Source organism: Nocardia sp. 149-1B (assembly GCF_057747975.1).
In genome coordinates this window covers 1,125,824-1,183,494 of record NZ_CM173233.1, presented here as the reverse complement: position 1 = coordinate 1,183,494, position 57,671 = coordinate 1,125,824, and the positions used below count along the sequence as shown (strand labels likewise).

The window sequence follows — 57,671 nt, the reverse complement described above, 5'->3', positions numbered from 1 at the left end:
GTGGCCGCGGAGGCCCTGATGAGCCTGTACGCCGACCGCTACGGCATCGACGCGGTGGCCTGCCGGATCGGCTCGTTCCTGGAGCGGCCGGAGACCGTGCGCAACCTCGCGACCTGGCTGTCCCACGACGACTGCGTGCGGATGGTGGAGGCCGCGCTGACGGCGACCGCCCCGGGCTTCGCGGTGCTCTACGGCATCTCGCGCAACACCAGGGCGTGGTGGGACCTCGAGCCCGGCCGGGCCCTGGGTTACGAGCCCCTGGACGACGCGGAGGACTTCGCCGGCTCGATCGCCGCCGGCGAGCACGACGAGACGGAGGGCGCTCACGTGGGTGGGCCCTACGCGACCGCGCAGTTCGAGAGGCCGGCCCTCGACCGCTCGTCGTGACTGCCGGATTGCCTGGAGCGCACTCCAAGGACGACACTCGAGGCGTGCCCTACTCCATCGCCGAGGCCGCAACGACGACCGGCCTGACGCCCGACACCCTGCGCTACTACGAGCGCGACGGGCTGATGCTGCAACCCGTCGGCCGCTCGGCGACCGGGCACCGCCGCTACTCCGAGCACGACCTGACCTGGATCCAGCTGCTCACCTGCCTGCGCGGCACCGGCATGCCGATCCGCGACGTACGCCGGTATGCCGAGCTGGTCCGGCAGGGCGACGGCAACGAGCAGGCCAGGCTCGACCTGCTGCGTGCGCACCGGGCGCGGGTGCTCGCCCAGCTCGCCGAGGTGCAGGAGCACCTGGGCGCGATCGACCGCAAGATCGGGATCTACATCGAGAAGGTCGGGACCGATCGCGACCCGGCCCTTGACCTGGAGCGCACTCCAACCGCTTGAGTGGAGGCATGACTCTCCAGAAGCGCACTCTCGGCACCGACTCCGCCGTCACCGTCTCCGAGCTCGGACTCGGCTGCATGGGCATGTCGGAGTTCTACGGCCGCGGCGACGAGGGCGAGGCGATCGCGACCATCCACCGCGCCCTCGACCTCGGTGTCACATTCCTCGACACCGCGGACATGTACGGCCCGTTCACCAACGAGCAGCTGGTCGGCAAGGCCATCGCGGGCCGCCGCGACGAGGTCCAGCTCGCCACGAAGTTCGGCAACGAGCGGCTCCCGGACGGCACCCGCGTCGGCATCAACGGCAAGCCCGACTACGTCCGGGCCGCCTGCGACGCCTCGCTGCAGCGGCTCGGCGTGGACCACATTGATCTCTACTACCAGCACCGCGTCGACAAGACCGTCCCGATCGAGGAGACGGTCGGCGCGATGGCCGAGCTGGTCGCGGCCGGCAAGGTCCGTCACCTCGGCCTCTCCGAGGCCTCGGCCGCCACCATCCGCCGAGCCCACGCCACCCACGCGATCACCGCGCTGCAGTCGGAGTACTCGCTGTTCACGCGCGACCTGGAGGACGAGATCCTCCCGGTGCTGCGCGAGCTCGGAATCGGCCTGGTGCCCTACTCCCCGCTCGGCCGCGGCATCCTGACCGGCGCCATCACCTCCGAGTCCTCGCTGGACGCCGACGACTCGCGGCGCTCGGCGTACTTCCCGCGCCTCAACGGCGAGGGCCTGCGCGCAAACCTGCAGCTCGTCGACCGGGTGCGGGCGATCGCCGACGAGAAGGGCTGCACGCCCGGCCAGCTCGCGCTCGCCTGGGTGCTCGCTCAGGGTGACGACGAGCTGGGGGTCGCACCGATCCCCGGCACCAAGCGCGTGAAGTACCTCGAGGAGAACGTCGGCGCCGCGTCCGTCGAGCTCACCCACGCCGACCTGGCCGCCCTCGACGCGGCGGTCCCGCGCGACGCGGTCGTCGGCGAGCGGTACGGCGACATGAGCTCCATCGACGCCTAGCGCAGCCGCGCCAGCGGATGCGGTGATGGTGGTCGAGCGAGCCGCGCGACCGAGCTCGCGAGGTCGCGACCGGCGTGTCGAGACCGCAGCCGCGCCAGCGGATGCGGTGATGGTGGTCGAGCGAGCCGCGCGACCGAGCTCGCGAGGTCGCGACCGGCGTGTCGAGACCTCAGTAGCGCAGCGGAACGTCTGATCGCGGTGGGGTCTGACCGGCCACCTGCGCCGACAGCCCCGCGATGCAGCCGGCCATCATCCGGTGGTGGTTCCAGCGCAGCACCGGTCCGGCGACGTACGACGCCGCGCCGAGCAGTCCGCCGACCGTGACCCGTTGGTCGAGGGCCAGCTCCGTGCCGCCGCGGGCGGCCCCGAGGTCGAATCGAACGGTGCCCGACAGGTCGCCGGAGACCGCCACCTCGAGCCGCGACGGCGACCGGTCGGCGGCGTGCAGGACCAGGTCGAGCGTGTAGGGCAGGACCGAGCGGCAGAGCACCCGTGCGTCGTCGGGCCCGAGCGTGGCGACCGCGACGACCTGGGGCCACCACTGGGGATAGCGCTCGAGATCGACGAGCACGTCGTGGACGGCGGCGGGCGGCGCGGGAACGAGCCAGCGACCACCGAAGACGAACGAAGGACTCACCCTCGTATCGTGCCCTCATGACGTCCGCCGAACTGAACACCGAAGTGAGCGCACTGCTCGAGACCGCCCGCGCCTGGGCGGCCGACGACCCCGACGACCAGACCCGTGCGGAGCTCGAGGCGGTGATCGCGGACGTCGAGGCGGGCGCCGACCCCAGCGACCTGCGCGACCGCTTCGCCGGGACCTTGGAGTTCGGCACCGCCGGGCTGCGCGGCGCGCTGGGCGCAGGCTCCAACCGGATGAACCGGGTGGTGGTGACCCGCGCCGCGGCCGGGCTGGCGGCGTACCTCATCGAGCAGCGCCTGCGTGACCCCAACGCCGGCCGCGCATCGGTCGTGATCGGGTACGACGCCCGCCACAACTCCGACGTGTTCGCCCGCGACACCGCCGAGGTGATGACGGGAGCCGGGCTGACGGCGTACCTGCTCCCCCGCCCGCTGCCGACGCCGCTCCTCGCCTACGCGATCCGTGAGCTCGGCTGCGTCGCGGGCGTGATGGTCACCGCCAGCCACAACCCGCCGCAGGACAACGGCTACAAGGTCTACCTCGGCGACGGCAGCCAGATCGTGCCGCCCGCCGACGCCGAGATCGCGGCCCGGATCGCGGCGGTCGGCCCGCTCGCGGGGGTGCCGCGCGGCGGCAGCGGGACGATGCTCGACGAGGAGATCATCGACCGCTACGTCGACACCATCGCCGGCCTCGCGCCGGACGGACCTCGCGACCTCTCGATCGTCTACACCCCGCTGCACGGCGTCGGTGGCACCACGGTCCAGCGCGTGCTGGAGGCCGCGGGCTTCTCCGAGCCGGCGGTCGTCGAGCAGCAGGAGCAGCCCGACGCGGACTTCCCGACGGTGGCCTTCCCCAACCCGGAGGAGCCGGGCGCGATGGACCTCGCGATGGCGCTGGCCCAGGCTCGCGGTGCCGACCTCGTGGTCGCCAACGACCCCGACGCCGACCGGTGCGCGGCCGCCGTCCCCGGCCCGCACGGCTGGCGGATGCTGCGCGGCGACGAGGTCGGGGCGCTGCTGGCGCACGGGCTGTTGAGCCGCGGCAAGCAGGGCACCTACGCGACGAGCATCGTGTCCTCCAGCCTGCTCGGCAAGATGGCCGCGGCGGCGGGTCAGCCGTACGCCGAGACGCTCACCGGGTTCAAGTGGATCGGTCGTGTCGACGGCCTGGCCTTCGGCTACGAGGAGGCGCTGGGCTACTGCGTCGACCCCGAGCACGTGAAGGACAAGGACGGCGTCTCCGCGCTGCTGCTGCTCTGCGAGCTGGCCGCGGCCGCCAAGGCCGAGGGCCGCGGGCTGGTCGACCTGCTCGACGACATCGCGGTCGAGCACGGGCTGCACGCCACCGACCAGCTCTCCGTACGCGTCTCCGACCTCGGGGAGATCGCGGCGGCGATGGCCCGCCTGCGCGCGACGCCGCCGACCGAGCTCGGCGGGCTCCGGGTCGAGCGGGCCGACGACCTCTCCACGGGCGGCCCGGACCTGCCGCCGACCGAGGGGCTGCGCTACCACCTCGCCGACGGTGCGCGGGTCGTCGTACGTCCCAGCGGCACCGAGCCCAAGCTCAAGTGCTACCTGGAGGTCGTGGTGCCGGTCGACGCCGACGGCGGGGTCGACGCGGCCCGGATCGTGGCGGCCGGGCGGCTCGACGCCGTCCGCGACGGCATCAAGGCCGCCGCGGGGATCTGAGCCCTGCGGTCAGCGGAGCGCGAGCGCGACGACGAGCCCCGCGGCCAGGAGCGTCACCGCGGCGATCTCCGGCCAGGCCCAGGTACGGCGTACGGGATCGTCCGCGCCGCCATGGAGCTCGCGGTGCTCCTGGGAGAGGTGCGCGATCCGCTCCTCGACGTAGACCTGGTAGGTGTCGGTGGCGGTGGGCCGCGGCTTGTCGCGGGCCCTCGTGGTGCGCAACGTCTGGCGGGCCGAGTAGCCCACGACCGGCGAGGCGTAGCGCTTGCCGGCCACGTGGACGGCAAGCACCTGACCCACGGCGACCCGGCCGATCGCACCCAGGGGGATGTGGTCGGTGTGGAACATGCCGCGCAGCACCAGGTCACGCGGGGTGACCCACACCGCCGGGCGCAGCAGGGCGACCCAGACCAGGGCCGCGCCGAGGAGCGCGCCGATCGCCACAGCCGGCGCCGCATCGGCGTCCCAGGACCGCAGCGCGAGCACCAGGACGGCGGCCGCTCCGGCCAGCCCGACGTAGCCGCTGAACCGCCCGCTGGTCGCGTGGAAGCGCTGCAGATCACTCTGCGCGCCGGGCTCCGTCATCGTGGTGCTCTCCTGGTTGTGGTCCATCGCGCGGACAACCCTATGCTGGGTCGGTGAGCAGCACTCCCACGATCCTCGAGGACGTCACCGGATCGGAGGCCTCCCTACGGCGGTTCCTCCACGGGCTGCCGGGGGTCGACCAAGTCGGGGCGGAGGCTCGGGCAGCCGGCCTCGCGACCCGGTCCATCAAGACCACGGCCAAGGCCTACGCGCTGGACCTGGCGATCCGCATGGTCGACCTGACGACCCTGGAGGGCCAGGACACCCCGGGCAAGGTGCGGGCGCTCGCGGCGAAGGCGATCCGGCCTGACCCGTCCGACCCGACCTGCCCGTCCACCGCCGCGGTCTGCGTCTACCCCGACATGGTCTCCTTCGCGAAGGAGACGCTCGGCACGAGCGGCGTCCACGTCGCCGCGGTGGCGACCGCGTTCCCCAGCGGCCGCGCGGCCCTGGACATCAAGCTGGCCGACGTACGCGACGCCGTCGAGGCCGGCGCGGACGAGATCGACATGGTGATCGACCGCGGCGCGTTCCTCGCCGGTCGCTACCAGCACGTCTACGACGAGATCGTCGCCGTCCGGGAGGCCTGCCGGCGTCCCGACGGCGAGGACGCGCACCTCAAGGTGATCTTCGAGACCGGCGAGCTGCAGACCTACGACAACGTCCGGCGCGCGAGCTGGCTGGCGATGATGGCCGGCGCGCACTTCATCAAGACCTCGACCGGCAAGGTCCAGCCGGCCGCGACTCTGCCGGTCACCCTGGTGATGCTGCAGGCGGTCCGCGACTACCGCGCGATCACCGGCCAGATGGTCGGCGTGAAGCCCGCCGGCGGCATCCGCACCGCCAAGGACGCGATCAAGTACCTCGTGATGGTCAACGAGGTGGCCGGTGACGACTGGCTCGACCCGGCGTGGTTCCGCTTCGGCGCCTCGACCCTGCTCAACGACCTGCTCATGCAGCGCACCAAGATGACCACCGGCCGCTACTCCGGTCCCGACTACTTCACGCTGGACTGATTCCCATGCCCTTTGAGTACGCCCCGGCCCTCGAGTCCCGCGCGATCGTCGACATCAAGCAGTCGTACGGCCTGTTCGTCGACGGCCAGTTCGTCGAGGGCCACGGCACGCCGTTCAAGACGATCAGCCCCGCGACCGAGGAGGTGCTCGCCGAGATCGCGGAGGCCGACCAGGCCGACATCGACGCGGCCGTCAAGGTCGCCCGCCGTGCCTACGACCGGGTCTGGTCGCGGATGCCGGGCCGCGAGCGCGCGAAGTACCTCTACCGGATCGCGCGGATCATCCAGGAGCGCAGCCGCGAGCTCGCCGTCCTGGAGTCGCTCGACAACGGCAAGCCCATCAGGGAGTCGCGCGACGTCGACGTGCCGACGGTCGCCGCGCACTTCTTCTACTACGCCGGCTGGGCCGACAAGCTCGAGTACGCCGGCCGCGGTGCCGACCCGCAGCCCCTGGGTGTGGCCGCACAGGTGATCCCCTGGAACTTCCCGCTGCTGATGCTGGCCTGGAAGGTCGCCCCCGCGCTCGCCTGTGGCAACACCGTGGTGCTCAAGCCGGCCGAGACCACGCCGCTGACCGCGCTGCTGTTCGCCGAGATCTGCCAGCAGGCCGATCTGCCGCCGGGTGTGGTCAACATCGTCACCGGCGCCGGTGCCACCGGTCAGGCGCTCGTGGGACACCCCGGCGTCGACAAGGTGGCGTTCACCGGGTCGACCGAGGTCGGCAAGGCCATCGCCCGGTCCGTGGCCGGCACCGACAAGCGGGTGACGCTCGAGCTCGGCGGCAAGGCCGCGAACATCGTCTTCGACGACGCCCCCATCGACCAGGCGGTCGAGGGCATCGTCGACGGGATCTTCTTCAACCAGGGCCACGTCTGCTGCGCGGGCTCACGCCTGCTCGTGCAGGAGAGCATCGTCGAGGACCTCCTCGAGCGGCTCAAGGCGCGGATGTCGACGCTGCGCATGGGTGACCCACTGGACAAGAACACCGACATCGGCGCGATCAACTCCGGCGAGCAGCTCAAGCGCATCCGCGAGCTCTCCGAGGTCGGCGACGCCGAGGGCGCCGAGCGCTGGGAGGTCGCCTGCGACCTGCCCACCAAGGGGTTCTGGTTCCCGCCGACGCTGTTCACCGGCGTCTCCCAGGCCCACCGCATCGCCCGCGAGGAGATCTTCGGCCCGGTGCTGTCCGTGCTGACCTTCCGCACGCCGGCCGAGGCGCTCGAGAAGGCCAACAACACGCCGTACGGACTCTCCGCGGGCGTGTGGACCGACAAGGGCTCGCTGATCCTCAAGATGGCCAGCTCGCTGCGCGCCGGCGTGGTCTGGGCCAACACGTTCAACAAGTTCGACCCCACGAGCCCGTTCGGTGGCTACAAGGAGTCGGGCTACGGCCGCGAGGGCGGCCGTCACGGTCTGGAGGCATACCTAAGAACACCCCACGGAAGCGCGCGATGAGGGCGCTCCGCGCCGAGGGCGCACGCTTCCGCGGGGACCCCGTTCGCCACGTAAGGATGTACCTGTGAACCGGATTGACGTGCGCAAGACCTACAAGCTCTACATCGGGGGCGCGTTCCCCCGGTCGGAGTCCAGCTACACCTACGAGGTCCTGGACAGCAAGGGGAAGTTCGTGGCCAACGCCGCCCTCGCCTCCCGCAAGGACGCCCGTGACGCGGTCGCCGCGGCCCGCAAGGCGTTCGGCGGCTGGTCGAGCCGCACGGCGTACAACCGCGCGCAGATCATCTACCGGATCGCCGAGGTCATGGAGGACCGCCGCCCGCAGTTCGTGCAGGCGGTCAGCCAGTCCGAGGGCCTCTCGGCGGGCAAGGCCGGCGGGGTCGTCGACGAGGCCATCGACCGCCTGGTCTGGTACGCCGGCTGGGCCGACAAGATCGCCCAGGTCGTCGGCAACGCCAACCCGGTGGCGGGGCCGTTCTTCAACCTCTCGACCCCCGAGCCCACCGGCGTCGTCGCGGTCCTGGCGCCGCAGGACTCCTCGCTGCTCGGACTGGTGAGCGTGGTCGCACCGGTGATCGTCACCGGCAACACCACGGTGGTCGTGTCGTCCTACGAGCGGCCGCTGCCCGCGGTCACGTTCGCCGAGGTGCTGGCCACCTCCGACGTGCCGGGCGGCGTGGTCAACATCCTCACCGGATCGGCCGCGAGCGTCGGCCCGTGGCTGGCCTCGCACATGGACGTCAACGCGATCGACCTGGTCGGGATCGCCGGGGACGCCGCGCTGGCCACCGACCTCGAGGTCGCCGCTGCCGACAACCTCAAGCGCGTCCGTCGAGCACCGGCCGCCGAACCCGACTGGGCACTCGACCCCGGACTCGAGCCGATGACGGCGTTCTTGGAGACCAAGACCGTCTGGCACCCCATCGGGGTGTGAAAGCAGAGCATTGCAAGCACGTGTGATCGTCCTGGCCGGGCCCTCGGGGGCGGGGAAGTCCCGCCTCGCCGAGCGCATCGGGCTCCCCGTCCTCCGGCTCGACGACTTCTACAAGAACGGCGACGACCCGACGCTCCCCCGGATCGCCGAGGGCGCGAACGCCGGGATCGTCGACTGGGACGACCCGCGGTCGTGGTGGCTCGACGACGCGCTCGCGGCACTGGACACGCTCTGCCGCGAGGGCAGCGCCCAGGTGCCGGTCTACGACATCGCCCGCGACGGCCGGTGCGGGGTGCACACCTTGGACCTCCAGGGATCCGGGCTGTTCGTGGCCGAGGGCATCTTCGCCCAGGAGGTCGTGCCGCACATCGGCGAGACCGGCCATCTGGCCGCGGCGTACTGCGTGCGCCAGCACCCACTGGTGACGTTCTGGCGCCGGCTGACTCGCGACCTGCGCGAGCACCGCAAACCACCGCGGGTGCTGGTCCGGCGGGGGCTGGCGCTGATGCACGACCAGCGTCGCGTGGTCGCCCACGCCGTCGACCGTGGCTGCCAGCCGGTGACCCCGGACCAGGGGTACGCCGCCATCACGGCCCTGGCCGACCGGAGCGCGCTGCGGTGAGCGTCGACTGGCCCGAGCGGGTGTTCCGCGAGCGCCTGGTCCAGCCGGACCGGGTCTCCTGCGGCGCCACCGTGCTGGTCGTCGCGCGCATGATCCTCGACCACGACTACGGCGAGTACATCGGCGCCGCGCCCTCCGTGCCGGAGCGGTTCCGCGAGGAGGTGCTCGCCACGCACCGTCGGGTGACCGCCGCCGTCGATCGCGGTCACCTCCAGCTGCCCTGGCCGCGCTCGCTCGGCACGCCGCCCTGGGCCGTGGCCCACCAGCTCGGCGAGCGCGAGGTGCGCTGGATCCGCACCGCACCCGGCCCAGGGTACGACGCGATCGTGGCAGCGACCCGGCGCGTGCAGCCCGTCCCCGTCTACATCGGCAGCCGGTGGCTGCCGCGCCACGTCGTGCTGGCCCTGGGCGAGCACGAGGGCGCCCTGCGCTTCTACGAGCCGGCCCGCGGTCGGCTCATGGACGTCTCGCGCTCGGAGTTCGCCAGCGGGCGGGTGGGGCTTGCGGGCTGGGACCACGCCTGGTGGGCGATCCTGCCGGACTGAGTCCCGGGCTCAGCTGGTCCACACGACGAAGATCAGCACCAGCCAGGCGATCGGCATGGCCAGCGCGAGAGCGAGCGTCAGCCACGCGAGCAAGAACGACGTCCGCCCGGCACCCTCGACCGTGCCCTCCGTCGCGACCAGGTCGACGCGTCGCGGGCGCTCGGGGTCGTAGGCGACCGCCACCCGGTCCCCCACCCGGGGCAGCGGGTGGGGAGCGTCGGTCAGGGTCTCGGCCTCGATGTCCTGGCCGCCCGCCGGGGTGAAGCGGACCCGCAGGAAGTAGCGGGTGTCCGGCGAGGAGCCGAGCGCGACGTCCTTGGCCTCGAGACCGACGACCTCCGCCTCGGTCTCGACGGCGCGGTCCCGGAACCCCTCGGCGAGCCGCCGCTGCCGCACGCCCCGCGCGAACAGCACCGCGGCGACGACCAGCAGCACCGCGCCGGTCCCGAGCAGGATCAGCGACGGGACCGGGTGCACGCTCACCCGAGCTCCTCCTGGAGGGCCCGGTACTCCGGCTTGATCAGGTCGTTGATCAACGCCAGGCGCTGGTCGAACGGCAGGAACGCGGACTTCATCGCGTTGATCGTGAACCACTCGAGGTCATACAGGCCGTAGTCGAAGGCCTCGACGAGCGACCACAGCTCGTGGGTGACCGACGTGCGGCTCATCAACCGGTTGTCGGTGTTCACCGTGACCCGGAAGCCGAGCTTCTTCAGCAGCCCGATCGGGTGCTTCGCGATCGACTCCGCGGCGCCGGTCTGCACGTTGGACCACGGGCACATCTCCAGCGGGATCCGCTTGTCGCGCACGTACGCCGCGAGCAGCCCGAGGCTCACCTCGCCGTCGTCGGCGACGGTGATGTCGTCGATGATCCGCACGCCGTGACCGAGGCGGTCCGCGCCGCACCACTGGATCGCCTGCCAGATCGACGGCAGCCCGAAGCCCTCGCCCGCGTGGATCGTGAAGTGCGCGTTCTCGCGCTGGAGGTACTCGAAGGCATCCAGGTGACGGGTGGGAGGGTAGCCCGCCTCGGCACCGGCGATGTCGAAGCCGGCGACCCCGCGATCGCGCCAGGCGATCGCCAGGTGAGCGATCTCCATCGACCGGGCCTGGTGACGCATGGCGGTGAGCAGCTGGCGTACGACGATCCGCCCCCCAGCCGCCTCGACACCCTGATCGAACCCCTCCTGCACGGCGGCGACGACCTCGTCGAGGGTGAGTCCCTGGGTCACATGCTGCTCGGGGGCGTAGCGCACCTCGGCGTACACGACCCCGTCGGCGACCAGGTCCTCGACGCACTCACGCGCCACCCTGGTCAGGGCCGGAGCCGTCTGCATCACCGCCACGGTGTGATCGAAGGTCTCGAGGTAGCGCTCGAGCGAGCCGGAGTCGGACGCCTCGGCGAACCACTGGCCGAGCGACTCGGCCGACATGTCGCCCTCCACGGCGGGCAGCTGGTGGCCGACCTCCGCCGCCAGCTCGATGATCGACTGCGGGCGCAGGCCCCCGTCGAGGTGGTCGTGCAGCAGTGCCTTGGGCGCCCGGCGCACCTGCTCGAGGGTCGGGATCGGATTGGGATGCGCGGTCATGCTCCGATCCTTCCACCTCTCGGGCCCGGTCCGCGCGGGGTGCGGCTGACCGGTAGGTTCCCGGCATGCGCGTCTTCACGACATTGGACGAGGTCGCCGCCGCGAGCGGCGAGGAGCTGGGCACCTCCGCGTGGCTCACGATCGAGCAGGACCGGGTCGACCGGTTCGCCGACGCCACCGGCGACCACCAGTGGATCCACGTCGATCCCGATCGTGCCGCGACGGGACCGTTCGGCGGCACCATCGCCCACGGCTACCTCACGCTGTCGCTGGTGCCGTTCCTCGGCAGCCAGGTGTTCGCGCTCGAGACCCCCGGCGCCAAGCTCAACTACGGCGTCAACAAGGTCCGGTTCCCGAACCCCGTGCTCGTCGGCAGACGGGTCCGCGCCCACGTCACGCTCGCCGAGGTCACCGACCTGCCCGCCGGCAAGCAGCTCACGCTGCGCTACACCGTCGAGATCGAGGGCGAGTCCAAGCCCGCCTGCGTCGCCGAGACCGTGGTCCTGCTCCTCCCCTGACCACCCGGGGGCTCGCGTCGATCAGCTGATCCGGTCGATCACCAGCGGCGAGGGAGAGTACGCCGTGTCCGCGGGCGCGATGTCGTAGCCGCCCTCGAGCGACCCCAGGGCACGGTCGAAGCGCTCGGGCTCGTCGGTGAGCAGCGTGAAGAGCGGCTGGCCCTCGGTGACCTGGTCACCGGGGCGGGCGTGCCAGACGACACCGGCACCGGCCTGCACCGGGTCCTCCTTGCGAGCCCGACCGGCACCGAGGCGCCAGGCGGCGAGACCGACCGCCATCGCGTCGAGGCGGGTCAGCACACCGGAGGAAGGAGCGTTCACGACGTGACTCTCCCGGGCCGCGGGCAGCTCGGCGTCCGGGTCGCCGTCCTGGGCCCGGATCATCGCCTTCCAGGCGTCCATGGCCGAACCGTCGGCGAGCTTGTCGGCCGGGTCGATGTCCGCGCGCCCGGCCCCCGCGAGCATCTCGCGGGCCAGCGCCAGGGTCAGCTCGACCACGTCGGCAGGGCCGCCGCCGGCGAGGACCTCGACGGACTCGGCGACCTCGATCGCGTTGCCCGCGGTGAGGCCTAGCGGCGTCGACATGTCGGTGAGCAGCGCGACGGTGTGCACGCCGGCGTCCTTGCCGAGCGCCACCATCGTCGAGGCGAGCTCACGGGCGGCGTCGACGTTCTTCATGAACGCGCCGGTGCCGACCTTGACGTCCAGCACGAGCGAGCCGGTGCCCTCGGCGATCTTCTTGGACATGATCGATGACGCGATCAGCGGGATCGCCTCGACCGTGCCGGTGACGTCACGCAACGCGTACAGCTTCTTGTCTGCCGGGGCGAGCCCGTCGCCCGCCGCGCAGATCACCGCGCCGACGGACTCCAGCTGGGCGAGCATCTCCTCGTTGCTCAGCGCCGCACGCCAGCCGGGGATCGACTCGAGCTTGTCGAGAGTGCCACCCGTGTGTCCCAGTCCGCGCCCGGAGAGCTGGGGTACGGCGACGCCGCAGGCCGCCACCAGGGGAGCCAGTGGGAGCGTGATCTTGTCTCCGACGCCACCGGTGGAGTGCTTGTCGGCGGTAGGCCGGGACAGCGTGGAGAAGTCCATCCGCTCCCCCGAGGCGATCATCGCCGCCGTCCAGCGGGCGATCTCGCGCCGCTCCATCCCGTTGAGCAGGATCGCCATGGCGAGGGCCGACATCTGCTCGTCGGCCACGTCGCCTCGGGTGTAGGCGTCGATGACCCAGTCGATCTGACTGTCGCTCAGCGAGTGCTTGTCGCGCTTGGCCGAGATCACCTCGACGGCGTCGTGCTGTGCTGCCATTGCTGGTGAGGGGCGCGGCGCCGGATGCGGCCTGGTCCCCTATCCCCTTTCAGGTCTGCCAGAACCCTAGACGCCCGGGGTGGTGCGCGGTGGGGCAGATCCCCGACGTGCGGATCGCCGCTCGCCGAGCGGTGTCCCCACCCGGCTCAGTGCTGCAGGTCGGCCGGGCCGAAGGCCTGCGGGAGGACCTCGTCGATGCTGCGCAGTCCCTCGGGGGTGAGGACCTGCAGGTCCGGCCTGCCGTTCTCCGACAGGAGCTGACGGCAGCGCCCACACGGCATGATCACGTCCCGATCCCCGTTGACGCACACGAAGTGCGTGAGCTTGCCGCCGCCGGTGATGTGCAGCTGGGAGACCATGCCGCACTCGGCGCAGAGCGTCACGCCGTACGCCGCGTTCTCGACGTTGCAGCCGACCACCACCCGCCCGTCGTCGACGAGCGCCGCCGCTCCCACGTGGTACGTCGAGTAGGGGGCGTAGGCCCGGTCCGCGGCGTCCCCGGCGGCCTCGCGGAGCTGGTCCCAGTCGACAGCGTCAGCATCGGTACTCAAGCGGAAAGGACCTCCGGCCGGAAAAGATGGGACCAACAGCACAACATGGTAACCGTTGGGTAGATCCGCCGACATCAACCGGCGTCTTCGGTACGGTGCTGACCGTCGCCTCGCGACCGCGAGGCGCATGACTGGAGGCAGTAGTGAACAACTTGAGGAAGGCTGTGAGCGGCAGTGTGGCCGCGCTCCTCGCGACCGCGGTCCTGGCATCGTGCGGCTCCGAGCCGGAGGACAAGGCGGGCGACAAGCCCAGCACCGGCACTGACACCAGTTCGGCGTCGGCGGCACCTGACTTCCTGCCGTGCATCGTGTCCGACGCGGGCGGCTTCGACGACAAGTCGTTCAACCAGCTCTCTTACGAAGGCGCGAAGCAGGCCGCCGACGAGCTCGGCACGGACTTCAAGCCCGTCGAGTCCAACAGCGACGCCGACTACGCACCCAACATCGACAACCTGATCGCCCAGGGCTGCGACGTCATCGTGACCGTCGGCTTCAACCTCGCGGCTGCGACCAAGGACGCCGCCAAGGCGAACCCCGACGTCAAGTTCGTGCTGATCGACGACTCCGCTGACGGCGGCGCCGACGGCCAGACCTTCGACGGCAAGGCCGACGAGCCCAACATCAAGCCGCTGCTCTACGACACCGCTCAGGCCGCGTTCCTGGCCGGCTACGCGGCAGCCGACTACAGCAAGACCGGCGTCGTCGGCACGTACGGCGGTCAGCCGTACCCGACCGTGACGATCTTCATGGACGGCTTCAAGCAGGGCGTCGACTACTTCAACAAGGAGACCGGCAAGACCGTCAAGGTCGTCGGCTGGGACGGCAAGAACGGTCTGTTCACCGGTGGCTTCGAGGCCAACGAGAAGGCCACCAACACCGCCAAGCAGATCATCGACCAGGACGCCGACGTGATCCTGCCGGTCGGTGGCCCGATCTACCAGGGCGCGGTGACCGCGATCGCCGACTCGGGCAAGGACGTCGCGATGATCGGTGTCGACGCCGACCTGTACCAGACCGACCCCGACACGCAGAGCGTCGTGCTGACCTCGATCCTGAAGAACATGAAGATCTCGACCTACGAGGCGATCATGTCGGCCGCCAACGACGGCGACAGCTTCGACTTCTCGCCGTACGTCGGCACCCTGGAGAACGACGGGGTCGGCATCGCCGACTTCCACGATTTCGCCTCGAAGGTGCCTGCCGACCTGTCCGGCAAGCTCGACGAGATCAAGAAGGGCATCATCGACGGATCGATCCCGGTGAACTCCTACCTGAACCAGTGATCCTGGTCGCGTAGGTCTCCTACGATCCACGGAAGGGGAGGTCGGCATCGCTGGCCTCCCCTTCTTCGGCCCTTCCATCCCAGCGCCGCAGGGCGCTCCCGGGCCTGCCCTCCACACCCCGAGTAGCGGGTCCGGCCAACACTAGGATGCGGTTTCATGCAACTGGTCCTCCGCAACATCACCAAGCGGTTCGGGACGCTTGTCGCCAACGACTCCATCTCGCTGACCGTCGAGGGCGGCGAGATCCACGCCCTGCTCGGTGAGAACGGGGCAGGCAAGTCCACGCTGATGAACGTCCTGTTCGGCCTCTACGCGGCCGACGAGGGCGAGATCGAGCTCGACGGCAAGGTCCAGCACTTCTCCGGCCCCGGCGACGCGATCGCCGCCGGCATCGGCATGGTGCACCAGCACTTCATGCTGATCCCCGTCTTCACCGTCGCCGAGAACGTCATGCTCGGCAACGAGTCCACAGGCTTCGCGGGCTCGCTCGACCTGGATGCGGCCCGTCGCCGCGTCCAGGAGATCTCCGACCAGTTCGGGTTCGCCGTCAACCCGGACGCGCTGGTGGAGGACCTCCCGGTCGGCGTGCAGCAGCGCGTGGAGATCATCAAGGCGCTCTCCCGCGACGCCCAGGTGCTGGTCCTCGACGAGCCCACCGCGGTCCTCACTCCGCAGGAGACCGACGAGCTCATGGAGATCATGCGCGGGCTCCGGGCCGCCGGGAAGGCCATCGTCTTCATCACCCACAAGCTGCGCGAGGTCAGGGCGGTCGCCGACAAGATCACGGTGATCCGACTGGGCAAGGTCGTCGGCGAGGCCCAGCCGACCGCGACCAACGCCGAGCTCGCCGCGATGATGGTCGGACGGCCCGTCGAGCTGACCGTGCACAAGGACCCGCCGAAGCCGGCCGAGGAGATGCTCGCCGTCGAGCACCTGCAGGTCTTCGACGACCACGGCCGCGTCCACGTCGACGACGTGAGCTTCACGATCCGAGCCGGGGAGATCCTGGCTGTCGCCGGGGTCCAGGGCAACGGCCAGACGGAGCTCACCGAGGCCCTGATGGGCCTCCAGGACCACGTGCGAGGTTCCATCCGCCTCCAGGGCGAGGAGCTGGTCGGCCGGTCGGTGCGCCACATCCTCGAGTCCGGTGTCGGGTTCATCCCCGAGGACCGGCAGGTCGAGGGCCTCGTCGGCGAGTTCACCATCGCCGAGAACCTGATGCTCAACCGCAGCCACGGCGGGGAGTTCGTCCGCCGCGCCACGCTCCAGCTCGCGCGCCTCGACGAGTTCGCCAAGGAGAAGGTCGCGCAGTACGACGTGCGCGCCACCGGGGTGACGGCCCTCGCCGAAGAGCTCTCGGGCGGCAACCAGCAGAAGGTCGTGGTCGCGCGGGAGCTCTCGCGCGACATCAAGCTCCTCGTCGCGGCGCAGCCGACACGCGGCGTCGACGTGGGGTCCATCGAGTTCATCCACAAGCAGATCGTGGCCGGCCGAGATGCCGGCGTCGCCGTCCTGGTGGTCTCCACCGAGCTGGACGAGGTAGCGGCGCTCGCCGACCGGATCATGGTGCTCTACCGGGGACGCGTCGTCGGCGTCGTTCCCGGCGACACACCTCGAGAGGTGCTCGGACTGATGATGACCGGAGAACGTCCGGAAGGAGCGATCGCGTGACCAGCGCCGTCGAGGAGAGCAAGCAGCCTCCCACCGAGCCCGAGCAGATCCCGCCCGACTCCAGCCGCTGGACCGCCACCATGCACGACATCGCCTCGGGCAGCGTCCTCAACGGCGCTCTCGCGGTGTTGCTGGCGGTCCTCGTCGGGTCTGCGCTGATCGCAGTCACCGACGACACGGTCCGCGAGACCGCGGGTTACCTCACCGCGCGTCCCAGCGACTTCTTCAACGCGACCTGGGACGCCGTGTGGGGCGCCTACACCGCCCTGTTCCGAGGTTCGATCTACAACACTGACGCCCCCACGTTCCAGCTGGGCATCCGCCCACTCACCGAGACCGCGAAGTTCTCAGCACCCCTGATCGTGTCGGGTCTGGGCGTCGGGGTCGGCTTCCGGGCCGGCCTGTTCAACATCGGTGGACGCGGCCAGATGCTCCTGGGTGGTGCCGCCGCCGGTTGGGTCGGCTACCAGTTCGAGATGCCGGCGATCCTGCACGTGACGATCGCGCTGCTCGGAGCAGTCGTCGCCGGCGCGATCTGGGGAGGCCTCGCCGGCTTCCTCAAGGCCCGCACGGGTGCACACGAGGTGATCGTGACGATCATGCTCAACTACGTCGCGTTCTACCTGTTGTTCTATGCGCTCTCGCAGCAGAGCCTGCTGCAGGCGCCCAAGTCGTTCAACCCCAAGTCGCTCCCGATGAAGGACTCGGCCACCCTGCCGAAGCTCCTCGGCGACCAGTACAACCTGCACCTCGGGTTCATCATCGCGCTGGTGGCCGTCGCCTTCACGTGGTGGCTGCTCGAGCGCTCCGCGCTCGGGTTCCGGATCCGCGCAGTGGGTCTGAACCCGCAGGCCGCGCGAGCGTCCGGCATCAACGTCGGCCGTACCTATGTCGTCGTCATGCTCATCGCGGGTGCGCTGGTCGGCATCGCGGGGGCCAACCAGGTCCTCGGCACCGTCACCAGCGGCATCACGGTCGACCTCGATGCCGGCATCGGGTTCGACGCCATCACCGTCGCGCTGCTCGGCAGGTCCAGGCCTCTCGGGATCCTGGCGGCCGGCCTGCTCTTCGGGGCACTGAAGGCCGGTGGGTTCGCCATGCAGGCCTCCCAGAACATCCCGGTCGACATCGTCCTCGTGGTGCAGTCCATGATCGTCCTCTTCCTGGCCGCGCCACCGCTGATCCGCACCCTGTTCCGGCTGCCCGCCAAGGAGGCGAAGTGACCACCACCCACGGCGAGGCCAGCATCCCGCTGGAGAAGACCCCGCTGGCCGGAGTCACCACTCTCGTCGAGAAGAAGACGCCCGCCCTGTTGAGCACGCTCGCCGTGCTGCTGCTGGCGATCGTGGGCCTCTTCCCCCAGTCGGGCGACACCACGTACCGCCTCGCGGTCACGAGCGACTTCGCGCAGCTCCCCGAGGTCACCGTGCCGGCGACGGTGACGGCGTGGATCGTCGTCGTCCTGTGCCTGGCGGCGGCGGCCTGGTCGGTCGTGCTCTACCGCGGGCAGCGCAACAGTCCGTTCTGGTTGATCGTCGTCTACTCGGTGGCCTGGGTGTTCGGCTTCCTGACCTGGGCTGCCGCCGGGGGCACGATCCCCGTGGTCGGCCTGCTGTCGGGCTCGCTGGCCCTCGCCGTACCCCTCGTCTTCGGTGCCCTCGGGGGCGTCCTCGGCGAACGCGCCGGCGTGGTCAACATCGCCATCGAGGGACAGCTGCTCGCGGGCGCGTTCGCCGCGGCGATGGTCGGCTCCGTGATGAACTCCTCGTGGGCGGGCCTGATCGCGGCGAGCGTCGCGGGAGTCTTGGTGGCGATGCTCCTCGGGCTGTTCGCGATCACCTACTTCGTCGACCAGGTCATCGTCGGCGTCGTGTTGAACGTGCTCGTGTACGGCCTGACGAGCTTCATGTTCACCCAGGTGCTGGTGCCGAACGCCGACTCGCTCAACTCCCCGCCACGCTTCCACGCGGTCGTGATCCCGGTCCTCGGGGACATCCCGCTGGTCGGCCCGATCTTCTTCCGGCAGACGCCCGTCGTCTACGTGCTCTACGTCGCGGTCGCGCTCGTCACGTGGGCGCTCTACCGCACGCGGTGGGGCCTGCGCGTCCGTGCGGTCGGCGAGCACCCGATGGCCGCTGACACGGTCGGGATCCGGGTCAACCGCACCCGCTGGCGCACGATCCTGATCGCCGGCGCGGTCGCCGGCGCGGGCGGCGCGTTCTACACGCTCGTGTCGGTGGCGCACTTCAACCGGGAGATGACCGGTGGTGCGGGCTACATCGCCTTGGCGGCCGTCATCTTCGGCAAGTGGGACCCGATCCGCGCGACGCTCGCGGCGCTGCTGTTCGGGTTCGCCTCCAACCTGCAGGGCGTGCTCTCGGCGATCGGTTCGCCGGTCCCGAGCCAGTTCATGCTGATGCTGCCCTACGTCGTGACGATCTTCGCGGTGGCGGGCCTGGTCGGGAAGTCCCGGGCACCGGCCGCGGACGGCGTGGCCTACATCAAGGGCTAGCTGGGGAACCGGTGCTGGCGAGCGCGGCGACTGCTGCGCTCGCCAGCACCTTCGCACCGATGGTGACCGCGCCGTCGTCGACGCGCAGGTTGCCCTGGTGGAGGTCGTACGTCGGCCCGCCCGGCGTCCGCGTGCCGAGCCGGCCCATCGCGCCCGGGACCCGGTCGAGGTACCACCCGAAGTCCTCCCCGCCCAGGCTCTGCTGGGTGGGCACGTGGCCCTCCACGCCGAGCACCCGCTCCACGGCCCGGCCGAGCAGCACGATCGAGTCCAGGTCGTTCACCACGGGCGGTACGCCGCGTTGGTAGTCGACCTGCGCGTGCACGCCGTACGGCGCGACGATCTGCTCCACGAGCAGAGGCACCAGCTTCTCGGCCTCGGACCAGGCGACGGCGTCGAGCATCCGCACGGTCCCGCCGATCCGCCCCGTCGCGGGGATCACGTTGTGGGCCGAGCCCGCGCGCACGATGCCCCACACGACGCTCACACCGGCGCGCGGGTCGAGCCGCCGCGACAGGATCGCCGGCAGCTCGGTGACGATCTTGCCGAGCGCGAAGGTGAGGTCCTCGGTCAGGTGGGGGCGCGACGTGTGCCCGCCGGAACCGCTCAGGGTCACCTCGAGGTGGTCGGCGGCCCCGGTGATGGGTCCCTCACGCAGTCCGATCCGGCCGACGTCGAGGGTCGGGTCGCAGTGCAGGCCGAAGAGCTGCTCCACGTCGTCGAGGGCGCCGAGCTCGAGGAGCGAGAGCGCCCCGCCCGGCATCACCTCCTCCGCCGGCTGGAACAGCAGCCGCACGCGACCGCGTAGGAGACCGCGGTCGTGGACCGCCGCGAGCGCGAGGGCGGCACCGACGAGGGAGGAGGTGTGTACGTCGTGCCCGCAGGCGTGAGCGACGCCTTCGACGGTGCTCGCCCAAGGGTCATCGGTCAGGTCCGGCACCGGGAGCGCGTCGAGGTCGGCTCGCAGTGCGACCACCGGCCCGCCGTCGCCGATCTCCGCGACCACGCCACTGCGTGGCAGGTCGGTCACCCGCCACCCCGTCCGGCGTAGCCGCGCACTGACGAGCGTGGTGGTGCGCAGCTCGCGCCAGGACAGCTCGGGGTGAGCGTGCAGGTCGCGGCGCAGGCGGACGAGCTCCTCGCTGGCGTCGTCGACGACGGACTCGACGAGGAGGTCGGCGGCGGACGGGAGAGGATCGGGCTCGGACATCGAGTCGAGGTTAGTTCACCGGCGGTTCACCGCGCTCCAGTACCCGTCCGGGGCGACCTCGGCGCGATGCGGTTTGCCGTAGCCGAGCCCGGGGTATGCAGCCGGGGAGCCGTCGGCACGACGGTGTCGACCCCGCAGGAGGTGAGCCGGTGAGCGGCGATGTGAAGATGGAGCCGTCCGTGGCGCTGCCATTCGTCGACCGGTTCAACAGCGTTCGCGACGCCATCACCAACGCCGCCTCCGGTGTGGCGGGCCAGGCCGGCCGGATCGAGTCCGCGTGTGGCGAGTTCTCCGGGGCGGTCTCCACCGGTGCTGACGCGTACCAGATCTCGTGGCGAGAGTCGCTGCGCGTCGCCGGGACCTCCGCCGGCGTGATCGCCGGCAACATCAACACGTTCACGATCGAGATCACCCGGCTCGACAACGAGCTCTCCCCCGTCCCGGACATCGGTGGCCGCGGCGGGCATCCCAGCTGAGGAGCGGCGTTGACCGACAAGCACTTCACCCTCGACATCCACCCCGCCGAGCTGCGCGCGGCTGCTACCCAGGTAGCCGATCTGCACGAGCAGCTGGGATCCCTGGGCACCCAGACCGGCTCGACGCCCGGCGACATCGGCAACGGCTGGACCGGCCAGGCAGCCGACTCGCTCAAGGGCGAGATGACACATCTCGGCACCGTCCTCGGCACCTTCAAGGCCAAGCTCGACGGCGTGCCTGCTGCGCTGCGGTCGCTGGCCAAGGACTACGACGACGCCTTGGACCAGCTCCCCGGGCTCAACCAGAAGTGGGACGCCGCCGAGCAGGCCTACCAGGACGCCGTGAGCGCCGCGGACTCCGACCGCACCCAGGCCCGGCAGGACCTCGGCTCGAGCGGCCGACGCAACCGGGCGCTCGACCAGGACATCGACGATGCCCACTCCAATGCGATCAGTGCGGCCGCGTCGGCCAAGCAGGGCACGCAGCACGGCCTCGAGGTCACGTTCGGCTACCTCAAGCAGTGGCTCGGCCAGCAGACCCGGGCCCTGGGCGACACCCTGCACGACGCCGGACCGGTCGGCGTGTCCGACGACCAGGTCGCCAAGTGGAACGCCGGGCAGGCGCCGAAGATCGACGTCAGCGGCATCACCGGCCAGCTGACGCTGGCCAAGCAGAACCTCGACGAGATGGAGCGGCAGGCCGACGCACCCGAGGTCAAGGCGGCGATCGCGCGCCTCAAGGACGCCCTCGACAACGACACCTACGAGTCCGACCCCCAGGAGATCCGCGACGCCCTCAACGAGATCGCCGCGCATGCCGGCGACCCACTGTGGACCAAGGAGCTCGTCGACCAGTTCGGCGCGGACGGCATCCAGGACATCTACAAGGCCATCGACCGCGACATGGAGCTCTCGGAGTACTCCTACGACGACATGTCGTCCGCGCTCTCGGGGTTCAGCGACGCGGTAGCCCAGGGCATCAGCGCCCACGACGATGCCGGGTTCGCCAAGCTCGCCCAGGACTTCATCAAGGACGGGGTGGCCGGCCAGAAGATCTGGGGGCTGATCACCGCCTCAGACAACGCCGACTCGCGGATGAACTCTGTCGCGCTCGCGTATCGCGACCAGATCGAGGACTCCACCGACCTCGATGGTGCTCAATCCTCCTATCCGGGCCTGTTCCCGCGCGCGCTCTCGGAGGCCTACGACGGCAAGGCGCTCGAGCACCTCCTCGCCAACGCCGACGGCGAGTCGCTCGCCGACGTCCTCGAGCACTGCGACCCCAAGTTCGTCGACGACCTGGCCTGGCGCCTGACCAGTGTCTTGGGCCCTGACGGCTTCCCGAGGGAGTCGAGGGACGACTACGCCAAGATCGCGAAGGTCTGGCTCGACGCGGTCGACACCATGCGCGAGCACTTCCACGAGGCACGCGACCGGGGCGACGACTACGCCCTGGGTCCACTGGTGGCGCTCCTCAAGGCGCGCGACACCAACGACTACGACTACGCCCAGATGCTCAAGAGCGGCCACCTGAAGGACATCGTCACCGACGGTGAGCTGATGGCCCAGCTCCTCGACGACGCCAACAGCGGCGGCCTCAAGGCCAGTGACGTCAAGGACATGATCGAGGACTCCGGCGTGAAGATCCAAGACGTCATGGACGCCGTCGTCGACTACCGCCTCAACCGCGACGACGACCCCGAGTCCGCCGCGGACAACCTCGGCCACCTGCTGCGCGACGCCGACATCATCGGCGACGGGTTCAAGCCGAGCGTGGCGATCAACTCCATCCTCAACAGTCTCCTCAGCGCCGGCGTCTCGGCGACCAAGAACCCGCTGACCGGCCCGATGGTCGACCTGATCAAGGCGCTGATCGGCGAGCAGGACCGTCTCGACAAGCTCGACAAGGACTGGGACGACGCGACCGCGAAGAACGGTCCGCAGCAGGTCCTGGCCTTCGCGCTCTACGTCAAGTACTACGGCACCCCGCAAGGGTTCGACGACTACAAGGCCAACCACGCCGGCACGGTCACGGACGCCGACGACATCATCAACCACTTCATCGACCGCATGCAGGAGGACGCCAACAAGAGCCCGGAGCAGCAGGAGGAGTGGGACAACCTCGAGCGGCTGATCGACGCCATCGACAACGCGCGGGACGAGAACTAGTGGTTGCGCCTCCCACGCGAGCCTCGCTGGCCCTCTCCACGGTGGCCGTCACGCTGCTGCTCACGGGCTGCTCCCCCGACGGGCTCGGCGCGGTCGCGGACGACGACGGCTTCAGCTCATGTGTCGCCAAGGCCCACGCCAGCCTCGACGGGAGCAAGGACTGGGACGAGAAGGAGCAGCTCGCGTTCTGGGACCAGCCCGGCACGCTCGACTGCGCCCTCGACGAGCTCGACCAGGAGCAGCGCGAGGACGCACTCTCCGGAGGGTTCCGCGACGTCAGTGACCGCGAGGCGGAGATCCGCACCTCCCAGCTCTCCACCCTCTCCAGCTGGGCCTCCCGCACCGCGGAGGAGGTCTCGCAGAGCGACGCCGTTCGGCGCGCCGGCCTCCTGATCGGCAGCCTCTGGGCGGCCGACGCCGACGAACCGGGCTACGCCAACGGCATGAAGATGGCCGTGGCGTTCTCGCTCTACCGCGCCTACTTCGGTGATCCGACGGGCTTCGAGGACTACCTCGCCGAAGACACCGGGAACGTCACGGACCCCAGCGACCAGGTCCTGCACTTCGTCGATCGCATGCGAGAGGACAGCAACAAGAGCGCGACGCAGGAGCGGGAGTGGCGCGATCTCGACGGGCTCATCGAGGAGATCGACGATGCCTACGACGACACCCGGGACGCGTCGAATTGATCGCGACCCGGGTGGCGTGACCCTCGCCGTCTGACGGAGAGTGTGCCCCCGCGGAGGCTCCGGACGAAACCGCGGGGTCTACGCTCCCGCGGCCTCCTCGCCCGGTCCCTCGGGCAACAGCTCGACCACCAGCGCCTCGGTCTCCGGCTCCAAGGACACACCCGCCTGCTGCAGCACCTGGACCAGCTCCTCGACCACCTGCGCGGCACCGGGCCCGTCCGGGCGGTGATGCTCCGCGAGCAGCAAGGCCCGCCACACCACCTGCGACGACGGCGCCAGGCGCAGTGCGGCCCGGCACGCCGCGGCGGCGCCCTCGGGGTCGTCGTCGGTCGTGAGGTCGGCGACCCGCAGCGCCGCGTCCACCACCACGTCGACGGCCTGCCGCTCCAGCCGGGTGCGAGGCAGCCAGGAGTAGCGGCCAGCCGGCCGGTCCTCGATCAGCGGCCCCCGGACGAGCTGGAGTGCGCGGCGCAGCAGCTCGCACTCCTCACGCGGGCTCGCGCTCCGCGAGCGCTGCGACAGCGAGCACAGCGCCTGCCAGTCGACCGCGACGTCCGGTGCCAGATAGAGCCGACCCTCGGCGTTCTCGCGGAGCAGGGCATTCCCGTCGACGTCGGAGCCGAGCCAGTCACGGGCTCGCGCGATGGTCGCGTCACGCACCTCCGAGGTGACGCCTCGCGGCCACACCGACGCGCCCACCACGCTCGGGTGGACCGGGGCGGGCTGCAGCGCGAGGAACGTGACGACCTCGGTCGCCAGCTCGAGGCGAGACGGGTCGATGCTCCCGCCTGCGGTGACCACGAGGGGGCCCAGGACGCCGACGCGCACTTCGGCCGCTCGCCAGTGTCCGTCGTCGCTCGCGTGCACCACGTCGGGCACCCGGGGGCGGCCGCTGGGCGCGGGCTCGTCGAGACGCACGGAGGCGAACAGCTCGGCCAGGGAGTCGACCATGCTGTCGGTGAGCCGGACCGCGTCGACCTCGAGGTCGAGCAGCGGGAGCGAGAGCCGCCCGCTGTCGTCCACGCGCATCGTCCACCGTGCACCCGGGAGCGCGCCGGTCGACAAGACGCCGACACCGCGCGAGTCCGCACCGGTCAGCCCGTGCAGCCGGGCGATCAGCTGGTCGTCGGGACGCTCACCGAGCACGAGGTACTGCGGGATCGTGCCGGGATGGCGACCGAGCCGGCCACTCAGCACCTCCTGCGCGGGCCGGTGCACCGCTCGCTCGGACCAGCCGGTCAGCAACGGGTCGACGTCCTCGAGCATGGTGAGCGACTCCCCCGCGACCTGGGCGAGCGCCGGCGTGAGCCGGTGTCCCCACACCCGCTGCTGGTCGGCCCAGGGCGCGGTCGCCAGCTGCACGGCCAGCGCGGACACGACCTGGCGGGCGACGTCAGGGTCACCCCCGAGGCACAACGGCCCGGCGACCGCCTCCAGGTCCACGAGCACGTCGGCACCGTCGTCGTCGCGACCCAGGCACACCAGGCCGGGGTACGGCGCATGGCCGAGATCGCCCGGCAGCTCGGCGTCCCGCTCCAGCAACCAGCGCCGCCCGGCGTCGCGGACCGACCAGGGCGCCGGCGCGGCAGGCTGTGCGGGCGCGAGTCGCAGCTCGACCGCACCGTCGGTCACGGCGACGGCGTACACCTGAGGAAGAGGGATCCGCTCGGCACGGCAGGTCGCGCTGAGCGATCGCAGGGCGCGGTCCAGGCGAGCCACCCGGTCCGGGTCGGCTCCGGCCCGCAGCGCCACCTCGGCGTCGAGGGCGTCCCCGTGCGGCTCGCTGCCGCGTCGGCGGCGTCGCTCGGCGGCCACGAGGCCGGTGAGCGCCGCCGCGAGGAGGCCTCCTGCCAGGAGTCCGCCGCGGAGGTCGCCCGCGCTGGTCGAGGGGGCGGCGTCGACAGCATCCGTACCGCCGCCGCTCTCGTGGTGGGCGGGGTGGGGCGCGCGCTCGGGCGCCGCGTCGGGGACCGCGTGCACGCGCGGAGCATCGACGGCGTCCTCGGGCATCGTCAGCACCCAGCCGGGCTGGATCAGCCGGCCGAGCACCAGCTGCTCGCCGTCGGGCTGCACCCGGCCCTCGTTGAGCGCGAAGATCTCCTTCCACCGCCGTCCGTCTCCGAGGTGCCGCTCAGCGATGTCCCAGAGGTTGTCGTGGTAGCGCCCGTCGGGTGGTTGCACGATCACGACCTTGTGCCCGATGACGTCGGTCATGTCCGACGGCACGCCGGGCACGTGCTCCATGCGCGGGGCCGGCTGTTGGTCAGGTGCGCTGGCGGCCGCCTGGTCACCGGTCGTCTGCGTGGCGCCGCCATCGGCAACCGCGACGGCGCTGGTGGCGACCTCGGTGTGCGGTGCGTCGAGGGCCGTGGCGGCCGTGGCGCCCCCGGAGCTGCCGAGCAGCGTCGCGCCGACCAGCACACTGCCCACCAGGGCGCGCGCGAGCGCCTGGGACCGCCCCGAGAGCGGCACCGGTCGGGGCAACCCCCCGCCGCGGAGCAGGCTGGCCACCTCGACGAGCACGCACCAGGTGAACTGCAGCCAGGACAGCCAGACGACCGCGCGCAGCACGACGAAGAGTGCGTCGACCGAGAGCGGCTGGGTGAGGTCGGCGCGGTCCGGCATGCCGTGGGGGTACGGCGGCAGGCCCGACAGCACGATCAGCGCGACCGGCACGCCGACGACGAGCACCAGGAGCGCCAGTCCCGCCCCCAGCGAGGTCAGCGGGGAGGGCTTGGTCGGAGGCAGCCCGGGGGCCGCGAACCGCTCGGGGCCGCGGGTGGCGGGCGCGGCGGTCACTGGGTCACCGCCTCGGCCGTGGCGGAGGCCGACACCGTGAACGAGTTGATGTTGACCAGGCTCAGGAGCTTCGTGCGCGCGTGGTAGGTCGCCGAGACCTGCACGGCATCCTGGTCGGCGTGCACCGACCCGACGGTGTAGCCCCGGCCGACCAGGTAGGCGCGGGCGCGGTCCTCGGCCGCCGTCTGTTCGAGGACGAGGTCGCCGCTGTCACGCAGCGTGGCGACGTCGATCTCCTGCGCTCCCGCGCGCGCTGCCTGCTCGACATCGTCGGCCAGCCGCATCCGCGCGTTGAGCGCGGTGCCTCCGTCGACGACCAGCCCGGCGCACGCGAGCAGCACGATGGCCATGCCGACCACGAAGGCGGTGGCCGTTCCGCGTTCGTCGCGGACGGCGCGTGGACTCCGGTTCATTCGTACCTCCGGTAGGGGTCGAGGGGGACGGCGCTCTCGGTGTCGATCCCGACGCTCCCGGGCAGGCCGATCAGTCCGAGGCCGGACAGCGAGACCCGGCAGTGCATCCGGACGATGACCTCGCCGCCCGGCTGCCAGGAGCCGTCGACCCCGATCCGAGTGCACTGGGTGTCGCCGTCGAGCGAGCGCTGGACGACGTCGCGCGCGGCGTTCGAGGCGGCGTCGCTGGAGACCTGGAGCGACGCCTCGCGGGCGGCGTCCCGTGCCGCCGCCTCCATGTCGCCCTGGACGGCGACGTAACGGCCGAACGCCACCACGAGCAGCATGAACCCGACGAGGACCGGGGTGAGGAGCACCATCTCCACGGCCATCGATCCGCGCTCGTCGCCGGTCCGCAGGCGTCGGAGCCGGGCGAGGACGCGAGCGGCGCTCACGGCGTCTCCACGAACTGCTCGAGCGGGCCCTCGACGGTCTGGCTCACCGTGGGCACCCCGATCGGGGAGATCTCCTGGGCGTGACCGGTCACCGTCACCCGCACCCGGTCGTCACCGATCATCGTCACGTGGACGTCGTAGTCCTCGAGGACCCCTTTGCCGATGTTCTGGGCGTACTGCATGCCGGCTTGGTGGGCCTGGGAGGCGTCCCCCGTCGTGCGCGCGACCCGAGCGGCCTCCCGGGCGACCGCCGAGGCGGCGTTGTTGCCGAGGTAGACCATCGCGAACTGCACCACGAGGAAGATCGCGAACATCAGCAAGGGCGTGTACATCACGAGCTCGACGGACGACACCCCGCGCTCGTCGCGACGGCGCGAACGACCGGGCGAGCGGCGGGACTGGAGACGGTGAGACACGGGCACGTGGCAGGGCTCAGGGCGTGTCGAGGTTGACCGAGTCCGCCTTGCCGGTGATGGTCTTGAGCAGCACCGCACCGACGGCGAGTGCGATCCCGACCAGCAGCGCGGTGATCACCACCCATTCCACCGAGCTGGCCCCTCGCTCGGACTTGCGCGCGGCGGTGACTCGCGCCGAGAGCAGCAGGCACAGAAGGTGGAGCTGGATCATGTTCGTTGTCTCCTTGGGACTGAGGGTTCGGACGAAGTCTTCCCACGGTCGCCGGCTTCAATCCCGGCCGACCAGCACGATTCAGCCGAGGACGTTGGCCACGGCCGGGTAGATCAGGAACACCAGGAACCCGACGCAGAGCAGCAGCTGGGCGACCAACATCGACTGGGACCGGGCGGCGGCGCGGCCCTCGGTGTCGGCAAGCTCCTTGCGTCGCATCGTGGCCGCGCGGGCGCTGAGCGAGTCGCGCACCTTCGCGCCGTCCTCGGCCACCAGCGACAGCGCCGCCGAGAGGTCGCGCAGCTCGTCGACGTCGACCTCGGCGCCGAGCACGCCGAGCGCTGCCCAGGGGGTGACGCCCTGGAGACGCGCCGACTCGAGCGTGTCGCGGATGCGGACCATCGCCCAGCTGTCGGAGATCTGTGCAGCCGCCTGGAGAGCCTCGGGCACGCCACGACCACCGGCGAGGTTCATCGCGACCAGGTCGAGGAACGACGACACGACGTGCCGGAAGTCGCGCCGACGGTCCTCGGCCCGGCCCTTGACCCGGAAGTAGGGCAGCACGAGCCCGACCACGGCGCCGACCAGCATCAGCCAGACGGGCACGACCGGGCTGACCAGCCCCAACACGCTGAGGGGCGCCAGGGCGAGCACCGGGGTCAGGAAGCCGGCCAGGGCGCCCACCAGGCTCTCTGCCAGGAACATCTCGCGGGACTGCCCGACGAGCGCAAGTGCCGGTCCGATCGAGCCCGGCAGCCGCACTCCGCGCTTGTCCAGGCTGTCGCTGACCTCGGCACCGAGGCGACGCATCCTCGCCGACTCCTCCTGGTGGCGCCGATCGGCGGTGAGGCTCGCCTGCCGACGGCCCCGGGCCAGGCGCGCGTCGAGCTGAGCCAGCGCGACCGGCCCCGAGGTGCCGGGCTGGACCAACAGGTACCCGACGAGCAGCAGCCCGATCCCGGCGACGGCTCCGCCGAGCATCGCGATGGTGAGGGACATCAGGCTCGCACCTCCGCCGACCGGGTCCGCAGGAAGCGGGCTGGCACCTCGAAGGTGGAGAGCCGTCGCAGCCAGGCGATGCCGGCAGCGAAGAAGGCCAGCACGACCGTCAGGACGACCTGGCCGACCGGGGTGTTGTAGGGCTCGACGTACCTGGGGTTGAACAGTGCCAGTCCGACCACGAAGAACACCGAGACACCGATGACGATCTGCACACTGCGCTCGGTGCTGCGACGACCCGCGTTGACCCGCTGCCGCATGTCCAGCTCGGCTCGGGCCGACTCAGCGAGCGAGCTGAGCACGTCGCGCAGACCGGGCCCGCGGAGTCGGGCGTTGAGGATCAGGGCGGCGATGATCAGGTCCGCGCCGGAGTCATCGAGCTCGTCGGCGAAGCGCTGGAGGGCCTCCGGGAGAGGGACGCGCACCCGGAGCCGGTCGGAGAGCGACTGCAGCTCGTCGCGGATCGCCGGTGCGGCGGCGTGGGTCGTCGCCGGGATCGCCTGCTCGAGCCCGACGGCGCCCGCGATCGTGTCGCGCAGCGACTCGGTCCAGGCAGCGAGCGCATCGATTCGGGCCACGCCGCGGCGGGCCTCGCGGCCGCCACCGAAGAGGCGGTTCCACAACAGGATCAGCGCGCCCAGGGCGATCGCCGCCACCACCCACCGGGTGAGGAGCAGCACCAACAGACCGGCACCGACCGCCACCGGCACGCGGCGACCGAGCGCGCGGACGGAGGCCAGGATCGAGGAAGGCGCTTCGGCGACCGCCGAAGGCTCTCGCGGGACGAGGGCGGTCACGAACAGGGCGATCCCGCCGGCAGTGACCCCGCCCAGGAGGATCACGAGGAGCAGCTGGGGGCTGAGGTCCTGACTCACTGGACCGGCTCGAGCCACGTCGGGGCAGCGCCAGGGACGTACCCGGCGCGCTCGAGGTCGGGGAGGCAGGAGATCGCGGCACCGGGGACCGCCACGCCCTCGGGACCCATCGCGAACACCTCGCTGGAGAGGACGCGGCCGTCGACGCCGTTGACCTCGCGCACCGAGGTGACCATGCGCCGCAAACCACCGCCCTCGGCGAAGCTGTTGACCCGCTCGACGAACACCACGAAGTCGATCGCGCCACCGATCAGCATCATCGTGGCTTCGGCCGGCAGTCGCTCGACGCTCTGGATCGCGTAGGTGCAGATCCGGTTGAACACCTCGGCCGAGGAGTTGGCGTGGATGGTCGACAGCGAGCCGTCGTTGCCCTGGCTCATCGCGTTGAGCATCGTCACGATCTCATCGCCCAGGACCTCACCGACGATCACCCGGCTCGGGTTCATCCGCAGCGAACGACGCACGAGGTCGGCCATGCCGATCGAGCCCTGCCCCTCGGAGTTGGGCAGCCGCTCCTCGAAGGCGACCACGTTGGGGTGCAGGTCGGGGAACTCCCCCAGCCCGAGCTCGAGCGCGCGCTCGACGGTGATCAGCCGCTCGTCGGGCTCGATCTCGTTGGCGAGCGCCCGCAGGAGCGTGGTCTTACCGGCGTTGGTCGCGCCCGCGATCATGATGTTCTTGCGGGCCCGCACGGCCGCGGACAGGAACGCCGCCAGCTCCGGCGACAGAGTCCCGTAGCCGACCAGCATGTCCAGGCTCACCCGGGACAGCCGCGCGCGGCGGATCGACACCGACGGGCGTTGACACACGCCCATGACCGCCGAGAGCCGGGACCCGTCGGGCAGCCGGATGTCCAGCTGGGCGTTGGCGGTGTCGAACGGGCGACTGGTCAGCCCGCTGTAGGCACCGAGCGTCTGCACGAGCTCGACCAGCTCCTCATCGGACTCGGCGATCGGCGCGCCGCGGACCTCGCGGCCGTCGGCGTACCCGATGAAGACGTGGTCGCAACCGTTGATGTCGATGTTCTCGACATCCGGGTCGTCGAGCAGCGGCTGCAGCCGCCCCACCCCGAACAGGGCGGCGTGGATGCCCTCGGCGAGCGCCGCCTCGTCGTCACTGCTGGGCGGGGTCCGGCCGGCCCGCACCTCCTCGCGGGCATAGCTGTCGAGCACTCGGCTGACGACCGCGCGGGCGAACTGGCGCTCGTCCTCGGCGCTCATGGCGGGCATCCCGCGCGTGGCGTCCTCGCGCCGCTGTCGGGCCAGGACCTCCGCGACCTCCTCGCGGAGGCGACGCACCAGCTGCTGGTCCATCAGCGCACCTCCAGCCGGGTCTGGTCGCCGATCAGCACGCGGACCTGCTCGGCGAGGCTGCGCGCCGACCGGACCAGCAGAGTCTTGCGGGCGTCACCGACGCGGCTCGCGCACAGGATGCGCGCACCCTTGGGGTCGGTCGCGACGACGCCGAGGACCCGGGCCTGGAGGTGCTCGGCGTCCAGGAGACGCTGCAGGTCACCGACCACGGCGGTGTCGCGGTACGACGTCACCACGGCCACCCCGACTCGGCTCAACCGCGGGTGGTCGAGACCCAGCGCGTCGGCCAGACCCCGAAGCCGGGTGCGCAGCTGGGCCACACCCTCGATGTCGGGGCGCACCACGAAGACGACCGCGTCGGCCTGGAGCAGCACCGGCAGCGAGGACGAGCCCGGGACGACGCGCCCCAGGTCCACGAGCACGTCGTCGACGTACGACGAGAAGATCTGCGGCAGCTGCGTCCACACCGAGCCCAGCCCTGCCAGCTGCTCGGGGGTCGGCACGCCCGCCAGCACGGGGAAACCGAGGGAGCAGCCCTGCAGGTGGTCCGCGAGCGTCGTCTCGGTGGCACCTCGCCGGGCCGCGGCGGCCAGGCTCAACATGCCGTGATCGGGGTCGAGAGGCTCGCCGTCGCGGTCGCGGGTCCGCCAGACCACGTCGCCCCCGACCGGGTCGAGGTCGGCGACGGCGACGTCGCCTCCCCACGCCGCGCCCAGGGCGAGCGCCGTCATCGTGGTCCCCGGCGATCCCTTGGCCGAGGCGAGCGCCACCACGCTCACGGCGTCGCGTCCAGGTCGACGTCGACCGACTGGCCGTGCTCGAGCAGGACGAGCCCGGCCGCGCCGGCACCCGATGCGTCCACCACGCTCGCGGCTGCCTCCTCGGGGACCAGCAGGGTCACCGAGCCGGCCGAGGAGCCGAGGTCGCCCGAGCGTGCCGCCGACACGGAGATGACCAGGCCCTGGGTGAGGGTCTTGGGCTGTCCGTTGGACTGCTCGCCGCCGACCCGAACGACCTGCACGAGGTCACCCCCGCCCAGCGAGGATCCCGGCGTGAGCACCGGGTCGAGCGGGACGGACACGATCGCGCGCCCGTCCCCGACGGGCGAGTCGTGGGTCAGCATGCTCGTGTCGACCAGCGAGCTCGCCGAGATCGGCACCCGGGCGTACGTCGCCGAACCGAGCACCACGTCGGCCTGGTCAGCGGGGATGAGCGCCAGACCGTCGGCGGACACCGACACCTTGCGGAGGTCCTTGGCGGTGATGAGCGTTCCAGGCGCGATGTCGTGGGACGCGGCGAGCACGGAGGTCCGGCTGTCCATCCGCACCGCCACCAGCCCCGCCAGCAATGCTCCGCCGACGATGAGGAGGAGGGCGAGCGCCGCGAGGGCGGGTCGGCGCTGGCGCGGCGGCTCGACGTTCGCGCGACGGGAGGAGGGAACGGGGCCACGCCCGGAGGACGGGCGCCAGGAGGGCGTCCGGGGCCGGGTGGCTTGCTCGGTTTCGACAGTCACGTGCTTCGTTCTTCCCCGTCGCGCGGGTTTCATTCCCGGATCGGCCGGTTCGTCGTGGCAGGTCTGGCACCGAACGGCACGGGGCATGATGTGTCCGCACGAGACCCCCCGATCGGAGGACATGGGTGAGACTGAGCCTGAGCGTGGTGGACGGTACGACCCAGGCGCAGCACGAGGTGCTCGTCGACGCGCCACCCGACTCCGCCGTGGCCTCGCTGCTGCCCGCCCTCCTCCGCGCTGTCGGTGGTGACATGCACCCCAGCTTCGCCCGGCAGAGTGCGGTGTGGGTCGACGGGCGGCGGGTCGACCCCGACGACACCCTGCGCGATGCCGGTGTGGTCCCCGGCTCGGTGGTGGTGCTGCACGAGCCCGACGGCCGCACCCCGGAGCTGCCACGCGGGGTCGTGGAGCTGCGCGTGGTCTCGGGCCCGGGCGCGGGACGCGTGCACCGGCTGGGCATCGGCGACTTCGAGCTCGGCAACGGAGCGGCCGGGATGTCCCTGCCCGACGTCCTCCTCCCCGTCGACGCGGTCCGGCTGCGGGTCACCACGGCCGCCGAGATCGAGATCGTCTCCGTCGCCCCGGAGCTGCGCGCCGGGCTCCGTGTCGACGGCCACGACCCGGACGTGCCGGCCCCGGCCCACGACCTCGACCGGAGCGACGACGACCACGACCCGGACTCCCTGATCGACTCCCTGCCCGACGCTGCCCTGACCCGCAAGGAACGGCGGCGCAAGAGGCGGCGGGCCCAGCAGTCGACGCGGCACGTCCCGGACGCGGCGCCCACGGACCCGGAGCCCCCGACCTGGCCCGCCGGCGCCGACCTGCGCCTGGGCGGCACGGTGCTGCAGTGGCACCCGGTCTGGCAGCCCGACGCGGACGTCAGCCGGAGCGAGGAGCTGCTCGGCACCGACTTCAACCGGCCGCCCCGGCTGGCGCGACCCGCGCGGGAGGGCGCGTTCGTGATCCCGGGCGAGCCACGCGCCCCCCGCCGGGCGACCCTGCCGTGGCCGATGGTCCTGGCGCCCCTGGTCATGGCCGGCCCGATGGCACTGGTCTTCGGCAGCTACCGGTTCTTGATGTTCGCGGCGCTCTCCCCGGTGATGGCGCTGTTCAACTTCGTCGCGCAGCGGCGCGGCTCGGCCCGCGACTACCGCGAGCAGCTGCTGGCCTACCGCCAGGAGCTCGCCTCGGTGCTCCGCCGGATCGCGATCGCCGAGCGGCTCGAGCGCGACGAGCTGCGCCGTGACCGTCCGGACCCGGCGGCGGTGCTCCTGGCCGCGGCCGGGCCGGGTCAGCAGCTCTGGATGCGCCGGCGTACCGATCCGGACGCCCTCACCCTGCGGGTCGGTGTCGCCGACGTCCCCTCCGCGGTGCGCGTCAGCGACCGATCGCGCAAGGAGACCGACGAGCCTCGCGAGCCCGACGTCCTCGGCGACGTGCCGGTGGCGGTCTCGCTGAGGGACGTACCCGTCGTCGGGCTCTGCGGCGACGACGCCGAGGTCGACGCCCTCGCCCGGTGGTTCGTGGGGCAGTCGGCAACCCTGCACACGCCCAAGGACCTGCGGGTCGTGGTGCTCACCGGCAGCGACCGTGAGCGGCAGTGGGGCTGGACCCGCTGGCTGCCGCACTGCCGGGTCGACGGCGAGCCGGTCGCCGCGGTGCTCGGCACCGACCAGGGAAGCGTCGGGCGGAGACTCGCCGAGCTGGTCCACCTGGTCGAGTCCCGCCGGGGCGACGGCACGCTCGGCGGCGTCTCCGGAGCCGGGTTGCCGCCCGGCCCCGACACGCTCGTCGTGCTCGACGGCGCCCGGCGGCTCCGCTCGCTGCCCGGGGTGGTCACACTGCTGCGCGAGGGAGGCGCGGCCGGGGTCTACGTGGTCTGCCTCGACGAGGACGAGCGGTCGCTCCCCGAGGAGTGCGCCGCGGTGCTCGAGGCCACCGGCGGTCGGGTCGAGCTGCGGCGTACCGGCTCGGCGGCCGTCGCACAGATCCGGCCCGACCTCGTCGAGCCGGCGTGGGCCGAGCGCGTCGGCCGGGCCCTCGCGCCGCTGCGCGACACCACCCCCGATGTCCGGTCGTCTGCCCTTCCCTCCTCGGCGCGCCTGCTGAGCCTGCTCGAGCTGGAGGAGCCCACCCCCGAGTCGGTCGCTCGGCGGTGGGGACCCGACGCCCGCACCGACGTCGTCCTGGGCGCCGGGTTCGACGGCCCCTTCCGACTGGACCTGCGCCGCGACGGCCCCCACGCGCTGGTCGCCGGCACCACCGGGTCCGGCAAGTCCGAGCTGCTGCAGACGCTGGTCGCCTCGCTCGCGATCGCCAACAGTCCCGAGCAGCTCACGTTCGTGCTCGTCGACTACAAGGGCGGGTCGGCGTTCAAGGACTGCGCACGACTGCCGCACACGGTCGGGATGGTCACCGACCTCGACACCCACCTCGTGAGCCGGGCGCTCACCTCTCTGGGCGCCGAGCTGCGACGCCGGGAGCATCTCCTCGCCGTCCCCGGCGCCAAGGACCTCGAGGACTACGTGGCGCTCCGCAAGCGCGACGAGACCCTCCCAGCGATCCCACGGCTGGTGATCGTGATCGACGAGTTCGCCAGCCTCAAGGCCGAGCTGCCCGACTTCGTGACGGGCCTCGTCACCATCGCCCAGCGCGGCCGGTCGCTGGGCATCCACCTCGTGCTCGCCACGCAGCGGCCCTCGGGCGTCATCTCCAACGATATCCGGGCGAACACCAACCTGCGCATCGCGCTGCGGGTCACCGACGAGGCGGAGTCGCGCGACGTGATCGACGCCCCCGACTCGGCGACGATCGCCCCGGACCAGCCGGGGCGCGGGTACGCCCGACTGGGGCACTCCTCCCTGCTCCCCTTCCAGGCCGGCCGCGTGGGCGGCGCTCGCCCCCGAGAGCACGCGGCCCTCCCCGCGCAGGTGGACCCCGTCGCGTGGACGGTGCCGTGGACGCAGGTCGGCCACCCCGCCCCCGCTCGGGCCGGGCAGTCCGGTCCTGCGACCGACGAGGGCGACACCGACCTGTCGGTGCTCGTCGAGGCGGTCACCGGTGCGAACGACGTCCGCGGACTCGCGCCGCAGCACTCGCCCTGGCTGCCCGAGCTGCCCCGGACCGTGCTGGTCGAGGACCTCACCGCGCCGGGCGCTGACCCGATGGACCCGGACGTCGTGACCGGGTGGTCCACGGTGTGGGCGCTCGAGGACCACCCCGAGGACCAGACCCAGGTCCCCCGCCGCTTCGCCCTGGGCGGCGGTGGGCACCTGTACGTCGTCGGTGGTCCCCGGTCGGGACGCTCGACGGCACTGCGCACCATCGCCGCCGGGCTCGCGCGGGCGGCCCGCTCCCGCGACCTGCACCTCTACGGCCTCGACTGCGGCAACGGCGCGCTGCTGCCGCTGACGGCGCTGCCGCACACGGGTGCGGTGGTGCAACGCACCGAGGTCGAGCGCGCCGGTCGGCTCCTGGACCGGCTCGCCGACGAGGTCAAGGCACGGCAGGACGTGCTGGGCCGGTCCGGCTTCGCGGACGTCGACGAACAGCGTCGCGCTGTCGGCCCCGACGAGCGGCTGCCGTACATCGTGCTGCTCCTCGACCGCTGGGAGGGCTTCGTGTCCGACCTGGGCGAGGTCGACACGGGCCGGCTCACCGACCAGGTGCTCACGCTGCTGCGTGAGGGGGCCAGCGCCGGCGTGCAGCTGGTCGTGACCGGCGACCGCTCGCTGCTCAGCGGCCGGATCTCGACGGTGGTCGAGCACAAGCTCGTGCTCCGACTGCCCGACCGTGGCGACTACGCCACCGCCGGGCTGAAGCCGAAGGACCTCCCCGACGAGATCCCCGACGGCCGCGGGTTCTGGGCTGACTCCGGCACCGAGGCACAGGTGGCGGTGCTCGGGACGGACACGGCGGGTGCGGCGCAGAGCGACCTGCTGCGCGAGCTCGGCCGCCTGCTCACCGATGCGGAGCGCGACCTCCCGCCCGCGCCCGTGCACCTGCGGCCGGCGGCGCTCGCCCAGCTCCCGACCACCATCGGCGCGGACGAGGTCCTCCGCGAGGCGCCGGTGTTCGCGCCGGCGATGGTGCCGCTCGCGATCGGCGGTGACCGGCTCGAGCTGCTCACCGTCGAGGCCACGGCCACCCCGGCGCTGGTCGTCGGTCAGCCGCGGACGGGACGCACCAGCACGCTGTGCTTCGTCGCTGCCCATGCGATCCGGACCGGTCGCCCCCTGCTCGCCTTCACCCCGGTGGCGAACGCACTGACCCAGCTGGTGGGCGAGGCTGCCGTCGTCGGGACCGACGCCTCCCCCGAGGACGTCGTCGGCCGGCTCCGCGACCTCCCCGACGGCTCCCTGGTGCTCGTCGACGACGGTGACCTGCTGCGCGACGGCCCACTCGCCCCGGTGCTGACAGCCGTGATCCGGCAGGGCCGGGAGCGGGAGTTCGCCATGGTGGTCGCGGGTGGGGTGTCCGAGCTCTCGGGCGGCTTCTCGGGCTGGGTCGTCGAGGCCCGCAAGGGGCGCAAGGGTCTGCTGCTCTCGCCCCAGGAGTCGCTGCAGGCGGACGTGTTCGGGGCGCGGGTCTCCCGCACGTCACTGGTGTCGCGGGTGACCCCAGGTCGCGGGGTCCTGTTCAACGGCGACGGCGACCAGGTCGGCGTGCAGGTGCCCCTCACGTGACAACCGCTCCGAGCCATCGGCTCGGAGCGGTCGTCCGACGCGGTCAGCAGAGGGGCCGGTCAGCTGGCTCCGGTCACCACGCTCTGCACCTCGTCGACGCGCAGGACCGCGGTGCTGGTCGGTCCGTCGAGGGTGGCCGGGGCGTCCGGGATCACGATGTTGACCCCGTCCATCTCGAACCGCAGGGTCCACGTGGCGTGCGCGCTCGCTTGGTAGGCGGGCCGACCGTGCCAGGTGGCGGTGCCGTTCCGCGAGGAGCGGTCGTAGGTGTAGGTGCAGGACTGCTCGGCCGCGGCCGAGCTGCTCACCCACGGGCAGGTGATCGACGACCCGTCACCGGTGTCGACGGTGATGTCGCGGACGGTCGCGATCGCCCGCAGACCGAACGCGGAGGTCCCCACCTGCTCGGCGTTCGAGCCGTCGAGCCAGAACCAGGTCGGCAGGTTGACCACGCTGCGCCCGGTCGGGCTGGTCAGCAGGTCCGGGAGCGTCAGGTCGATCTGCCCGATGGCGGTCTGCGCCTGCTCGGCCAGCGACGGTGGCTGGGGGGCGTTGCCGCCCAACCACATGACGGTCGGCGCGGGCGGGCCGAACGTGCCGAAGCCACCCGGCAGGCACCACCGGACGACCGGCTTCGCGTCGTCGCTCGGCTTGGGGCCCGGAGGCATCTTCCAGGGGGTGTGCCAGGGCTCGTAGTAGCAGGCGTTCGTGCCGATGCAGAAGGTGTAGTCACCGCCGAGCACGCAGGTGGGCTGGCTGCTCCCGCCGCCGCTTCCACCGTCGTCACCGTCTCCCCCGGGCCCACCGGGGTGCGTGCAGACGTAGTGCTGGTTGGTGTCCCAGTGACACTCCGCCGCACCACCCGCCGACGCCGGGCCGGCCACCAGGCCGGGCACGATCGTGGCGACCATCAGCAGAAGCGTCACGACGGGGATCGCGGAGCGCCACCGGGGCCGCTTCGCAGAGACTGCGCTCAACATGGTGTGTCCTTCTGGTCCACTCCGGTCAGCACCCACCCGTCGTCCGCGCGCTCAGCCGCGAACGTCGCCAGCAGGCTCGGCTGACCGCGGTCACCGTTGCCGACCTGCTTCTGTGACTTCGGGACCACGAAGAACTCGCGGCCGTCGGTGCAGACCTGGAGCTTCGCCTGGTCGCCTTCGACGTCGACCGACTCGACGCGGTAGTGGTACTGACCCAGGATGTGTAGGTCCTGGTCGAGGATGTTCTTCTTCGTGTTGTCGACGAGCAGCTCGGCGTAGTCCGGCGACAGGATCCCGTCGTAGACCGAGGGGTCGGTGTTGTCGGCCTGGTCGGCCTGAGCGTCGACGCGCTCGTAGGTCTTGACGAGGCGGCGCAGGGCGGCCTCGTCGTCAGCCGGACCGGCACTGGCGCTGCCGGAGCTCGCACCGAGGCTCAGCGACGGGGTCGGCTCCTCTGCGCCGTCGGCGCCGCCCCCGGAGCACCCGGCTCCAGCACCCAGCAGACCGACCAGCAGCATCCCCGTCCCGGCCCGGCGCAGCCGGGGCGCGGTGGCTTGCGAACGAACAGGCAGCACGCGGTCTCCTGAGATCAGAGCAGAGGCTCCAGAGGCGGCAGGGTCGGCGCCGGGCATCGGCCCGGCGGCCCTCACTTGATCGTGTAGGCCGCGTCGATGTCCGCGAACGCCGCCGATGCCTTGGTGAGGTAGGTCGACATCTCCTCGAGCAGACCGACGCTCTTCATGTTCGCGGTCGTCCACTCCTCGTACGTCGTGTTGAACGAGTCACCGGCCGAGCTCTTGAAGCCGCCGGACTCGCGCAGCTGGTCGACCTGGCTCTTGGCCGTGGTGAGGATCTGCTCGAGCTGGTTCTTGATCTGGGCCAGGTTCTTCGCCTGGGCCTCGATGTCACCGTGGGAGACGGAGATGGAGCCTTGGGTCATGATCACTCCTGAGGGGAACGACTGTCGGACGACGTACTCCTCCCCCCGTGACCGCCGGTCAAACCTTGCGGTCGAGATTTCCGGGTCCCGCCGGGCTACGGGCGGCGTCGTGCGGGCCCCGGACGATGGTCCGGGGCCCGCACGACGCATCACAGGTCAGTGGCGGAACCGGACCACCTTGCCGTCGGGGGCCGCGCCGTCGGGAGGCAGCACGTCGATGGTGGCGTAGACGTCGCCGTCGCTGATCTCCACCGCTCCCGGGAGCCCGACCGGAGCGTAGGGCCGGACCGTGGTGCTCCCCCGGCGGATCGTGGCGAGCTGGCCCGCGAACAGCTCGGCCACGATCAGGTCGCCCCGGGGAGTGACCGCCAGGCCGGTCGGCGTCATCAGGCCTCCGACCACCCGCACGGTCGCGCCGGTGGCGGGGTCGATGCGATACACCGACCCGAGCGGCATCTGCTCACCCAGGCCGCCACCCTCGGTGGTGACGTACAGCTTGCCGTCGGGGCCCAGCTCGACGTCGGTCGGCACCGACTCGCCGTAGTAGGTGTGGCCGACCGCGCAGTCCGGCAGGCTCATCGCGGTCGCCAGGTCCTGGGTGACGGGCACCGGGACCGCCGGCGTGACGGCAACGGTCCGGATCGCGCCGCCCCGGCCGATCGCGAGCACGGCGTTCATGCCGGCGTCGGCGACGTACACCCTGTTCTTCGTCTGGTACGTCGCATACGGGTGGGAGTCCGGCCGGCCCGTGTAGGTCACGGGGCCGGCGTCGGCCGGCCACTGGGCGGCGCAGTCCGCGTCGAGGTCGGGGATCCCGTAGCTGATCGTGCCGTCGGGGTTCTGGGCGTCCTCGAACGCCCGGACGTGTGCGAGCGTGCGCACCTTCCCGGACGGCGTGACCTGCTTGACCCAGGAGTCCGACGGCTCGCCGGCCTCGTCCTTGGCCGTCTCGGTGAACACGAGCACGCCCTTGCGCACCGAGACACCGCCGACCTCGTTGCCGCCCTTGGCGGCGTAGATCGTCTTGGGGGCCTTGCCGGGGCGCATCTTGCTGAGCACACCGGCGAAGTTCTGGGTGACGAAGACGTCGTCGCCGTCGACCGCCAGGCTCAGCGGCGCGACGAGGTGCCGCGCCAGCGTCCGTGGCTCGGGTCGGCCGTCGGCCGCGTGGACGGCGGGCGCGACTGCCGTGCCGAGCAGGGAGAGCGCTGCGGCGGCTGCCGGGATCAGGGGGGTTCGACGCATGTTTCCTCCGAAGGTGGCTCGATGTGCACGCCAGTGTGGAGGTCCCGTGGTCCCGATGGCACGGGGTCGGTGTCCCCGATCGACGGGACGCCGCGCCGGGACGTGCGGAAATGACCCATCCGGGTCATCCAGCGGTCCAGACCGCACCCGGGCGTCGGCCGGGGAGACCGTGGGTCAGCGCGTCTCGTCGAAGGCGGCCAGGATGCGGTCGGCGGCGACCGTGGCGGGCAGCTCGCCGGAGAGGACGGCATCGCGTACGTCGGACCGGATCGCCTTGACACCCGGCGAGTGCCGCAACCGCTGGTCGAGCTCGTCGCGGACCAGCGCCCAGGTGAAGTCGAGCTGCTGGAGCGCCCGCTTGTGCGCCAGTCCGTCGGCCCCGAGGTGCTCGCGGTGGCCGAGCACGCGCTCCCACACCTCGTCGACGCCGGTGTCGTCCAGCGCCGAGCAGGTCACCACGGGTGGCGCCCACTCGCCGTGGCCGCGCACGAGCCGCAGCGCGCCGGCCAGGTCGCGGGCCGCGACCCGGGCCTCCATCTGGCGGTCGCCGTCGGCCTTGTTGACCGCGATCACGTCCGCGATCTCGAGGATGCCCTTCTTGATGCCCTGCAGCTGGTCGCCGGTGCGGGCGAGGGTGAGGAACAAGAACGTGTCGACCATGCCGGCGACCGTCACCTCGGACTGGCCCACGCCGACGGTCTCGACGAGCACGACGTCGTACCCCGCTCCCTCGAGCACCGCCATCGCCTGCACGGTGGCGCGCGCGACCCCGCCGAGCGTGCCCGCGGACGGCGAGGGCCGGATGAAGGCCCGCGGGTCCTGGGCGAGGCGAGCCATCCGGGTCTTGTCGCCGAGCACCGAGCCGCCGGTGCGCACCGAGCTCGGGTCGACCGCGAGCACGCCGACCCGGTGGCCGGCCGCGGTCAGCCTGGTGCCGAGCGCCTCGATGAAGGTCGACTTGCCCACGCCCGGTACGCCGGAGATGCCGACCCGGACCGCGCCACGTCCCGCGCCCGCGAGCTCGGTGAGGAGCTCGCGGGCCTGGACGCGGTGCTGCGGGCGGGTCGACTCGACCAGGGTGATCGCCTGGGACACCGAGGCGCGCACTCCACCTCGGATGCCCTCGACGAGGGCCTGGACGTCCGGCATCAGTGGCCGAGCTGCTCGCGCAGCCGGGCCAGCAGGTCGAGAGCGGACTGGGCGATGACGGTGCCGGGCAGGAACACCGCGGCGGCCCCCATCTCCAGCAGCGTGGGGACGTCGTCGGGCGGGATCACGCCACCGATCACGATCATGATGTCGGGACGGCCCTGCTCGGCCAGCGCCTTCTTCAAGGCGGGCAGCAGCGTCAGGTGACCTGCTGCGAGCGAGGAGACCCCCACGATGTGGACGTCGGCGTCCACAGCCTGCTGGGCGACCTCCTCGGGCGTCGAGAACAGCGGCCCCACGTCGACGTCGAAGCCGAGGTCGGCGAAGGCGCTGACCACGACCTTCTGACCGCGGTCGTGGCCGTCCTGGCCCATCTTCGCGACCAGGATGCGGGGACGACGACCCTCGGCCTCCTCGAAGGCCTCGGTCTCGGCGAGGACCTGCGTCACGGCGGCGTCGCCGGCCTCGTCTGCCTCTGCGCGGTACACGCCGCTGATCGTACGGATCACGGCCTGGTGCCGCCCGTAGACCTTCTCCAGTGCGGCCGAGATCTCACCGACGGTGGCCTTGGCCCGCGCGGCGTCGACCGCCAGGCCGAGCAGGTTGCCGTCGAGCGTGCTCGACTTGCCACGCTCGGCGGACTGGGTGAGTGCCTCCAGGGTGCGCTCGACCTCGTGGTCGTCGCGCTCTGCGCGCAGCCGCTCGAGCTTGGCGATCTGCTGGCGGTAGACGTCGTCGTTGTCGACCCGGAGCACGTCGAGCTTGTCCTCGACGTCCAGGCGGTAGGTGTTGATGCCGATCACCTTCTGGGCGCCCGAGTCGATGCGCGCCTGGGTGCGGGCCGCGGCCTCCTCGATGCGCATCTTGGGGATGCCCTGCTCGATCGCGGCGGCCATGCCACCGGCCTGCTCGGCCTCGAGGATGTGCGCCCACGCCCGCTCGGCGAGGTCGTGGGTGAGCCGCTCGACGTAGTAGGAGCCGGCCCACGGGTCGATGGTGCCGGTGGTGCCGCTCTCCTGCTGCAGCAGCAGCTGGGTGTTGCGGGCGATGCGGGCCGAGAAGTCGGTCGGCAGTGCGATCGCCTCGTCCAGCGCGTTGGTGTGCAGGGACTGCGTGTGGCCCTGGGTCGCGGCCATCGCCTCGATGCAGGTGCGGCCCACGTTGTTGTAGACGTCCTGGGCGGTCAGCGACCAGCCGGAGGTCTGGCTGTGGGTGCGCAGGCTCAGCGACTTGGGGTTCTTCGGATCGAACTGGCGGACCAGGCGGGCCCAGAGCGCGCGGGCGGCGCGCAGCTTGGCGACCTCCATGAAGAAGTTCATGCCGATCGCCCAGAAGAACGACAGACGCGGTGCGAACTGGTCGATGTCGAGGCCGGCGTCGAGGCCGGCGCGGATGTACTCGACGCCGTCGGCCAGCGTGTAGGCCAGCTCGAGGTCGTTGGTCGCCCCGGCCTCCTGCATGTGGTAGCCGGAGATCGAGATCGAGTTGAAGCGCGGCATCTTCTCGGCGGTGAACTGGAAGATGTCGCTGATGATCCGCATGCTCGGTGCAGGCGGGTAGATGTAGGTGTTGCGGACCATGAACTCCTTGAGGATGTCGTTCTGGATGGTCCCCGCGAGCTGCTCCGGCTTCACCCCCTGCTCCTCGGCCGCCGCGATGTACATCGCCATGATCGGCAGCACCGCGCCGTTCATCGTCATCGAGACCGACATCGCGTCGAGCGGGATGCCGTCGAACAACGTGCGGGCGTCGTAGATCGAGTCGATCGCCACGCCGGCCATGCCGACGTCACCGCGCACCCGCGGGTGGTCGGAGTCGTAGCCGCGGTGGGTCGCCAGGTCGAACGCGACCGAGAGACCCTTCTGGCCGGCCGCGAGGTTGCGGCGGTAGAACGCGTTGGACTCCTCGGCGGTGGAGAACCCGGCGTACTGCCGGATCGTCCACGGCTGGGTGGTGTACATGGTCGGGTAGGGCCCGCGCAGGAACGGGCTCAGGCCCGGCAGGGTGTCCAGGGCGTCGAGGCCCTCGAGGTCGGCGGGCGTGTAAAGACCCTTGACCTCGATGCCCTCGGGCGCCAGCCACGGCTTGCCGACCGAGTCGGCGGGGCCGGTCCCCGCGCCACCGGCGAGCGGCAGTCCTGCGAAGGTCTTCGGGACGGTCACGACAGCTTCTCCCTCGTCCGGGTCAGGAAGTCCAAGGCGTCGACTCCCAGTGCGCAGGAGTCGTCGACGTAGTCCGTCGGCTTGCCCGCGATGATCACGTGCTGAGCACCGGCGGCGCGCAGGGCGGCGGCCGCCTCGGCACCCCACTCGGCGTACGTCGGGTCGGCGCCCGCCAGGCACACGACGGGCTGGCCGGCGTAGGCCGCGACCACCTCGTCGGGGTCGGCGGTGGCACCGGCGAGCTCCACCGAGATGCCGCCGGCGGCGAACAGGTTCGTGGCGAACGTCGCGCGGGCCGTGTGGGTGGCGATCGTGCCGAGCGTCGCCAGGAAGACCGGCGTCGCCGCCGGCTCGTCGCGCAGCGCCTCGAAGGCCGCGCCGTACGGCTGCACCCCGTCCCAGGCGTCCCACGGCGCGCGTTGCGGCAGGACCTCGGCGCCGTTGGGGAACTCGCTCAGGCCCGTGATCGGACGCCTTCGGCGAGCGATCTCGGCCGCCCGCTTCGCCACGGCCGCCGCGATCGCGTCGTCCAGGCCCTCACCGGCGTCGAGCTTGCCGAACAGGTCCCAGGCCACCAGCGCCAGCTCGTCGGTCAGCTTCTCGACCGCGTAGGAGCCACCGGCCGGGTCCACGACATGGGCCACGTGGGCCTCGTCGATGAGCAGGTGGGAGGTGTTGCGCGCGACCCGGCGGCCGAGCTGCTCGGGCCGGCCCAGCGGGCTGTCGAACGGCAGCACGGTGACCGCGTCGGCTCCGCCCACGCCGGCGGCGAAGGCCGCGACCGTGGTGCGGAGCATGTTCACGTAGGGGTCGTAGCGCGTCATCATCGGCCGGCTGGTGACCACGTGCTGGCGCTGCGGGACGTCAGCCGACTCGCTGAGCTCGAGAACTCGGGCCCAGAGCCGGCGCGCTGCGCGGAGCTTGGCGATCGTGGGGAACTGCTCGTCGGTCGCGGCGTAGCGGAACTCGACCAGCTGCGCGGCCTGCTCGACCGAGAAGCCGGCGTCGGCCAGGGCCCGGAGGTAGGTGACGCCGGCCGCCATCGACCAGGCGAGCTCTTGGGCGTCCGAGGCGCCACGATCGTGGACCGGGGTGGCGTCGATGACGAAGCCGAGGACGTGACGGTCGAGTGCCAGGCGGGCCACCTCGGCGGTCGCCGCGTCCGCGGGCACGCCCAGGTTGGTCGCGGGGTGCAGCTCGTGGCCCTCGGCGTACGCCAGGAAGGCAGCGGGGTCCACACCGTCGAGCACCACGGGGGCGAGGTCGAGCTTCACCCCGTCGAGGAGCGTGGCGAGGTCGGATCCGCCACGGACCCACAGCGAGGTGACGCCGCCCTCGAGGTCACCGAGCGCCTCGTCGTTCGCGACCTTCGCATCGCCGCCGTCGACGTACGCGCGGACGTCCCAGTCACCCTGGCGCACCGGGCGACCGCTGGTCACGACCTCGTCGAGGAGGGCGCGGGTGCCGAGCGGCGTGACGCCGATGCCGTCGAGGGTGGTGCGGGTCAGCTTCTTCCAGACCAGGTCGTCGGGGTCCTCGTCGGTCAGCCGCCGCGCCTTGCGCAGGACCGCCGCCGCACCCTTCTCCCAGTCCGCGATCGTCCAGGCATCCTCCGGAGAGGCGAGGTCGAGCGACCCCTGCTCGGGCTCGAGCTTCGCGGGCTCGTCCAAGCCGCCTTCCACTCCACCTTCGACACTCATGACTTGCACGATAGGCCGATCGCACAGCCACCGGCCACGCGATGTGACGTTTTCGGACCAGGTCACGACCTAGGTCCCGCACCCGCGGGCCGAAGGTCGGTCCGCGCCGGTAACAAGCGCGAGCGTCACCCTCCGGCGGTGCGCCACCATGTCGGCTGCGACGTCGCGGACAGGTCGAGCGCCACCTGCCGCTCCGCGATCACTCCCAGCGCCCGGGCCATGCGCGCCTCGAGCGGGCTGGTGTCGCCCAACGCGGCGAGCTTGGCCGCCTCGTCGCGCAGCAGCGCGTGGAACCTCGCCACCTCCGGCCCCTCGGCCGCGATGCGCAGGAGACTGCGCCCGGCCTCGTCGACCGTCATCACCACCTCCGGGTCCGCCACCAGAACAGCCAAGCACCGACCACCGACACCGGCTTGATCGCCGTGGCGCGACCTCGCTCGCCGACAACCGACGCCGACCTCCGTGCGTCCCACCGGTGTCGGAGGTGGAGCTCGGGGAGGTGTGATGAACGGTTCGACGGAGGTGCAGTCGAGGCGGGCGGCGATCGCCCGCGCGGTCGTGACGATCCTGCTGGTGACGATCGTCGTCGGCGCGGCGCTCGGGGGTGCGACGTACGTCGTCTCGCGGGCGCTGGTCGACATGTTGTCGTAGTCGCGCGGGGGCCCGGGCGAGGTTCACGCGACATCCACCTGGAGGCAGCGGCCCGGACACCACCCGGAGGCACCGTGGCGGCATGCGGATCGCGCTGGTGACCGAGACGTTCTTCCCCGCGGTGGATGGCACGACGACCACGGTGAAGGCCGTGGCCGACCGCCTGGTGGGAGCCGGGCACACGGTGCAGGTGATCGCGCCCGGCCCGGGCATTGCGTCGTACGGCGCCAGCGAGGTCGTCCGGATCCGGCCGCTGGAGCGCACCGGTGGGCAGGTGCGCTCTGCGCTCGAGCGGTTCGGGCCGGACCTGGTGCACGTGACCTCGCCGGGCCCCGTCGGGCGCAAGGCCCTCAAGCACGCCGACCGGCTCGGCGTCCCCGCCCTCGTGGTGGAGCAGTCGCCGCTGCTCGACGTGACCGCGGACTACTGGCGGAGCCGGGTGGCCGAACGCGCCGACCGGGTGCTGGTGACCTCCCGCTGGATGGTGGGCCGGCTCGCCGAGTTCGAGGTCGAGGCCGGTTGGTGGGCGCCCGGGGTGGACACCGCGGCCTTCACCCCCGCGCTGCGCGACGAGTGGTTGCACGACCGGTGGTCGCGGGCGCGGTCGCGCACCCGCCCGCTCGTCGTGGTGGGCTACGTGGGGAGCCTGCGCAAGCGTCACGACGTACGCCGGCTCGCGGCCCTCTCCACGGTGCCCGGCATCCGCCCGGTGATCGTGGGCGACGGCCCCCAGCGCGGCTGGCTCGAGGCGCGCCTGCCCGAGGCGAAGTTCACCGGCGAGCTGCCGACCGGTGAGCTGACCGCGGTGCTGCCCAGCCTGGACGTGCTGGTCCACCCCGGTGAGCACGAGACCTGCAGCCACGCGCTGCGCGAGGCCGGCGCTGCGGGGGTGCCGGTCGTGGCACCCCGGTCCGGGGGCGCCCCGGACGTCGTACGGCACCTGGAGACGGGGCTGCTCTACGACCCGACGGACGACCACGCGCTGGCCCGGGTGGTGGCGGCCGTGGCCGCCGACCGGCGGCGGGACCTGCTCGGATCGAGGGCGCGCGAGCTCGCGACCCGCACCTGGCACGACGCCGTCGACGAGCTCGTCGAGGCCCACTATCGCCCGCTGACGGTCCCGAACGCGGGGACGAAGGTCCTGAATTCTCCCTAATCCGACCTATGTCACACACTCGGGTGGGGCTACCGACCAGTAGCCCAGGTAGCGTGTCGCAACGTGGCAACGACGACCTTGGTCAAGGGGGCGCGAGCATCACGCTCGACGATCACCCTGAAGATTCTGATGGCCGTGAGCGGCCTCCTGTTCATCGCCTTCGTGCTGATGCACATGTACGGCAACCTCAAGGCCTTCGGTGGCCATGACACGTACAACGCATACGCGGAGCACCTGCGCACCTTCGGTGAGCCGATCCTCCCGCGCGAGGGTCTGCTGTGGATCCTCCGCCTCGGCCTGCTCGTGGCGCTCGCCCTGCACGTCTACAGCGCGCTGGCGCTGTGGCACCGCTCGGGCAAGGCGCGCACGAACAAGTACGTCGTGAAGAAGAACCTCGGCTCGAGCTTCTCCTCCCGCACGATGCGCTGGGGCGGCGTCACGCTGCTGCTCTTCGTCGTGTGGCACCTGCTCCACTTCACCGTCGTGAAGATCAACCCCACCGGCGGAGCGACCAACGACCCCTACAACCTGGTCGTCGACTCCTTCCAGCAGTGGTGGATGACGATCATCTACCTGGTCGCGATGGCAGCCCTGGGCCTGCACCTGCACCACGGCACGTGGAGCTCTCTCCAGACGCTCGGCTGGACCAGCACCGCGCGGGCGCGCGTCCGCGCCAAGATCGCCGGCTGGGTGGTCGCGATCGTCATCGCAGGCGGCTTCTCGCTGGTGCCCCTGTTCGTCCTCTTCGGCGTCATCGACTAAGGAGTCGTTGTTCATGGCATCCTCCCTCGACCCCTCCCACAGCACCCCGACGAACCAGCCACCGGTGCAGGTCTCCGACGACGCTCAGGGCTACTACGCACCGGGTGACCCGCTGGTCGACCCGCGCACGCCGACCGGCCCGATCCGGGACCGCTGGACCAACCGCAAGTTCGACAACCGGCTGGTCAACCCCGCGAACCGCCGCAAGCTCTCGATCATCATCGTGGGCACCGGCCTGGCCGGCGGCGCGGCCGCCGCCACGCTCGGCGAGGCCGGCTACAACGTCAAGTCGTTCTGCTACCAGGACTCCCCTCGCCGCGCGCACTCGATCGCGGCGCAGGGCGGCATCAACGCCGCGAAGAACTACAAGGAGGACGGTGACTCGACCCACCGTCTCTTCTACGACACGGTCAAGGGCGGCGACTACCGCTCTCGTGAGTCGAACGTGTACCGCCTGGCCGAGGTCAGCGCGAACATCATCGACCAGTGCGTCGCGCAGGGCGTCCCGTTCGCCCGCGAGTACGGCGGACTCCTCGACAACCGCTCGTTCGGTGGCGTCCAGGTGTCTCGTACCTTCTACGCCCGCGGGCAGACCGGCCAGCAGCTGCTGATCGGTGCCTACCAGGCGATGGAGCGTCAGGTCGCGGCCGGCACGGTCACCGAGTACACCCGCCACGAGATGCTCGAGCTGATCGTGGCCGACGGCCGGGCGCGCGGCATCATCGCCCGCGACATGGTCACCGGTGAGATCGAGACCCACCTCGCCGACGTCGTGGTGCTCGCCAGTGGCGGCTACGGCAACGTCTTCTACCTGTCGACGAACGCCATGGGCTCCAACGTGACCGCCACCTGGCGGGCGCACCGCAAGGGCGCGTACTTCGCGAACCCCTGCTACACGCAGATCCACCCGACCTGCATCCCGGTCGCGGGCTCGCACCAGTCGAAGCTCACCCTGATGTCGGAGTCGCTGCGCAACGACGGCCGGATCTGGGTGCCGAAGAACAAGGCCGACTGCGAGAAGGACCCCCGCCAGATCCCCGAGGAGGACCGCGACTACTACCTGGAGCGGATCTACCCGGCGTTCGGCAACCTGGTCCCCCGCGACATCGCGTCACGCGGTGCGAAGAACGTGTGCGACGAGGGTCGCGGTGTCGGCCCCGAGGTCGACGGCGTCCGGCGTGGCGTCTACCTCGACTTCGCCGACTCGATCGCCCGCCTCGGTGAGGACGCCGTCCGTGAGAAGTACGGCAACCTCTTCGACATGTACAAGCAGATCACGGGCGAGAACCCCTACGAGGTGCCGATGCGGATCTACCCCGCCGTGCACTACACGATGGGCGGGCTGTGGGTCGACTACGACCTGCAGGCCTCGATCCCCGGCCTGTTCGTCACCGGTGAGGCCAACTTCTCCGACCACGGCGCCAACCGCCTCGGCGCCTCGGCGCTGATGCAGGGGCTGGCCGACGGCTACTTCGTGCTGCCGAACACCATCCGCGAGTACCTCGCCGACGGCCCGTTCGACAAGATCGACGAGAGCCACCCGGCGGTCGCCGAGGCCAAGAAGTCGGTCGAGGACCGCGTCCAGCACTTCCTCAGCACCAACGGCACCCGCAGCGTCGACTCCTACCACCGCGAGCTCGGCAACATCATGTGGGAGTACTGCGGCATGGAGCGCACGGAGGACGGCCTGAAGAAGGCCATCGACCTCATCCGCAGCCTGCGGGACGACTTCTGGCGCAACGTGAAGGTCCTCGGCACCGCCGAGAGCCTGAACCAGTCGCTGGAGAAGGCCGGCCGGGTGGCCGACTTCTTCGAGCTCGGCGAGCTCATGTGCGTCGACGCTCTCAACCGCCGCGAGTCCTGCGGCGGGCACTTCCGGGCTGAGTCCCAGACCGAGGACGGCGAGGCCCTGCGCCACGACGACCAGTTCGCGTACGTCGCGGCCTGGGAGTTCGGCGGTGACGGTGCACTGCCTGTCCTGCACAAGGAAGACCTCGTCTACACGGCCATCGAGATGAAGCAGCGGAGCTACAAGTGAAGGTCACTCTCAAGATCTGGCGGCAGCCGGACGCCGCGTCCTCGGGCGCGATGCACACCTACGAGGTCGACCAGGTCTCCGAGGACATGTCGTTCCTCGAGATGCTCGACGTCCTCAACGAGCAGCTGAACGGCCAGGGCGAGGACCCGGTGGCGTTCGACTCCGACTGTCGCGAGGGCATCTGCGGCATGTGCGGCCTGATGATCAACGGTCAGGCGCACGGTCCGGAGGTCACCACGACCTGCCAGCTGCACATGCGCTCGTTCAAGGACGGCGACGAGATCGTCGTCGAGCCGTGGCGTGCGGACGCGTTCCCGGTGCTCAAGGACCTGGTCGTCGACCGCGGGGCGCTGGACCGGATGATCCAGGCCGGCGGCTTCATCTCCGTCAACACCGGCGCGGCACCCGAGGCCCACTCGGTGCCGGTCCCCCGCGACGACGCGGTCCGTGCGTTCAACGCCGCGGCCTGCATCGGCTGCGGGGCGTGCGTCGCGGCCTGCCCGAACGGGTCGGCGTCGCTGTTCCTGGGCGCCAAGGTCACCCACCTCGGCGAGCTCCCGCAGGGCCAGCCCGAGCGTCACTCCCGCGTGGTGGACATGGTCGCCCAGCACGACCACGAGGGCTTCGGTGGCTGCACCAACATCGGTGAGTGCGCGGCCGCGTGCCCCAAGGAGATCCCGCTCGACGTGATCTCCCAGCTCAACCGCGACCTGCGTACCGCTCTGGTCCACGGTCACTGATCCCTTTCAACGTTGACCCGCCCGAGACTTTCGGGCGGGTCAACGTCATTTCAGGACGGCAGCAGCCAGATCTCCTCGTCGCCGCCGAGCGTCGGGCAGCGCGCGCCGGGGACCGCCTGTACGTCGAAGATCTCGGTCACGCCCGTCTCGAACTGGAGCGTGGCAACGGTGTTCCCGGTGGCCAGCTCGATCACCCCGACCCCGCACACCAGCTGGTCGTGGTGCGCAGCGATCGGCGCACCGCCGAAGATCGCGGTCTCGCGGATCTTCGACAGGCCCACGAAGGCGAGCCCACCCTGCAGGGCGAGGCCGCGGGCATAGCCCGGGACCGCCGCGATCGCCTCGCGCTGCCCGGTCGCCGGGTCGACCCGCTCGAGCCGGCCCATGCCGGAGTTGAGCACGAACAGGCCACCGTCATACCAACGCGGTGAGTGCGGCATGGCGAGGCCGGTGGTCACGGGCTCGCCCGAGGCGACGTCGAGCACGGCGCCGCTGTCGTTGCGCACGGCCCGCCAGCCGGCGGGCTCGTCGGTCTGCGCCATCACGGTGACGAACGCGGGTGCCCCCTCGCGCATCGCCACGCCGTTGAGGTGGCACCGGTCCTCAGCGGCGAGCCCGGAGATGAACGGCGGCCGCCACCGCGGGACGAAGCTGTAGCGCGAGTCGAGGCCCGCCAAGCAGGAGAAGCTCGTGTTCACGACCCACAGCTCCGGCTGGCCCGCGTCGGTGGTGCCCCACGCGACCTCGTGGCACTGGATCGACCCGGTGACGATCGAGGTGCGCGGCAGCCAGCACCGGTCGTGGCGACCGGCGGGCGCGATCAGCGGCGCGAGCTCGGCATGGTCGCGCAGCGACCAGACCTGGCCCTTGCCCCCGACCGCGATCCGGTCCGTCCCGACTGCGATGCCCATGGCCTGGTCGAACCGGCGGAACGAGAAGGTCGGCTGGCCCTCGTGCACGCCGATGGCGAAGAGCTGCCCGGCCTGGTAGGTCGAGACCAGCAGCGAGCAACCAGCCTCCTCGAGAACCTGCGCGAAGGTGGTGCTGTGCCGGAACCGGACCTCGGTCGCATCACCCGCAGCACTGGCCCCAGAACTGGCCCCAGCGCTCACCGCAGCCTCAGTGCGTACCGGCGGACCACGCTGCTGCCCTCGCCTCCGCACGGCGTGAACGTGAAGCGCGCCCGGACCACCAGCTCGCCGGTCTTCCTCAGCTCCTGCAGGCCGGCCGCAGTGGGCTTGAGCGTCACCACGACCTCACCGGCGCGGCTCACGTCGGTCCGCGACCGTCTGATCTCGGACCTCGCCCCCGGGGCGACCGTCAGGGTGCCGGCGCCGTCGACCGCGACCTTCAACCGCAGCGTGCCCGCGTCGGTGTCGGGCTTCCCCTCGTCGCTGACCGTGAACCCGCCACCCCGGTTGATGTCGGCGACCAGGTGGGTGCCCGCCGCGGTGCCGTCGGACGTCCAGAGCTCACTGCCGTGGACGCCGTCGTCGGCTCGGAAGAACACGTTCCGGCCGAGGGCGGCGAGCGAGCCCGGACCCTCGCCGGACCCGGACGGTTCGATGTCGTCGACCATCGTGGTCCCCGCCCCGGTCCCGTCAGACCTCCACAGCTCCCGGCCGTGGAAGCCGTCCCCCGCGACGAAGAACGCCGTGCCGGCTCCGTTGACCAAGGAGTACGGCGAGCTGCTGTAGACGTCCGGGGCGATGTCCTTGACCAGGACGGTGCCTGCCGCGGAGCCGTCAGACTTCCACAGCTCGTAGCCGTGGACCCCGTCGTCCGCGCGGAAGAACAGGGTCCCGCCGACGTCGGTCAGTCCCGTGGCGCCGTAGTCGGACTGCTTGCCGGGGTTGATGCTCTTCACCAGGACCGTGCCCGCCTCGGAGCCGTCGGAGGCCCAGAGCGACCGCCCGTTGGTGCCGTCGTCGGCGGTGAAGAACACGGTGCCACCCGACTCGGTCAGGTAGCTCGGGCGCGACGACCCGGCGCCGGGGTTGATGTTCTTCACCAGGACGGTCCCCGCTGCGGTCCCGTCCGACTTCCACAGCTCAGCTCCGTGGACGCCGTCTCGGGCGGTGAAGAACACCGTGCCTCCGCTGGCGGCGAACCCTCCGGGCGTCCCGCCGTACTGCCCCGGGCGGATCTCCTTGACCATCGACGTGCCCGCGCGGGTGCCGTCGGACTTCCACAGCTCCTGACCGTGGGTGCCGTCGTCGGCGGAGAAGAACAGCCTGCCCGCCGACGCGGTCAGGCCGGACGGTCCGTTGTCGTAGTAGCCGCCGGACGGGAGGTTCGTGAGCATGACGGTGCCGGCGCGGGTGCCGTCGGACTTCCACAGCTCCCGGCCGTGGGTGCCGTCGTCGGCGGTGAAGAACAACGTGTCCCCCACCGCCGTGAGTGCGGCCGGTCCGCCGTACTCGGAGTCGTCATGGCTGATGTCCTTGACGAGCACGGTGCCGGCGGTGGTCCCGTCGGACTTCCACAGCTCCCGGCCGTGGGTGCCGTCGTCGGCGGAGAAGAACAACGTGCCGCCCACGGCGGTGAGCTGGGAGGGCCGGTCGTAGTAGCCGTCGGTGGCGGCCAGGTCCTTGACCAGCACGGTGCCGGCGGTGGTCCCGTCCGAGGTCCACAACGCTCGCCCGTGCACTCCGTCGTCGGCGATGAAGAAGACCGCACCGCCCATCCCGACGATGTCCGAGGGCGAGCTCCCCGGCGTCGCGACGTCGCCGCCGCACTGCCCGCGGGCGCCAGAGGCGTTCGCGGGAGCGGCGTTCGCGAGACGAGCGGAGGCCGGCCCTGGCATCGCCCCCAGCCCGGCCAGACCGACCGCGGCCGCTGTCGCTGCGCCGGCAGCCCGGCTCATCCGAGCCCGCCGCCGGTGTCCCTTGGCTCGGGCGACCTTGAGCCGCAGTGCCTGATCGCGGGCAGTTCGACGCCGACGACTCATGTCCGACCTCCGATACCGAGACGTGCCAGGGATGCTACGCACTGGGACGCGGCCGGAGGCGATTTGGTTGCCTCTCGCGCGCCGCCGGTCAGCGTCGCCTCGACCGTCTGTTCCAGACGGCCACGATCCCCAGCGTGCTCACCGCGCCCGCGACGTACGACGGGAGCCAGGTGGGCCCCGAGACGGGCTCCGCCCGCGCGGCGACCGGCGGCGAGGGCGGGCCTTGCACGGGTGGCGCCTCCTCGACCACCCGGGCGGCTCGGGCCTCGGGTGCGGTGTGGGCGAACGCGGCGGCGTACAGGACGACGCGGGAGAAGTAGTTGATCCACACCAGGACGATCAGCGCGATGCCGAAGGCCTGGAACGCGGGCTGGTCCTTGGTGGACTGCAGGAGGTACTTCGACACCTGCTTGAGCGCCTCGAAGCCCAGGGCGCCGAACAGCGCCCCCTGCCACAGCGAGCGCCGCGGGGTGTGTGGCTCGGCCGGCAGCCGGAAGACCAGGTAGAACAGCAGCGCGTTGGCGGCGAGCCCCAGCACCACCGTCACCAGCGTGACGATCCAGCCGAGGTCCGCGCCGAGCGCGAACCACCCGATGACGTCACCGGAGAAGCCGCTGACGAAGCCGGTCACGGCGACCGCGACGAGCAGCACGACGCCGAGCGAGGCCAGCGTGAGGAGGTCGCGGAGCTTGCCCCCGACGAACCCGGGCTGGTCCCGCTCGGGGATCTCGAAGACCACGACAAGGGCGTCGCGCAGCGCCGAGACCCAGCTGAGCCCGGAGTAGAGGACACCGGCGAGACCGATCAGGCCGGCCCAGCCGGAGAACGTCCGGATGTCGTCGAGGGAGAGCTGGTCTGGGCGGGTGCCGATGATGCCGGGCAGGACGGTGTTGATCGCCGAGCGCAGGTTCTCGTCGGCGCCGTCGTAGACCTGGGAGACCAGGCCCACCAAGAAGAACGACAGGGCGAGGATCGGGAAGAACGACAGGAACGCGAAGTACGTCATCGCGCCGGCCTGCTGGCCGGCCTTCACGGCGCCGTAGTGCTCCTGCATCCGCACCAGGTGGTCGACCAGCGGGCGCCGCCGCCGCAGCGCGGCGACCCGCTCCCCGGCCCGCCGCCCGACCGACGCCATCAGCGCGCCTGGGCCGCCCGCAGCGGGAAGTCGCGCGTGGGCCGCCAACCGTCGCGGTCGTCGTGCACGTAGAGGTGGAAGCGCTCGGCCTCGAACTGGCACTCGAAGCCCGCGAGCTCGCCGAAGGCCTGGTCGAGCAGGTCGTCCTCGAGGTGGTGGGCGATCGTCACGTGGGGGTGGTAGGGGTACTGCAGGTCGACCTCGAGCGGGCCCCGGCGCAGCGCCTTCGCGAGCTGCTCGCATCGGGAGATGCCCTCGACGAGGCTGACGAACACGACCGGGGAGACGGGGCGGAACGTGCCGGTGCCCCGCAGGTGGACCCGGAACGAGCCGGTCTCGGCCGCCACCTCCTCGAGGTGCTTCTCGACCTCGGCCAGGTGCAGGCCGTCGATGTCGGTCGGCGGCACCAGCGTGATGTGGGTCGGGATCATCGCCGCCGTGTGGTCGCCGACGTCCCTCCGGTAGTCCTGGAGCTGGGACGCCCAGGGCTCGGGGATCGCGACCGCTACGCCAATCGTCGGCACGTGGGAGACCCTACTGGCCGACCGGGACGAAGCCGACCCGCTGGTAGACGTCGCTCAGCGTGCTCCGGGCGACCGCGCCGGCCTGCTCTGCGCCCTGGCGCAGCACGTCGGTGAGGTACGCCTGGTCGTCGAGGAGCTCGAGGGTGCGCTCACGGAACGGCGTCACGAACTCGACCACCACCTCGGCCAGGTCCTTCTTGAGGTCGCCGTAGCCGCGCCCGGCGTACTCCTGCTCGATGTCGGCGACCGCGCGTCCGGTGAGCGCCGAGTAGATCGTCAGCAGGTTGCTGACGCCCGGCTTGGTCTCCACGTCGAACCGGACCTCCGAGCCCGAGTCGGTCACCGCGGAGCGGATCTTCTTCGCCGACACCTTGGGGTCGTCGAGCATCTCAACGATGCCTGAGGGCGAGGACGCCGACTTGGACATCTTCGCCGTGGGGTCCTGCAGGTCGGTGATCTTCGCCGTGGCCTTGAGGATGTAGGGCTCGGGCAGCCGGAACGTCTTCTTGTAGCGGCTGTTGAACCGCTGCGCGAGGTCGCGGGTGAGCTCGAGGTGCTGGCGCTGGTCCTCTCCCACCGGCACGTAGTGCGGCCGGTAGAGCAGGATGTCGGCCGCCTGGAGGATCGGGTAGGTGAACAGCCCGACGCTCGCCGCGCCCTCCCCGCCCTTGGCCGACTTGTCCTTGAACTGCGTCATCCGGCGCGCCTCGCCGAAGCCGGTCAGGCACTGCAGCACCCAGCCCAGCTGGGCGTGCTCGGGGACCTGCGACTGCACGAAGATCGCGGACCGCTCGGGCTGGATGCCCATCGCGATCAGCTGGGCGGCGGCCCGCAGCGTGCGCTCGCGCAGCACCTTCGGGTCCTGCTCGACCGTGATCGCGTGCAGGTCGGCGATGAAGAAGAACGGCTGGTACTCGTCCTGCAGGTCCACCCACTGCCGCAGCGCGCCGAGGTAGTTGCCGAAGTGGAACGAGTCGGCCGTCGGCTGGATGCCGGAGAGCACCCGCGGGCGGGCGGTGGTAGCGCCCTGCGCAGCTGCCGAGACCTCGGGTGCGGTCGTGGTGGACATGGTCGACATTCTCGCCCATGGCGGTCGGCGGGCCGGCATCCGGGGTTAACGGTTTGCCGCCCCTCCGCGGCCACTGAGAGGGTTCCGGCATGCCCGCCCCCACCCTCACCGACGGCATCGTGACGCTCCGGGGCCACCGGCCCGCCGACGCGCAGGGATCTTTCGAGCAGTGCCAGGACCCGTCCTCTCAGCGGTGGACGACGGTGCCGGTGCCGTACTCGATGGACGACGCACGGAGCTTCGTGGAGGAGTTCTGCCCCGCGCGCTGGGGCGATGACTCGGAGTGGGTGTTCGCGGTCGAGCACGAGGGGCGGTACGCCGGCACGGTCTCGCTCCGCAACGAGGGCTCGGGCCGCGCCGAGATCGCCTACGGGTCGCACCCCGCCGTCCGCGGCACCGGGGTGGTCGAGCGCGCGCTGCGGCTCCTGCTCGACTGGGGCTTCGAGACGCGCGACCTGCACACGGTGATGTGGAGGGCCAACGTCGGCAACTGGGCCTCCCGCAAGGTGGCCTGGCGGCTCGGGTTCTCCTACGACGGGACGATCCGCCGGTGGCTTCCACAGCGCGGCGAGCTCATCGACGGATGGATCGGGACGCTGCTGCGCGACGACCCCCGCGAGCCGCGCACGACCTGGCTGCAGAACCCCGTCATCGACGGCGACGGGGTGCGGCTGAGGCCCTTCACCGATGCCGACGTGACGCGGATCGCCGAGGGGCTGGGCGACCAGGACACCCAGTACTGGCTGTCCTTCTTCCCCCGCGACCCGGGCGAGGCCGAGGCGCGTGCCTACCTGGAGCAGGTCACCGAGCGGCTCGCGACCAACCACACGGTCACGTGGGCGGTCTGCACGCCTGACGACGACACCCTGCTCGGCGCTGTCGGTCTCCACCGGGTCGCCACCGAGCCCGAGGTGGGCTACTGGACGCACCCGGCCGCCCGCAATCGCGGCATCGCGAGCCGCGCGGCCGGACTCGCGATCCGGCACGGGTTCGAGACCCTCGGGCTCCAGCGGCTCGCGGCGTACGCCGCAGCACCCAACCTCGCCTCGCTGCGAGTGCTCGAGGACAACGGGATGCGGCGTACGGGCGTGCAGCGCCGGGCCGCGCACACCGGGGACGGCACGCCGATCGACCTGGTGGGCTACGACCTGCTGGCCGAGGAGTACTCCGGAGCGACCTCGTCGCGCCGGTGGAGCGAGGCCGACCAGAGCAGCACGGCCACGCCCACCACCGAGAGCGCGCCCCCCACGAGCGCCGGCGCCCGGTAGCCGTAGCCGGCGGCGATCACGACCCCGCCGAGCCAGGCGCCCAACGCGTTGGCGAGGTTGAGCGAGGCGTGGTTCATGGCCGCGCCCAGCGTCTGGGCCTCTCCCGAGACGGCCATCAGCCGCAGCTGGAGGTTGATCACCAGCACCGAGCCGATCGCGGTGACCAGGAACACCGCGGGCAGCAGCAGCCAGCCGTACGGCGCGGCCGCCCACACGACCA

54 protein-coding genes and 1 pseudogene (2 of these 55 running past the window's edge) are annotated in these 57,671 nt (G+C 71.5%); 24 read left to right on the top strand and 31 right to left on the bottom strand.

Going from position 1 to position 57,671, the window contains the following annotated elements; all coding sequences use genetic code 11:
• The 3 genes in view from AC3ANS_RS05665 to AC3ANS_RS05655 are tightly spaced (at most 44 nt apart) and all read left to right on the top strand, a layout consistent with a single transcriptional unit that may run on beyond the window.
• Positions 1-387: the final stretch of an NAD-dependent epimerase/dehydratase family protein gene (locus tag AC3ANS_RS05665; protein ID WP_488295193.1), read on the top strand. The gene continues 414 nt to the left of window position 1, outside the view; only the last 387 of its 801 coding nucleotides appear in the window; the start codon falls outside the window, past its left edge; its stop codon occupies positions 385-387.
• Between the two features lie 44 nt (positions 388-431).
• The gene (locus AC3ANS_RS05660) at positions 432-839 is read left to right on the top strand and encodes a MerR family transcriptional regulator (protein WP_488295192.1); all 408 of its coding nucleotides are present in this window, start codon (positions 432-434) and stop codon (positions 837-839) included.
• A gap of 8 nt (positions 840-847) precedes the next feature.
• Entirely contained in the window at positions 848-1,852 is a 1,005-nt protein-coding gene (locus AC3ANS_RS05655) for an aldo/keto reductase (protein WP_488295191.1), read from the top strand.
• A gap of 169 nt (positions 1,853-2,021) precedes the next feature.
• On the opposite strand, the gene AC3ANS_RS05650 is transcribed toward AC3ANS_RS05655, so the two are convergent.
• On the bottom strand, positions 2,022-2,489 hold the full coding sequence (locus AC3ANS_RS05650) for an SRPBCC family protein (RefSeq protein WP_488295190.1): 468 nt from the start codon (positions 2,487-2,489) through the stop codon (positions 2,022-2,024).
• 17 nt (positions 2,490-2,506) lie between these two features.
• Between AC3ANS_RS05650 and AC3ANS_RS05645 the strand changes: the two genes are divergently transcribed.
• A complete protein-coding gene (locus AC3ANS_RS05645) occupies positions 2,507-4,186 on the top strand; it encodes a phospho-sugar mutase (RefSeq protein WP_488295189.1) in 1,680 nt (559 codons plus the stop codon).
• Between the two features lie 9 nt (positions 4,187-4,195).
• On the opposite strand, the gene AC3ANS_RS05640 is transcribed toward AC3ANS_RS05645, so the two are convergent.
• Positions 4,196-4,798 carry a hypothetical protein gene (locus AC3ANS_RS05640; protein WP_488295188.1) on the bottom strand — a complete coding sequence of 201 codons (603 nt, stop codon included), beginning with the start codon at positions 4,796-4,798 and terminating at the stop codon, positions 4,196-4,198.
• A gap of 26 nt (positions 4,799-4,824) precedes the next feature.
• Here AC3ANS_RS05640 and deoC point away from each other — a divergent pair, with 26 nt between their 5' ends.
• The 5 genes from deoC (at position 4,825) to AC3ANS_RS05615 (ending at position 9,342) form a co-directional block, all read left to right on the top strand.
• Positions 4,825-5,787, top strand: coding sequence for a deoxyribose-phosphate aldolase (deoC, locus tag AC3ANS_RS05635; protein ID WP_488295187.1), 963 nt, complete (start codon positions 4,825-4,827; stop codon positions 5,785-5,787).
• Between the two features lie 5 nt (positions 5,788-5,792).
• A complete protein-coding gene (locus AC3ANS_RS05630) occupies positions 5,793-7,241 on the top strand; it encodes an aldehyde dehydrogenase family protein (protein ID WP_488295186.1) in 1,449 nt (482 codons plus the stop codon).
• 64 nt (positions 7,242-7,305) lie between these two features.
• Positions 7,306-8,175, top strand: a complete 870-nt coding sequence (locus AC3ANS_RS05625; RefSeq protein WP_488295185.1) for an aldehyde dehydrogenase family protein — start codon at positions 7,306-7,308, stop codon at positions 8,173-8,175.
• A 22-nt stretch (positions 8,176-8,197) separates the two neighbouring features.
• Complete coding sequence (locus AC3ANS_RS05620; protein WP_488295184.1) at positions 8,198-8,797, top strand: hypothetical protein; 600 nt, start codon at positions 8,198-8,200, stop codon at positions 8,795-8,797.
• Entirely contained in the window at positions 8,794-9,342 is a 549-nt protein-coding gene (locus AC3ANS_RS05615; RefSeq protein WP_488295183.1) for a hypothetical protein, read from the top strand. Before AC3ANS_RS05620 ends, AC3ANS_RS05615 begins: the two co-directional genes overlap by 4 nt.
• Positions 9,343-9,351: 9 nt before the next feature.
• Here AC3ANS_RS05615 and AC3ANS_RS05610 read toward each other — a convergent pair whose 3' ends face one another.
• Positions 9,352-9,825, bottom strand: a complete 474-nt coding sequence (locus tag AC3ANS_RS05610; protein ID WP_488295182.1) for a DUF3592 domain-containing protein — start codon at positions 9,823-9,825, stop codon at positions 9,352-9,354.
• A complete protein-coding gene (locus tag AC3ANS_RS05605) occupies positions 9,822-10,931 on the bottom strand; it encodes an adenosine deaminase (RefSeq protein ID WP_488295181.1) in 1,110 nt (369 codons plus the stop codon). Before AC3ANS_RS05605 ends, AC3ANS_RS05610 begins: the two co-directional genes overlap by 4 nt.
• 65 nt (positions 10,932-10,996) lie before the next feature.
• Here AC3ANS_RS05605 and AC3ANS_RS05600 point away from each other — a divergent pair, with 65 nt between their 5' ends.
• Complete coding sequence (locus AC3ANS_RS05600) at positions 10,997-11,449, top strand: MaoC family dehydratase (RefSeq protein WP_488295180.1); 453 nt, start codon at positions 10,997-10,999, stop codon at positions 11,447-11,449.
• Between the two features lie 21 nt (positions 11,450-11,470).
• On the opposite strand, the gene AC3ANS_RS05595 is transcribed toward AC3ANS_RS05600, so the two are convergent.
• Together AC3ANS_RS05595 and AC3ANS_RS05590 are read right to left on the bottom strand one after the other, a co-directional pair.
• Entirely contained in the window at positions 11,471-12,760 is a 1,290-nt protein-coding gene (locus AC3ANS_RS05595; protein ID WP_488295179.1) for a thymidine phosphorylase, read from the bottom strand.
• Between the two features lie 146 nt (positions 12,761-12,906).
• Positions 12,907-13,311, bottom strand: a complete 405-nt coding sequence (locus AC3ANS_RS05590) for a cytidine deaminase (protein WP_488295178.1) — start codon at positions 13,309-13,311, stop codon at positions 12,907-12,909.
• Between the two features lie 164 nt (positions 13,312-13,475).
• Here AC3ANS_RS05590 and AC3ANS_RS05585 point away from each other — a divergent pair, with 164 nt between their 5' ends.
• The 4 genes from AC3ANS_RS05585 (at position 13,476) to AC3ANS_RS05570 (ending at position 18,777) form a co-directional block, all read left to right on the top strand.
• A complete protein-coding gene (locus AC3ANS_RS05585) occupies positions 13,476-14,594 on the top strand; it encodes a BMP family lipoprotein (protein ID WP_488295177.1) in 1,119 nt (372 codons plus the stop codon).
• A 156-nt stretch (positions 14,595-14,750) separates the two neighbouring features.
• Positions 14,751-16,265, top strand: coding sequence for an ABC transporter ATP-binding protein (locus AC3ANS_RS05580; protein WP_488295176.1), 1,515 nt, complete (start codon positions 14,751-14,753; stop codon positions 16,263-16,265).
• Positions 16,262-17,488 carry an ABC transporter permease gene (locus tag AC3ANS_RS05575; RefSeq protein WP_488295175.1) on the top strand — a complete coding sequence of 409 codons (1,227 nt, stop codon included), beginning with the start codon at positions 16,262-16,264 and terminating at the stop codon, positions 17,486-17,488. Before AC3ANS_RS05580 ends, AC3ANS_RS05575 begins: the two co-directional genes overlap by 4 nt.
• On the top strand, positions 17,485-18,777 hold the full coding sequence (locus AC3ANS_RS05570; protein WP_488295174.1) for an ABC transporter permease: 1,293 nt from the start codon (positions 17,485-17,487) through the stop codon (positions 18,775-18,777). Before AC3ANS_RS05575 ends, AC3ANS_RS05570 begins: the two co-directional genes overlap by 4 nt.
• Here AC3ANS_RS05570 and AC3ANS_RS05565 read toward each other — a convergent pair.
• Positions 18,767-19,987: an amidohydrolase gene (locus tag AC3ANS_RS05565; protein ID WP_488295173.1), complete on the bottom strand. Its 1,221-nt coding sequence runs from the start codon at positions 19,985-19,987 to the stop codon at positions 18,767-18,769. The two genes, AC3ANS_RS05570 and AC3ANS_RS05565, sit on opposite strands and share 11 nt — an antisense overlap.
• Positions 19,988-20,136: 149 nt before the next feature.
• Here AC3ANS_RS05565 and AC3ANS_RS05560 point away from each other — a divergent pair, with 149 nt between their 5' ends.
• Genes AC3ANS_RS05560 through AC3ANS_RS05550 form a run of 3 tightly spaced genes read left to right on the top strand, consistent with a single transcriptional unit; the run spans position 20,137 to position 23,321 of the window.
• Positions 20,137-20,463, top strand: a complete 327-nt coding sequence (locus AC3ANS_RS05560; RefSeq protein ID WP_488295172.1) for a hypothetical protein — start codon at positions 20,137-20,139, stop codon at positions 20,461-20,463.
• Between the two features lie 9 nt (positions 20,464-20,472).
• A complete protein-coding gene (locus AC3ANS_RS05555; protein ID WP_488295171.1) occupies positions 20,473-22,632 on the top strand; it encodes a WXG100 family type VII secretion target in 2,160 nt (719 codons plus the stop codon).
• Positions 22,632-23,321 (top strand): hypothetical protein, encoded by a 690-nt coding sequence (locus tag AC3ANS_RS05550; protein WP_488295170.1) that lies wholly within the window; start codon positions 22,632-22,634, stop codon positions 23,319-23,321. The genes AC3ANS_RS05555 and AC3ANS_RS05550 overlap by 1 nt, the downstream gene beginning before the upstream one ends.
• 78 nt (positions 23,322-23,399) lie before the next feature.
• Here AC3ANS_RS05550 and AC3ANS_RS05545 read toward each other — a convergent pair whose 3' ends face one another.
• The 10 genes from AC3ANS_RS05545 to AC3ANS_RS05500 form a co-directional block, all read right to left on the bottom strand.
• Entirely contained in the window at positions 23,400-26,120 is a 2,721-nt protein-coding gene (locus tag AC3ANS_RS05545) for a BTAD domain-containing putative transcriptional regulator (protein ID WP_488295169.1), read from the bottom strand.
• Positions 26,117-26,533: a TadE/TadG family type IV pilus assembly protein gene (locus AC3ANS_RS05540; RefSeq protein ID WP_488295168.1), complete on the bottom strand. Its 417-nt coding sequence runs from the start codon at positions 26,531-26,533 to the stop codon at positions 26,117-26,119. The genes AC3ANS_RS05545 and AC3ANS_RS05540 overlap by 4 nt, the downstream gene beginning before the upstream one ends.
• Entirely contained in the window at positions 26,530-26,967 is a 438-nt protein-coding gene (locus tag AC3ANS_RS05535; RefSeq protein WP_488295167.1) for a TadE family protein, read from the bottom strand. The genes AC3ANS_RS05540 and AC3ANS_RS05535 overlap by 4 nt, the downstream gene beginning before the upstream one ends.
• A complete protein-coding gene (locus AC3ANS_RS05530; RefSeq protein ID WP_488295166.1) occupies positions 26,964-27,320 on the bottom strand; it encodes a TadE/TadG family type IV pilus assembly protein in 357 nt (118 codons plus the stop codon). Before AC3ANS_RS05530 ends, AC3ANS_RS05535 begins: the two co-directional genes overlap by 4 nt.
• 79 nt (positions 27,321-27,399) lie before the next feature.
• The gene (locus tag AC3ANS_RS05525) at positions 27,400-27,594 is read right to left on the bottom strand and encodes a hypothetical protein (protein ID WP_488295165.1); all 195 of its coding nucleotides are present in this window, start codon (positions 27,592-27,594) and stop codon (positions 27,400-27,402) included.
• A gap of 81 nt (positions 27,595-27,675) precedes the next feature.
• Entirely contained in the window at positions 27,676-28,593 is a 918-nt protein-coding gene (locus AC3ANS_RS05520) for a type II secretion system F family protein (RefSeq protein WP_488295164.1), read from the bottom strand.
• Entirely contained in the window at positions 28,593-29,468 is an 876-nt protein-coding gene (locus AC3ANS_RS05515) for a type II secretion system F family protein (RefSeq protein ID WP_488295163.1), read from the bottom strand. The genes AC3ANS_RS05520 and AC3ANS_RS05515 overlap by 1 nt, the downstream gene beginning before the upstream one ends.
• A complete protein-coding gene (locus AC3ANS_RS05510; RefSeq protein WP_488295162.1) occupies positions 29,465-30,781 on the bottom strand; it encodes a TadA family conjugal transfer-associated ATPase in 1,317 nt (438 codons plus the stop codon). Before AC3ANS_RS05510 ends, AC3ANS_RS05515 begins: the two co-directional genes overlap by 4 nt.
• The gene (locus AC3ANS_RS05505) at positions 30,781-31,560 is read right to left on the bottom strand and encodes a CpaE/TadZ family protein (protein WP_488295161.1); all 780 of its coding nucleotides are present in this window, start codon (positions 31,558-31,560) and stop codon (positions 30,781-30,783) included. Before AC3ANS_RS05505 ends, AC3ANS_RS05510 begins: the two co-directional genes overlap by 1 nt.
• Complete coding sequence (locus AC3ANS_RS05500) at positions 31,557-32,294, bottom strand: SAF domain-containing protein (RefSeq protein WP_488295160.1); 738 nt, start codon at positions 32,292-32,294, stop codon at positions 31,557-31,559. The genes AC3ANS_RS05505 and AC3ANS_RS05500 overlap by 4 nt, the downstream gene beginning before the upstream one ends.
• Positions 32,295-32,440: 146 nt before the next feature.
• Between AC3ANS_RS05500 and AC3ANS_RS05495 the strand changes: the two genes are divergently transcribed.
• A complete protein-coding gene (locus AC3ANS_RS05495) occupies positions 32,441-36,982 on the top strand; it encodes an FtsK/SpoIIIE domain-containing protein (RefSeq protein ID WP_488295159.1) in 4,542 nt (1,513 codons plus the stop codon).
• 59 nt (positions 36,983-37,041) lie between these two features.
• Here the strand turns inward: AC3ANS_RS05495 and AC3ANS_RS05490 are convergent, their stop codons facing one another.
• The 8 genes from AC3ANS_RS05490 to AC3ANS_RS05455 all read right to left on the bottom strand — a co-directional run bounded on the left by AC3ANS_RS05490 (position 37,042) and on the right by AC3ANS_RS05455 (position 45,538).
• Entirely contained in the window at positions 37,042-37,962 is a 921-nt protein-coding gene (locus AC3ANS_RS05490; protein WP_488295158.1) for a hypothetical protein, read from the bottom strand.
• Positions 37,956-38,537, bottom strand: coding sequence for a hypothetical protein (locus AC3ANS_RS05485; protein ID WP_488295157.1), 582 nt, complete (start codon positions 38,535-38,537; stop codon positions 37,956-37,958). Before AC3ANS_RS05485 ends, AC3ANS_RS05490 begins: the two co-directional genes overlap by 7 nt.
• 71 nt (positions 38,538-38,608) lie before the next feature.
• Complete coding sequence (locus AC3ANS_RS05480; protein ID WP_488295156.1) at positions 38,609-38,902, bottom strand: WXG100 family type VII secretion target; 294 nt, start codon at positions 38,900-38,902, stop codon at positions 38,609-38,611.
• A gap of 156 nt (positions 38,903-39,058) precedes the next feature.
• The gene (locus AC3ANS_RS05475) at positions 39,059-40,147 is read right to left on the bottom strand and encodes a ScyD/ScyE family protein (protein ID WP_488295155.1); all 1,089 of its coding nucleotides are present in this window, start codon (positions 40,145-40,147) and stop codon (positions 39,059-39,061) included.
• A 174-nt stretch (positions 40,148-40,321) separates the two neighbouring features.
• A complete protein-coding gene (gene meaB, locus AC3ANS_RS05470) occupies positions 40,322-41,296 on the bottom strand; it encodes a methylmalonyl Co-A mutase-associated GTPase MeaB (protein WP_488295154.1) in 975 nt (324 codons plus the stop codon).
• A complete protein-coding gene (scpA, locus tag AC3ANS_RS05465; protein ID WP_488296432.1) occupies positions 41,296-43,431 on the bottom strand; it encodes a methylmalonyl-CoA mutase in 2,136 nt (711 codons plus the stop codon). The genes meaB and scpA overlap by 1 nt, the downstream gene beginning before the upstream one ends.
• 23 nt (positions 43,432-43,454) lie before the next feature.
• Positions 43,455-45,158, bottom strand: coding sequence for a methylmalonyl-CoA mutase family protein (locus AC3ANS_RS05460; RefSeq protein ID WP_488295153.1), 1,704 nt, complete (start codon positions 45,156-45,158; stop codon positions 43,455-43,457).
• A 125-nt stretch (positions 45,159-45,283) separates the two neighbouring features.
• Entirely contained in the window at positions 45,284-45,538 is a 255-nt protein-coding gene (locus AC3ANS_RS05455) for a hypothetical protein (protein WP_488295152.1), read from the bottom strand.
• Positions 45,539-45,662: 124 nt separating this feature from the next.
• Here AC3ANS_RS05455 and AC3ANS_RS05450 point away from each other — a divergent pair, with 124 nt between their 5' ends.
• From AC3ANS_RS05450 to AC3ANS_RS05430, 5 genes are all read left to right on the top strand, one after another.
• Positions 45,663-45,809, top strand: coding sequence for a hypothetical protein (locus tag AC3ANS_RS05450; protein WP_488295151.1), 147 nt, complete (start codon positions 45,663-45,665; stop codon positions 45,807-45,809).
• Between the two features lie 82 nt (positions 45,810-45,891).
• Positions 45,892-46,965, top strand: a complete 1,074-nt coding sequence (locus tag AC3ANS_RS05445) for a glycosyltransferase (RefSeq protein ID WP_488295150.1) — start codon at positions 45,892-45,894, stop codon at positions 46,963-46,965.
• A gap of 135 nt (positions 46,966-47,100) precedes the next feature.
• Positions 47,101-47,727 (top strand): succinate dehydrogenase cytochrome b subunit, encoded by a 627-nt coding sequence (locus AC3ANS_RS05440; protein ID WP_488295149.1) that lies wholly within the window; start codon positions 47,101-47,103, stop codon positions 47,725-47,727.
• Between the two features lie 13 nt (positions 47,728-47,740).
• Positions 47,741-49,765, top strand: coding sequence for a fumarate reductase/succinate dehydrogenase flavoprotein subunit (locus AC3ANS_RS05435; protein ID WP_488295148.1), 2,025 nt, complete (start codon positions 47,741-47,743; stop codon positions 49,763-49,765).
• Positions 49,762-50,505: a succinate dehydrogenase/fumarate reductase iron-sulfur subunit gene (locus AC3ANS_RS05430; protein WP_488295147.1), complete on the top strand. Its 744-nt coding sequence runs from the start codon at positions 49,762-49,764 to the stop codon at positions 50,503-50,505. The genes AC3ANS_RS05435 and AC3ANS_RS05430 overlap by 4 nt, the downstream gene beginning before the upstream one ends.
• A 50-nt stretch (positions 50,506-50,555) precedes the next feature.
• Here the strand turns inward: AC3ANS_RS05430 and AC3ANS_RS05425 are convergent, their stop codons facing one another.
• The 5 genes from AC3ANS_RS05425 to trpS all read right to left on the bottom strand — a co-directional run bounded on the left by AC3ANS_RS05425 (position 50,556) and on the right by trpS (position 56,192).
• A complete protein-coding gene (locus tag AC3ANS_RS05425) occupies positions 50,556-51,617 on the bottom strand; it encodes a TIGR03032 family protein (protein WP_488295146.1) in 1,062 nt (353 codons plus the stop codon).
• Entirely contained in the window at positions 51,614-53,455 is a 1,842-nt protein-coding gene (locus tag AC3ANS_RS05420; protein ID WP_488295145.1) for an ELWxxDGT repeat protein, read from the bottom strand. Before AC3ANS_RS05420 ends, AC3ANS_RS05425 begins: the two co-directional genes overlap by 4 nt.
• An 88-nt stretch (positions 53,456-53,543) precedes the next feature.
• Positions 53,544-54,590, bottom strand: coding sequence for a YihY/virulence factor BrkB family protein (locus AC3ANS_RS05415; protein WP_488295144.1), 1,047 nt, complete (start codon positions 54,588-54,590; stop codon positions 53,544-53,546).
• Complete coding sequence (locus AC3ANS_RS05410) at positions 54,590-55,114, bottom strand: 2'-5' RNA ligase family protein (protein WP_488295143.1); 525 nt, start codon at positions 55,112-55,114, stop codon at positions 54,590-54,592. The genes AC3ANS_RS05415 and AC3ANS_RS05410 overlap by 1 nt, the downstream gene beginning before the upstream one ends.
• Before the next feature lie 10 nt (positions 55,115-55,124).
• The gene (gene trpS, locus AC3ANS_RS05405) at positions 55,125-56,192 is read right to left on the bottom strand and encodes a tryptophan--tRNA ligase (protein ID WP_488295142.1); all 1,068 of its coding nucleotides are present in this window, start codon (positions 56,190-56,192) and stop codon (positions 55,125-55,127) included.
• A gap of 80 nt (positions 56,193-56,272) precedes the next feature.
• On the opposite strand from trpS, the pseudogene AC3ANS_RS05400 reads away from it, so the two are divergent.
• Positions 56,273-57,250 (top strand): annotated as a pseudogene (locus AC3ANS_RS05400) (GNAT family N-acetyltransferase); the annotation flags it as partial.
• A gap of 74 nt (positions 57,251-57,324) precedes the next feature.
• Here AC3ANS_RS05400 and AC3ANS_RS05395 read toward each other — a convergent pair.
• A protein-coding gene (locus AC3ANS_RS05395) for an MFS transporter (protein WP_488295141.1) crosses the window boundary here: on the bottom strand, positions 57,325-57,671 show its end. 889 nt of this gene lie beyond the right edge of the window; the window shows 347 of its 1,236 coding nt (coding positions 890-1,236); the start codon falls outside the window, past its right edge; it ends in the stop codon at positions 57,325-57,327.

Coding starts and splice junctions, on each gene's coding strand:
- AC3ANS_RS05655 (WP_488295191.1), top strand. CDS start 848: ATGACTCTCCAGAAGCGCACTCTCGGCACCGACTCCGCCGTCACCGTC.
- AC3ANS_RS05645 (WP_488295189.1), top strand. CDS start 2,507: ATGACGTCCGCCGAACTGAACACCGAAGTGAGCGCACTGCTCGAGACC.
- AC3ANS_RS05640 (WP_488295188.1), bottom strand. CDS start 4,798: ATGGACCACAACCAGGAGAGCACCACGATGACGGAGCCCGGCGCGCAG.
- AC3ANS_RS05630 (WP_488295186.1), top strand. CDS start 5,793: ATGCCCTTTGAGTACGCCCCGGCCCTCGAGTCCCGCGCGATCGTCGAC.
- AC3ANS_RS05605 (WP_488295181.1), bottom strand. CDS start 10,931: ATGACCGCGCATCCCAATCCGATCCCGACCCTCGAGCAGGTGCGCCGG.
- AC3ANS_RS05600 (WP_488295180.1), top strand. CDS start 10,997: ATGCGCGTCTTCACGACATTGGACGAGGTCGCCGCCGCGAGCGGCGAG.
- AC3ANS_RS05595 (WP_488295179.1), bottom strand. CDS start 12,760: ATGGCAGCACAGCACGACGCCGTCGAGGTGATCTCGGCCAAGCGCGAC.
- AC3ANS_RS05580 (WP_488295176.1), top strand. CDS start 14,751: ATGCAACTGGTCCTCCGCAACATCACCAAGCGGTTCGGGACGCTTGTC.
- AC3ANS_RS05565 (WP_488295173.1), bottom strand. CDS start 19,987: ATGTCCGAGCCCGATCCTCTCCCGTCCGCCGCCGACCTCCTCGTCGAG.
- AC3ANS_RS05540 (WP_488295168.1), bottom strand. CDS start 26,533: ATGAACCGGAGTCCACGCGCCGTCCGCGACGAACGCGGAACGGCCACC.
- AC3ANS_RS05525 (WP_488295165.1), bottom strand. CDS start 27,594: ATGATCCAGCTCCACCTTCTGTGCCTGCTGCTCTCGGCGCGAGTCACC.
- AC3ANS_RS05520 (WP_488295164.1), bottom strand. CDS start 28,593: ATGTCCCTCACCATCGCGATGCTCGGCGGAGCCGTCGCCGGGATCGGG.
- AC3ANS_RS05510 (WP_488295162.1), bottom strand. CDS start 30,781: ATGGACCAGCAGCTGGTGCGTCGCCTCCGCGAGGAGGTCGCGGAGGTC.
- AC3ANS_RS05490 (WP_488295158.1), bottom strand. CDS start 37,962: ATGTTGAGCGCAGTCTCTGCGAAGCGGCCCCGGTGGCGCTCCGCGATC.
- AC3ANS_RS05480 (WP_488295156.1), bottom strand. CDS start 38,902: ATGACCCAAGGCTCCATCTCCGTCTCCCACGGTGACATCGAGGCCCAG.
- AC3ANS_RS05475 (WP_488295155.1), bottom strand. CDS start 40,147: ATGCGTCGAACCCCCCTGATCCCGGCAGCCGCCGCAGCGCTCTCCCTG.
- meaB (WP_488295154.1), bottom strand. CDS start 41,296: ATGCCGGACGTCCAGGCCCTCGTCGAGGGCATCCGAGGTGGAGTGCGC.
- AC3ANS_RS05460 (WP_488295153.1), bottom strand. CDS start 45,158: ATGAGTGTCGAAGGTGGAGTGGAAGGCGGCTTGGACGAGCCCGCGAAG.
- AC3ANS_RS05450 (WP_488295151.1), top strand. CDS start 45,663: ATGAACGGTTCGACGGAGGTGCAGTCGAGGCGGGCGGCGATCGCCCGC.
- AC3ANS_RS05445 (WP_488295150.1), top strand. CDS start 45,892: ATGCGGATCGCGCTGGTGACCGAGACGTTCTTCCCCGCGGTGGATGGC.
- AC3ANS_RS05435 (WP_488295148.1), top strand. CDS start 47,741: ATGGCATCCTCCCTCGACCCCTCCCACAGCACCCCGACGAACCAGCCA.
- AC3ANS_RS05420 (WP_488295145.1), bottom strand. CDS start 53,455: ATGAGTCGTCGGCGTCGAACTGCCCGCGATCAGGCACTGCGGCTCAAG.
- AC3ANS_RS05415 (WP_488295144.1), bottom strand. CDS start 54,590: ATGGCGTCGGTCGGGCGGCGGGCCGGGGAGCGGGTCGCCGCGCTGCGG.
- trpS (WP_488295142.1), bottom strand. CDS start 56,192: ATGTCGACCATGTCCACCACGACCGCACCCGAGGTCTCGGCAGCTGCG.